General features: G+C 71.0%; 58 protein-coding genes (2 of these 58 cut by a window edge). 35 read left to right on the top strand and 23 right to left on the bottom strand.

What is annotated here, in order from left to right; genetic code table 11:
* A protein-coding gene (locus ACZ7CD_RS35575) for a PucR family transcriptional regulator (RefSeq protein WP_458431175.1) crosses the window boundary here: on the bottom strand, window positions 1-245 show its 5' portion. Its footprint begins 1348 nt before the window's first position; the window shows 245 of its 1593 coding nt (coding positions 1-245); it begins with the start codon at window positions 243-245; its stop codon lies beyond the left edge, outside the window.
* Window positions 246-351: 106 nt separating this feature from the next.
* Between ACZ7CD_RS35575 and ACZ7CD_RS35570 the strand changes: the two genes are divergently transcribed.
* Both ACZ7CD_RS35570 and ACZ7CD_RS35565 read left to right on the top strand, forming a co-directional pair.
* Window positions 352-1635 carry an aspartate aminotransferase family protein gene (locus ACZ7CD_RS35570; protein ID WP_360391563.1) on the top strand — a complete coding sequence of 428 codons (1284 nt, stop codon included), beginning with the start codon at window positions 352-354 and terminating at the stop codon, window positions 1633-1635.
* Entirely contained in the window at window positions 1632-3128 is a 1497-nt protein-coding gene (locus ACZ7CD_RS35565; RefSeq protein WP_458431177.1) for a CoA-acylating methylmalonate-semialdehyde dehydrogenase, read from the top strand. The genes ACZ7CD_RS35570 and ACZ7CD_RS35565 overlap by 4 nt, the downstream gene beginning before the upstream one ends.
* 110 nt (window positions 3129-3238) lie before the next feature.
* On the opposite strand, the gene ACZ7CD_RS35560 is transcribed toward ACZ7CD_RS35565, so the two are convergent.
* Entirely contained in the window at window positions 3239-5296 is a 2058-nt protein-coding gene (locus tag ACZ7CD_RS35560) for an elongation factor G-like protein EF-G2 (protein ID WP_470371026.1), read from the bottom strand.
* 247 nt (window positions 5297-5543) lie between these two features.
* On the opposite strand from ACZ7CD_RS35560, the gene pdxS reads away from it, so the two are divergent.
* Entirely contained in the window at window positions 5544-6437 is an 894-nt protein-coding gene (pdxS, locus tag ACZ7CD_RS35555) for a pyridoxal 5'-phosphate synthase lyase subunit PdxS (RefSeq protein WP_179953702.1), read from the top strand.
* A gap of 63 nt (window positions 6438-6500) precedes the next feature.
* Here the strand turns inward: pdxS and helR are convergent, their stop codons facing one another.
* The 3 genes from helR to ACZ7CD_RS35540 all read right to left on the bottom strand — a co-directional run bounded on the left by helR (window position 6501) and on the right by ACZ7CD_RS35540 (window position 10007).
* Window positions 6501-8681: an RNA polymerase recycling motor ATPase HelR gene (helR, locus tag ACZ7CD_RS35550; protein ID WP_470371027.1), complete on the bottom strand. Its 2181-nt coding sequence runs from the start codon at window positions 8679-8681 to the stop codon at window positions 6501-6503.
* 89 nt (window positions 8682-8770) lie between these two features.
* Complete coding sequence (locus ACZ7CD_RS35545; RefSeq protein WP_360391549.1) at window positions 8771-9385, bottom strand: LppU/SCO3897 family protein; 615 nt, start codon at window positions 9383-9385, stop codon at window positions 8771-8773.
* A gap of 67 nt (window positions 9386-9452) precedes the next feature.
* Window positions 9453-10007, bottom strand: a complete 555-nt coding sequence (locus ACZ7CD_RS35540) for a helix-turn-helix domain-containing protein (RefSeq protein ID WP_470380613.1) — start codon at window positions 10005-10007, stop codon at window positions 9453-9455.
* A 103-nt stretch (window positions 10008-10110) separates the two neighbouring features.
* Between ACZ7CD_RS35540 and ACZ7CD_RS35535 the strand changes: the two genes are divergently transcribed.
* Window positions 10111-10779: an AzlC family ABC transporter permease gene (locus ACZ7CD_RS35535; RefSeq protein ID WP_458431181.1), complete on the top strand. Its 669-nt coding sequence runs from the start codon at window positions 10111-10113 to the stop codon at window positions 10777-10779.
* Entirely contained in the window at window positions 10758-11066 is a 309-nt protein-coding gene (locus ACZ7CD_RS35530) for an AzlD domain-containing protein (RefSeq protein WP_360391540.1), read from the top strand. The genes ACZ7CD_RS35535 and ACZ7CD_RS35530 overlap by 22 nt, the downstream gene beginning before the upstream one ends.
* Here ACZ7CD_RS35530 and ACZ7CD_RS35525 read toward each other — a convergent pair.
* Window positions 11063-11503 (bottom strand): Lrp/AsnC family transcriptional regulator, encoded by a 441-nt coding sequence (locus ACZ7CD_RS35525; RefSeq protein WP_360391538.1) that lies wholly within the window; start codon window positions 11501-11503, stop codon window positions 11063-11065. The genes ACZ7CD_RS35530 and ACZ7CD_RS35525 overlap by 4 nt on opposite strands.
* A 74-nt stretch (window positions 11504-11577) precedes the next feature.
* Between ACZ7CD_RS35525 and ACZ7CD_RS35520 the strand changes: the two genes are divergently transcribed.
* Window positions 11578-12765, top strand: a complete 1188-nt coding sequence (locus tag ACZ7CD_RS35520; RefSeq protein WP_360391535.1) for a trans-sulfuration enzyme family protein — start codon at window positions 11578-11580, stop codon at window positions 12763-12765.
* 139 nt (window positions 12766-12904) lie between these two features.
* A complete protein-coding gene (locus ACZ7CD_RS35515) occupies window positions 12905-14239 on the top strand; it encodes an amino acid permease (protein WP_360392666.1) in 1335 nt (444 codons plus the stop codon).
* Window positions 14240-14324: 85 nt separating this feature from the next.
* Here ACZ7CD_RS35515 and ACZ7CD_RS35510 read toward each other — a convergent pair whose 3' ends face one another.
* The gene (locus ACZ7CD_RS35510) at window positions 14325-14954 is read right to left on the bottom strand and encodes a GNAT family N-acetyltransferase (protein WP_470380612.1); all 630 of its coding nucleotides are present in this window, start codon (window positions 14952-14954) and stop codon (window positions 14325-14327) included.
* Window positions 14955-15026: 72 nt separating this feature from the next.
* Here ACZ7CD_RS35510 and pdxT point away from each other — a divergent pair, with 72 nt between their 5' ends.
* The 4 genes from pdxT to ACZ7CD_RS35490 all read left to right on the top strand — a co-directional run bounded on the left by pdxT (window position 15027) and on the right by ACZ7CD_RS35490 (window position 17434).
* Window positions 15027-15650 (top strand): pyridoxal 5'-phosphate synthase glutaminase subunit PdxT, encoded by a 624-nt coding sequence (pdxT, locus tag ACZ7CD_RS35505; RefSeq protein ID WP_458431183.1) that lies wholly within the window; start codon window positions 15027-15029, stop codon window positions 15648-15650.
* Window positions 15647-16396 carry a YebC/PmpR family DNA-binding transcriptional regulator gene (locus ACZ7CD_RS35500; RefSeq protein ID WP_360391528.1) on the top strand — a complete coding sequence of 250 codons (750 nt, stop codon included), beginning with the start codon at window positions 15647-15649 and terminating at the stop codon, window positions 16394-16396. The genes pdxT and ACZ7CD_RS35500 overlap by 4 nt, the downstream gene beginning before the upstream one ends.
* 73 nt (window positions 16397-16469) lie before the next feature.
* Window positions 16470-16970 carry a DUF4262 domain-containing protein gene (locus ACZ7CD_RS35495; RefSeq protein ID WP_470371029.1) on the top strand — a complete coding sequence of 167 codons (501 nt, stop codon included), beginning with the start codon at window positions 16470-16472 and terminating at the stop codon, window positions 16968-16970.
* Entirely contained in the window at window positions 16967-17434 is a 468-nt protein-coding gene (locus ACZ7CD_RS35490; protein WP_360400094.1) for a GNAT family N-acetyltransferase, read from the top strand. The genes ACZ7CD_RS35495 and ACZ7CD_RS35490 overlap by 4 nt, the downstream gene beginning before the upstream one ends.
* A gap of 333 nt (window positions 17435-17767) precedes the next feature.
* Here ACZ7CD_RS35490 and ACZ7CD_RS35485 read toward each other — a convergent pair whose 3' ends face one another.
* Window positions 17768-18301, bottom strand: a complete 534-nt coding sequence (locus ACZ7CD_RS35485; RefSeq protein ID WP_360400097.1) for a TIGR03086 family metal-binding protein — start codon at window positions 18299-18301, stop codon at window positions 17768-17770.
* A 178-nt stretch (window positions 18302-18479) separates the two neighbouring features.
* On the opposite strand from ACZ7CD_RS35485, the gene ACZ7CD_RS35480 reads away from it, so the two are divergent.
* On the top strand, window positions 18480-19952 hold the full coding sequence (locus tag ACZ7CD_RS35480) for a peptide MFS transporter (RefSeq protein ID WP_360400100.1): 1473 nt from the start codon (window positions 18480-18482) through the stop codon (window positions 19950-19952).
* 154 nt (window positions 19953-20106) lie between these two features.
* On the opposite strand, the gene ACZ7CD_RS35475 is transcribed toward ACZ7CD_RS35480, so the two are convergent.
* Window positions 20107-21396: a cytochrome P450 gene (locus ACZ7CD_RS35475; RefSeq protein WP_360400103.1), complete on the bottom strand. Its 1290-nt coding sequence runs from the start codon at window positions 21394-21396 to the stop codon at window positions 20107-20109.
* Window positions 21397-21427: 31 nt separating this feature from the next.
* Window positions 21428-22021, bottom strand: a complete 594-nt coding sequence (locus ACZ7CD_RS35470; protein ID WP_360400106.1) for a TetR/AcrR family transcriptional regulator — start codon at window positions 22019-22021, stop codon at window positions 21428-21430.
* A gap of 140 nt (window positions 22022-22161) precedes the next feature.
* Here ACZ7CD_RS35470 and ACZ7CD_RS35465 point away from each other — a divergent pair, with 140 nt between their 5' ends.
* From ACZ7CD_RS35465 to ACZ7CD_RS35440, 6 genes are all read left to right on the top strand, one after another.
* Window positions 22162-22326, top strand: coding sequence for a hypothetical protein (locus ACZ7CD_RS35465; RefSeq protein WP_360400109.1), 165 nt, complete (start codon window positions 22162-22164; stop codon window positions 22324-22326).
* A 299-nt stretch (window positions 22327-22625) separates the two neighbouring features.
* Window positions 22626-23828, top strand: coding sequence for a glutamate-cysteine ligase family protein (locus ACZ7CD_RS35460; protein ID WP_360400112.1), 1203 nt, complete (start codon window positions 22626-22628; stop codon window positions 23826-23828).
* Window positions 23825-25114, top strand: a complete 1290-nt coding sequence (gene egtB / locus ACZ7CD_RS35455; protein WP_470380611.1) for an ergothioneine biosynthesis protein EgtB — start codon at window positions 23825-23827, stop codon at window positions 25112-25114. Before ACZ7CD_RS35460 ends, egtB begins: the two co-directional genes overlap by 4 nt.
* 3 nt (window positions 25115-25117) lie before the next feature.
* Window positions 25118-25843, top strand: coding sequence for an ergothioneine biosynthesis protein EgtC (gene egtC / locus ACZ7CD_RS35450; protein WP_458431188.1), 726 nt, complete (start codon window positions 25118-25120; stop codon window positions 25841-25843).
* Window positions 25840-26811: an L-histidine N(alpha)-methyltransferase gene (gene egtD / locus ACZ7CD_RS35445; protein WP_470380610.1), complete on the top strand. Its 972-nt coding sequence runs from the start codon at window positions 25840-25842 to the stop codon at window positions 26809-26811. Before egtC ends, egtD begins: the two co-directional genes overlap by 4 nt.
* A 59-nt stretch (window positions 26812-26870) precedes the next feature.
* The gene (locus ACZ7CD_RS35440; RefSeq protein WP_470380609.1) at window positions 26871-28490 is read left to right on the top strand and encodes an alpha/beta hydrolase; all 1620 of its coding nucleotides are present in this window, start codon (window positions 26871-26873) and stop codon (window positions 28488-28490) included.
* Here ACZ7CD_RS35440 and ACZ7CD_RS35435 read toward each other — a convergent pair.
* The 4 genes from ACZ7CD_RS35435 to ACZ7CD_RS35420 all read right to left on the bottom strand — a co-directional run bounded on the left by ACZ7CD_RS35435 (window position 28438) and on the right by ACZ7CD_RS35420 (window position 32317).
* Window positions 28438-29589, bottom strand: coding sequence for a hypothetical protein (locus ACZ7CD_RS35435; protein ID WP_458431192.1), 1152 nt, complete (start codon window positions 29587-29589; stop codon window positions 28438-28440). The two genes, ACZ7CD_RS35440 and ACZ7CD_RS35435, sit on opposite strands and share 53 nt — an antisense overlap.
* Window positions 29586-30302: a sulfite exporter TauE/SafE family protein gene (locus ACZ7CD_RS35430; protein ID WP_470380608.1), complete on the bottom strand. Its 717-nt coding sequence runs from the start codon at window positions 30300-30302 to the stop codon at window positions 29586-29588. Before ACZ7CD_RS35430 ends, ACZ7CD_RS35435 begins: the two co-directional genes overlap by 4 nt.
* A gap of 129 nt (window positions 30303-30431) precedes the next feature.
* Entirely contained in the window at window positions 30432-31358 is a 927-nt protein-coding gene (locus ACZ7CD_RS35425; protein ID WP_458431194.1) for a sigma-70 family RNA polymerase sigma factor, read from the bottom strand.
* Entirely contained in the window at window positions 31355-32317 is a 963-nt protein-coding gene (locus ACZ7CD_RS35420; RefSeq protein ID WP_360400134.1) for a helix-turn-helix transcriptional regulator, read from the bottom strand. Before ACZ7CD_RS35420 ends, ACZ7CD_RS35425 begins: the two co-directional genes overlap by 4 nt.
* Window positions 32318-32503: 186 nt before the next feature.
* Between ACZ7CD_RS35420 and ACZ7CD_RS35415 the strand changes: the two genes are divergently transcribed.
* On the top strand, window positions 32504-32695 hold the full coding sequence (locus tag ACZ7CD_RS35415; RefSeq protein ID WP_360400137.1) for a S1 RNA-binding domain-containing protein: 192 nt from the start codon (window positions 32504-32506) through the stop codon (window positions 32693-32695).
* A gap of 56 nt (window positions 32696-32751) precedes the next feature.
* On the opposite strand, the gene ACZ7CD_RS35410 is transcribed toward ACZ7CD_RS35415, so the two are convergent.
* From ACZ7CD_RS35410 to ACZ7CD_RS35395, 4 genes are all read right to left on the bottom strand, one after another.
* Entirely contained in the window at window positions 32752-33612 is an 861-nt protein-coding gene (locus tag ACZ7CD_RS35410; protein WP_458431196.1) for a hypothetical protein, read from the bottom strand.
* Window positions 33609-34070, bottom strand: coding sequence for a hypothetical protein (locus ACZ7CD_RS35405; RefSeq protein ID WP_360400143.1), 462 nt, complete (start codon window positions 34068-34070; stop codon window positions 33609-33611). The genes ACZ7CD_RS35410 and ACZ7CD_RS35405 overlap by 4 nt, the downstream gene beginning before the upstream one ends.
* A 123-nt stretch (window positions 34071-34193) precedes the next feature.
* Window positions 34194-34670 carry a hypothetical protein gene (locus ACZ7CD_RS35400; protein WP_360400146.1) on the bottom strand — a complete coding sequence of 159 codons (477 nt, stop codon included), beginning with the start codon at window positions 34668-34670 and terminating at the stop codon, window positions 34194-34196.
* Entirely contained in the window at window positions 34670-36214 is a 1545-nt protein-coding gene (locus tag ACZ7CD_RS35395; protein ID WP_360400149.1) for a helix-turn-helix domain-containing protein, read from the bottom strand. The genes ACZ7CD_RS35400 and ACZ7CD_RS35395 overlap by 1 nt, the downstream gene beginning before the upstream one ends.
* A 268-nt stretch (window positions 36215-36482) precedes the next feature.
* Here ACZ7CD_RS35395 and ACZ7CD_RS35390 point away from each other — a divergent pair, with 268 nt between their 5' ends.
* From ACZ7CD_RS35390 to uvrC, 4 genes are all read left to right on the top strand, one after another.
* Window positions 36483-36971, top strand: a complete 489-nt coding sequence (locus ACZ7CD_RS35390) for a hypothetical protein (RefSeq protein ID WP_360400152.1) — start codon at window positions 36483-36485, stop codon at window positions 36969-36971.
* Window positions 36972-36980: 9 nt separating this feature from the next.
* Window positions 36981-37379 carry a Rieske (2Fe-2S) protein gene (locus ACZ7CD_RS35385; RefSeq protein ID WP_360400155.1) on the top strand — a complete coding sequence of 133 codons (399 nt, stop codon included), beginning with the start codon at window positions 36981-36983 and terminating at the stop codon, window positions 37377-37379.
* Window positions 37380-37485: 106 nt separating this feature from the next.
* Complete coding sequence (locus ACZ7CD_RS35380; RefSeq protein WP_360400158.1) at window positions 37486-37971, top strand: Rieske (2Fe-2S) protein; 486 nt, start codon at window positions 37486-37488, stop codon at window positions 37969-37971.
* 42 nt (window positions 37972-38013) lie between these two features.
* A complete protein-coding gene (gene uvrC / locus ACZ7CD_RS35375) occupies window positions 38014-39936 on the top strand; it encodes an excinuclease ABC subunit UvrC (protein WP_470380607.1) in 1923 nt (640 codons plus the stop codon).
* Window positions 39937-40039: 103 nt separating this feature from the next.
* Here uvrC and ACZ7CD_RS35370 read toward each other — a convergent pair whose 3' ends face one another.
* Window positions 40040-40411, bottom strand: coding sequence for a hypothetical protein (locus ACZ7CD_RS35370; protein WP_470380606.1), 372 nt, complete (start codon window positions 40409-40411; stop codon window positions 40040-40042).
* Between the two features lie 49 nt (window positions 40412-40460).
* On the opposite strand from ACZ7CD_RS35370, the gene ACZ7CD_RS35365 reads away from it, so the two are divergent.
* From ACZ7CD_RS35365 to ACZ7CD_RS35325, 9 genes are all read left to right on the top strand, one after another.
* Window positions 40461-41033 carry an HD domain-containing protein gene (locus ACZ7CD_RS35365; protein ID WP_470380605.1) on the top strand — a complete coding sequence of 191 codons (573 nt, stop codon included), beginning with the start codon at window positions 40461-40463 and terminating at the stop codon, window positions 41031-41033.
* Window positions 41034-41862: 829 nt separating this feature from the next.
* The gene (gene rapZ / locus ACZ7CD_RS35360; RefSeq protein WP_053738354.1) at window positions 41863-42720 is read left to right on the top strand and encodes an RNase adapter RapZ; all 858 of its coding nucleotides are present in this window, start codon (window positions 41863-41865) and stop codon (window positions 42718-42720) included.
* Between the two features lie 5 nt (window positions 42721-42725).
* Window positions 42726-43694: a gluconeogenesis factor YvcK family protein gene (locus ACZ7CD_RS35355; RefSeq protein WP_458434354.1), complete on the top strand. Its 969-nt coding sequence runs from the start codon at window positions 42726-42728 to the stop codon at window positions 43692-43694.
* Window positions 43685-44671 (top strand): DNA-binding protein WhiA, encoded by a 987-nt coding sequence (gene whiA / locus ACZ7CD_RS35350; RefSeq protein ID WP_360400170.1) that lies wholly within the window; start codon window positions 43685-43687, stop codon window positions 44669-44671. The genes ACZ7CD_RS35355 and whiA overlap by 10 nt, the downstream gene beginning before the upstream one ends.
* Window positions 44672-44806: 135 nt before the next feature.
* Window positions 44807-45811 carry a type I glyceraldehyde-3-phosphate dehydrogenase gene (gap, locus tag ACZ7CD_RS35345; protein WP_053738345.1) on the top strand — a complete coding sequence of 335 codons (1005 nt, stop codon included), beginning with the start codon at window positions 44807-44809 and terminating at the stop codon, window positions 45809-45811.
* 20 nt (window positions 45812-45831) lie between these two features.
* Window positions 45832-47025, top strand: a complete 1194-nt coding sequence (locus ACZ7CD_RS35340) for a phosphoglycerate kinase (RefSeq protein ID WP_470371037.1) — start codon at window positions 45832-45834, stop codon at window positions 47023-47025.
* Window position 47026: 1 nt separating this feature from the next.
* Complete coding sequence (gene tpiA, locus ACZ7CD_RS35335) at window positions 47027-47815, top strand: triose-phosphate isomerase (RefSeq protein WP_360400177.1); 789 nt, start codon at window positions 47027-47029, stop codon at window positions 47813-47815.
* Between the two features lie 94 nt (window positions 47816-47909).
* Entirely contained in the window at window positions 47910-48155 is a 246-nt protein-coding gene (gene secG, locus ACZ7CD_RS35330; protein WP_030470276.1) for a preprotein translocase subunit SecG, read from the top strand.
* Between the two features lie 66 nt (window positions 48156-48221).
* Window positions 48222-48566: an RNA polymerase-binding protein RbpA gene (locus tag ACZ7CD_RS35325; RefSeq protein ID WP_053738343.1), complete on the top strand. Its 345-nt coding sequence runs from the start codon at window positions 48222-48224 to the stop codon at window positions 48564-48566.
* 94 nt (window positions 48567-48660) lie between these two features.
* Here ACZ7CD_RS35325 and ACZ7CD_RS35320 read toward each other — a convergent pair whose 3' ends face one another.
* Entirely contained in the window at window positions 48661-49524 is an 864-nt protein-coding gene (locus ACZ7CD_RS35320) for a hypothetical protein (RefSeq protein WP_360400181.1), read from the bottom strand.
* A gap of 109 nt (window positions 49525-49633) precedes the next feature.
* Here ACZ7CD_RS35320 and ACZ7CD_RS35315 point away from each other — a divergent pair, with 109 nt between their 5' ends.
* Both ACZ7CD_RS35315 and ACZ7CD_RS35310 read left to right on the top strand, forming a co-directional pair.
* A complete protein-coding gene (locus tag ACZ7CD_RS35315; RefSeq protein WP_470380604.1) occupies window positions 49634-50362 on the top strand; it encodes a hypothetical protein in 729 nt (242 codons plus the stop codon).
* 10 nt (window positions 50363-50372) lie between these two features.
* Window positions 50373-51965 (top strand): serine/threonine-protein kinase, encoded by a 1593-nt coding sequence (locus ACZ7CD_RS35310; RefSeq protein ID WP_470380603.1) that lies wholly within the window; start codon window positions 50373-50375, stop codon window positions 51963-51965.
* Between the two features lie 79 nt (window positions 51966-52044).
* Here ACZ7CD_RS35310 and ACZ7CD_RS35305 read toward each other — a convergent pair whose 3' ends face one another.
* The gene (locus ACZ7CD_RS35305) at window positions 52045-53292 is read right to left on the bottom strand and encodes a sensor histidine kinase (protein ID WP_360400190.1); all 1248 of its coding nucleotides are present in this window, start codon (window positions 53290-53292) and stop codon (window positions 52045-52047) included.
* Between the two features lie 256 nt (window positions 53293-53548).
* The gene (locus ACZ7CD_RS35300; protein ID WP_360400193.1) at window positions 53549-54145 is read right to left on the bottom strand and encodes a DUF4360 domain-containing protein; all 597 of its coding nucleotides are present in this window, start codon (window positions 54143-54145) and stop codon (window positions 53549-53551) included.
* A 226-nt stretch (window positions 54146-54371) separates the two neighbouring features.
* Between ACZ7CD_RS35300 and ACZ7CD_RS35295 the strand changes: the two genes are divergently transcribed.
* Complete coding sequence (locus ACZ7CD_RS35295) at window positions 54372-54761, top strand: response regulator (protein ID WP_360400196.1); 390 nt, start codon at window positions 54372-54374, stop codon at window positions 54759-54761.
* On the opposite strand, the gene ACZ7CD_RS35290 is transcribed toward ACZ7CD_RS35295, so the two are convergent.
* On the bottom strand, window positions 54749-55649 hold the 3' portion of the coding sequence (locus ACZ7CD_RS35290; RefSeq protein WP_470380602.1) for a substrate-binding domain-containing protein. 2003 nt of this gene lie beyond the right edge of the window; only the last 901 of its 2904 coding nucleotides appear in the window; its start codon lies beyond the right edge, outside the window — the gene reads right to left on this strand; the stop codon is at window positions 54749-54751. The genes ACZ7CD_RS35295 and ACZ7CD_RS35290 overlap by 13 nt on opposite strands.

The following is a 55649-nucleotide window of genomic DNA, read 5'->3' as shown; positions in this document are numbered from 1 at the left end:
ACGACCAGGCCCGCGCACCCCACCGCGGCCAGCTCCCCGACGTAGCGGGCGAGGCCCGAGTCGGGCAGCATCACGCCGGTCGTCAGCACCAGCTCACCGCCGCGCAGCAACGGCGCGATGTCCGCGATCTCCGCCACGTGCACCCAGCGGACCCGTCGCGACAACCCCGCCGACCCGGCCACCAGGCGCGGCTTTCCCTGCCGGATCACCGGGAGGGCGACGACTTCGGCGACCGTCGGGTACATGGACACAACGTAATGCCAACCAGCCGATCCGGGTACAGGTTGTGCATGGCGGCGGACCCGTCACCCCAGCAGACTCGCGAGCAGGTGGAGACCCCTGGAGGACGTGATGGCCCACAAGGAGCTGCTGGCACGACACCGCGCGGTGATGCCGAAGTGGCTGGCCCTCTACTACGACGAGCCCATCGAGATCGCGAGCGCCGACGGGCGGCGGGTGACCGACAGCGAGGGCACGACCTACCTCGACTTCTTCGCGGGCATCCTGACCAACGCCATCGGCTACGACGTGGCCGAGATCAGCGACGCGATCCGCTCACAGCTCGACACCGGCGTGCTGCACAGCTCCACGCTCTACCTGATCAGGTCACAGGTCGAGCTGGCGGAGAAGGTCGCGGAGCTGAGCGGCATCCCGGACGCCAAGGTGTTCTTCACGAACTCCGGCACCGAGGCCAACGAGACGGCGCTCATGCTCGCCACGCAGGCCCGCCGCAGCGAGCAGGTCCTGGCGCTGCGCAACAGCTACCACGGCCGCGCGTTCGCCACGACCGCGATCACCGGCAACCGCGGCTGGTCGGCCTCTGCGCTCTCGCCGATCAAGGTCAGCTGGGTGCACGGCGGCTACCGCTACCGCAGCCCGTTCAGGTCGCTGTCCGACGCCGACTACGTCAAGGCCTGCGTCGACGACCTGCGCGAGGTCATCGAGACCACCACGTCCGGTGACGTCGCGTGCATGATCGCCGAGCCGATCCAGGGCGTCGGCGGGTTCACCTCCCCGCCCGACGGCCTGTTCCGCGCGTTCAAGGACGTGCTGGACGAGTACGGGATCCTCTTCGTCTCCGACGAGGTGCAGACCGGCTGGGGCCGCACCGGCGAGCACTTCTGGGGCATCCAGGCGCACGACGTCGTGCCGGACGCGATGACGTTCGCCAAGGGTCTCGGCAACGGCCTCGCGATCGGCGGCGTGGTCGCCCGCGGCGACCTGATGGACACCATCACCGCCAACTCGATCTCCACCTTCGGCGGCAACCCGGTCTCCACCGCCGGCGCGCTGGCGACGCTGAACTACCTGCTCGACCACGACCTGCAGGCCAACGCGGCCAAGCTCGGCTCCCGGCTGATCGGCGGCCTGCGCGAGCTCGCGGAGCGGCACCCGGTGATCGGCGACGTGCGCGGCAAGGGCCTGATGGTCGGCGTCGAGCTGGTCGGTCCCGAGGGGGAGCCCAACCCCGGTGCGGCCACGACCGTGCTGAACGAGACCAGGGCGCTGGGCCTGCTCGTCGGCAAGGGCGGCCTCTACGGCAACGTCATCCGCCTCGCCCCGCCGATGACCCTCACCGAGGACGAGCTGGACGAGGCGCTGGGCATCCTCGCGCAGGCGGTGGCGCGCGCATGACCGGGCCCGGGATGATCAGGCACTGGATCGGCGGCAAGAGCTGGGCCGAGACGCCGGAGCGCACCGGTGACGTCTACGACCCGGCCACCGGCAAGGTGGCGAACCAGGTCGCGTTCGCGTCGGTGTCCGAAGTGGACGCAGCGGTCGACACGGCCGCGAAAGCGTTTGCGCAGTGGCGCAACGCGTCGCTGGCGCAGCGTTCGACGGTGATGTTCAAGTTCCGCGAGCTGCTCAACGCGCGCAAGGGCGAGCTGGCCGTGCTCGTCAGCTCCGAGCACGGCAAGGTGGTGTCCGACGCGGGCGGCGAGGTGCAGCGCGCCCTGGAGTCCGTCGAGTACGCGTGCGGCATCCCCACGTTGCTGCGGGGCGGTTTCAGCGAGAACGCCTCCACGAAGGTCGACGTCTACTCGATCCAGCAGCCGGTGGGCGTGGTCGGCGTGATCTCGCCGTTCAACTTCCCCGCGATGGTGCCGCTGTGGTTCGTGCCCACCGCAATCGCTTGCGGCAACACGGTGGTGCTCAAACCGTCCGAAAAGGACCCGAGTGCCTCGGTGTTCATCGCCGAGCTGTTCGCCGAGGCGGGGTTGCCCGATGGCGTGCTGAACGTCGTGCACGGCGACAAGGTGGCCGTTGATCGGCTGCTGGAGCACCCGGTGGTCAGGGCGATCTCGTTCGTCGGCTCCACGCCGATCGCGAAGTACGTCTACGAGACCGGCACCGCGCACGGCAAGCGGGTGCAGGCGCTGGGCGGGGCCAAGAACCACATGGTGGTGCTGCCCGACGCCGACCTCGACCTGGCCGCCGACGCCGCGGTCTCGGCGGGCTTCGGCTCGGCGGGGGAGCGCTGCATGGCCGTCTCGGTGGTCGTGGCGGTCGGCCCGGTCGGCGACGAGCTGGTCGAGAAGATCAAGTCCAGGATCGCCGACGTCCAGGTCGGCTCCGGGCCGTCGTGCGAGATGGGACCGCTGGTCACCGGCGCCCACCGGGACAAGGTGACGTCCTACCTGGACGCCGGGGTCGAGGCGGGCGCGGTGCTCGCGGTCGACGGCCGCGACCACCCGATCGACGGCGACGCGAGCGGTTTCTGGCTCGGCCCGACCCTGTTCGACCACGTCGGCACGGACATGTCGGTCTACACCGACGAGATCTTCGGCCCGGTGCTGTCCGTCGTGCGCACCTCGACCTACGAGGAGGCGCTGGAGCTGGTGAACGCCAACCGGTACGGCAACGGCACCGCCATCTTCACCAACGACGGTGGCGCCGCGCGCCGGTTCCAGAACGAGGTGGAGGTCGGCATGGTCGGCGTGAACGTGCCGATCCCCGTGCCGGTCGCCTACTACTCCTTCGGCGGCTGGAAGGAGTCGCTGTTCGGGGACGCGCACGCCTACGGACCGCACGGCGTGCACTTCTTCACCCGCTCCAAGGTGGTCACCTCGCGCTGGCTGGACCCGTCGCACGGCGGGGTCAACCTCGGGTTCCCGCAGAACACCTAGCCCGGCGGGAAGCCGCGGGACGCGGCGGCGTCGGCGGAGGCGGGTCTCGTGCAGACGGCCCGCCTCGGCCGCGCTCCCGACCTGCGCGTCGGGCTCGCGGGCGACCGGGCCTACCGGCTCGTGCGCGCCGCCAGTGCCTCGGGGACCGGGTCGTAGCGGGAGAACCGGCGGGTGAACGTGCCGGTGCCCGAGGTCAGCGCGCGCAGCTCGACGGCGTAGCGCAGCAGCTCGCTCGACGGCACCTCCGCGCGGATCACCGTGCGGCCACCTTCGCCCGCCTCGGTGCCGAGCACCCGCCCGCGCCGCCCGGACAGGTCGCCCAGCACCGTGCCGAGGTGTTCGTCGGGCAAGCGGATCGCGAGCTCGTCCATCGGTTCGAGCAGCTGCGTGCGCCCGGTGGCGGCGGCCTCCTTCAACGCCAGCGCGCCGGCGGTCTGGAACGCCGCGTCCGACGAGTCGACCGAGTGCGCCTTGCCGTCGACGAGGGTCACCCGGACGTCCACCACCGGCGTGCCGTCGTGCAGGCCCTTCTCCAGCTGCGCGCGCACCCCCTTCTCGACGGAGGGGATGAACTGGTGGGGGACCGCGCCGCCGATGATCTTGTCGACGAACTCGAAGCCGGAGCCGCGCGGCAGCGGCTCGACGACGATGTCGCACACCGCGTACTGGCCGTGCCCCCCGGACTGCTTGACGTGCCGGCCGTGGCCCTTCGCCGGTCCCGCGAAGGTCTCCCGCAGCGGCACGCGCACCGGCTCGGTGTCGATCTCCGCGCCGCCCGCCCGCAGCCGTGCCAGCACGACGTCCGCGTGCGCCTCGCCCATGCACCACAGCACCAGCTGGTGCGTCTCGGCGTTGCGGTCCAGCCGCAGCGTGGGGTCGCCGGCGACGAGGCGGTTGAGGTTGCGCGCCAGGTTGTCCTCGTCGCTGCGGGTGCGCGGCACGACGGCAACGGGCAGCAACGGTTCCGGCATGTCCCACGGCGCCATGAGCAGCGGCTGCTCGGGCGCGGACACGGTGTCACCGGTCTCGGCGGTGGTCAGCTTGGTCAACGCGCACATGTCACCCGCCACGCAGTACGGCACCTCGCGCAGGTTCGACCCCAGCGGCGAGTAGATGTGCGCGACGCGTTCGTCGGTGTCGTGGTCCTCGTGCCCGCGGTCGGCCATGCCGTGCCCGGAGACGTGCACCGGCCGTTCGGGTCGCAGCGTGCCCGAGAAGACGCGGACCAGCGACACGCGGCCGACGTAGGAGTCCACGGCGGTGCGGACCACCTCGGCGACGAGTGGCCCGTCCGGGTCGGCGGCCATGCGGGGCTGCGGGATGCCGTCGACGGAGGTCACGTCGGGCACCGCGTGCTCCAGCGGTGACGGGAACGCCCGCGCGATGCCGTCGAGCAGCTCGGTCAGGCCCAGGCCGGTCGCGGCGCACACGGGCATCACGGGGTGGAACGACCCGCGCGAGACGGCGGTCTCCAGGTCGGCGATCAGCGTGTCCTGGTCGATGTCCTCCCCGGCCAGGTACCGGTCCATGAGGGTCTCGTCCTCGCTCTCGGCGATGATCCCCTCGATCAGCGCGGCCCGTTCCTCCGGGTAGTCGCCGCCCTGGGTCAGGAGGCCGACGAGCCGGTCGCCCTCCTGCACGTACAACGGCACCACGCCCGCGCCGAACGCCGCCTGGCACGCGAGCACCTCGGTGGTGAGATCGGCGCGATGGTGGTCCGTGCGCGTGACGACGACCGCACGCGGCATGCCCACCGACGCACACTCTTCCCACAACGCCACCGTTGCCGCGTCCACGCCCTCGAAGGCGTTGACGACGAAAAGGGCCGCGTCCGCGGCCCGCAGTCCTGCCCTGAGCTCCCCCACGAAGTCGACGTAGCCGGGGGTGTCGATCAGGTTGATCTTGATGTCCCCGTGCCGGACCGGTGCCACCGCGAGGCCGACCGACCGCTGTTGCCGCACCGCCGCCGGGTCGTGGTCGCAGACCGTCGTCCCCTCCGTGACCGATCCCGCGCGGCTGACCACGCCGGTGGCGGCGAGCAGGGCCTCGGTGAGCGTCGTCTTGCCAGAGCCGGACGGGCCGACGAGCACGACGTTGCGGACCTTGGCCGGGTCGTCCACAGCGACCGCGCCTGCCGAGGTGGTGTTGTCGGAGCCCTTGCTTCCCATGGCGACCTCCGTCAAGTCGTAGTGTCCGATCTCACACCCGTTCACCGGTGGTCACAAGCCCGGAAACCCGACCGGGTGCCGCCCGGTGCGCGAACACAGTTCACAGCGGCGGTGGAGTGAGCAGCGTCACCACCTGCGGTTGGCCGGAAAGTGGCCTTCTGTTTCGTGGCTCCAGTGGCTTGGGTCAGGGGGCCACGTCGGACGTAGCCTCTGGGGACCGACTTCCCCTCGTGAAAGGGTCCCCAGGGTGAGCACTGACCAGGTCACGGGCACTGCCCGCGTCAAGCGCGGCATGGCCGAGATGCTCAAGGGCGGCGTCATCATGGACGTGGTCGACGCCACCCAGGCGAAGATCGCGGAGGACGCCGGCGCCGTCGCCGTCATGGCGCTCGAACGCGTGCCCGCGGACATCCGCGCGCAGGGCGGCGTGGCCAGGATGAGCGACCCCGACCTGATCGACGGCATCATCAACGCCGTCTCGATCCCGGTGATGGCCAAGGCCCGCATCGGCCACTTCGTCGAGGCGCAGGTGCTCGCGTCGCTCGGTGTCGACTACATCGACGAGTCCGAGGTGCTCACGCCGGCCGACTACGCCAACCACATCGACAAGTGGGCGTTCACCGTCCCCTTCGTGTGCGGTGCGACGAACCTGGGCGAGGCGCTGCGCCGCATCACCGAGGGCGCGGCGATGATCCGCTCCAAGGGCGAGGCCGGCACGGGCGACGTCTCGAACGCCACCACGCACATGCGCAAGATCCGCCAGGAGATCCGCCGCCTGCAGAACCTGCCGGAGGACGAGCTGTACGTGGCCGCCAAGGAGCTCCAGGCGCCGTACGAGCTCGTGAAGGAGGTCGCGCAGAACGGCAAGCTGCCCGTGGTGCTGTTCACCGCCGGCGGCATCGCGACCCCGGCCGACGCCGCGATGATGATGCAGCTCGGCGCCGAGGGCGTGTTCGTCGGCTCCGGCATCTTCAAGTCCGGCAACCCGGCCCAGCGCGCCGAGGCCATCGTGAAGGCCACCACCTTCCACGACGACCCCGACGTCATCGCGAAGGTCTCGCGCGGCCTGGGCGAGGCCATGGTCGGCATCAACGTCGAGGACGTCCCGGAGCCGCACCGCCTGGCCGAGCGCGGCTGGTAACCGGTCCCACGAGGAACGCCGAGGGGCCGCACCCACTCCGGGTGCGGCCCCTCCTCGCGTCCGTCAGCCCACCGGCCGCAACGAGCTCAACGCCTCCGGCAACGGGCCGTGGTGCAGCACGCCGAGCCGTTGCGTGGCACGGGTCAGCGCCACGTACAGCTCCGCCGCCCCGCGCGGGCCGTCCGCGAGGATCCGCTCCGGCTCCACCACGAGCACCGAGTCGAACTCCAGGCCCTTCGTCTCCGCGGCGGGCACCGTGCCGGGCACGCCGGGCGGGCCGATCACGACGCTCGTGCCTTCCAGGGCCGCCTCCGCCGCGACGAACTCCTCGATCGCCGCCGGCAGCTCCGCGGTGCTCACCTGGCGGGCCCACGGCTGGACACCGTTGGCGCGCACCGACTCCGGGGCCTGCACGTCGGGTGCGAACTCGGCGAGCACGCGGGCGGCGACGGCCATGATCTCGGCCGGGGTGCGGTAGTTGACCGTCAGCGAGCGGTAGACCCAGCGGTCCTTCACGTACGGGTCGAGCATGTCGCCCCACGTCACGGCACCGGCGGCGGTGCGGCGCTGGGCCAGGTCGCCGACGACGGTGAACGACCGGCCGGGGCAGCGCCGCATCAGCACCCGCCAGTCCATCTCGGACAGTTCCTGCGCCTCGTCGACGACGACGTGGCGGTAGGTCCAGTCGCGGTCGGCGGTGGCGCGTTCGGCGAGGGTGCGGGTGTCGTGCTCCACGAACCGGACGGCCAGGTCCTCCGCCCGCAGCAGGTCGGTGGCGAAGAGGTGGTCCTCGTCGTCCATGTGGTCCTGGCGGTTGGTCATGCTGTCCAGCACGGCCTCGGCGTAGGCGGTCTCGGCCTTGCGCTCCTCCAGCGCCGCCCGCTCGCGGGTCATCTCGGTGATCTTGTCGCGGCCCAGCAGGTCGTGCAGCTCGTCGAGCAGCGGCACGTCCGAGACCGTCCACGCGGCACCGTCGGCGCGCAGCAGCGCCGGGTCGCCGCCGGCCGCGGCCAGCAGGTCGGGTGAGGACAGCAGCGACGACAGCAGGGACTGCGGCGTCAGCACCGGCCACAGCTCGTCCACCGCGGCCAGGAACCGGTCGTCCTCCGCCAGGTCCTTCAGCAGGCCGGACCGCATGTCCTCCCAGCCCTGCTTGTCCTCGCGCGACAGCCAGCCCTTGCCGATGCGGGCGATCGCGCGCTCGGTCAGCACGTAGGTGACGATCTCCACGAACGTCGCGCGCGCCTCGTTGTGCGGCAGCCCGGTGTCGCGGGCCTCCTGGCGGGCCCACTCGGCGGTCTCGGCGTTGATGTGGACGGTGACGTCCTTCAGGCCGACGGGGATCGGCTCCTCCGGCAGGCGCTGGCGGCCGGCGATCGCGGCCGCGAGCACGTCGAGCATCTTCAGCGACCCCTTGAGCCGCGCGGCGTCCGCCGGGTCCTCCGCGGTGACCTTCAGGCCGGGCACGAAGTCGCCGGTGGTCATGAACACCACGTCGGACTCGCCCAGCGACGGCAGCACCCGCCCGATGTGGGTGAGGAACGCCGGGTTCGGGCCCACGACGAGCACGCCGTGGCGTTCCATCCGCTCCCGCTGCGTGTAGAGCAGGTACGCGACGCGGTGCAGCGCCACGACCGTCTTGCCGGTGCCGGGCCCGCCCTCGATCACCAGCACACCGGGGTGCTCGAGCCGGATGATCGCGTCCTGCTCGGCCTGGATCGTCGCCACGATGTCGCGCATGCCCTCGCCGCGCGGCGCGTTGACCGCCGCCAGCAGTGCCGCGTCCCCGCGCTCGCCGGCGTCGGGCCGGCCGAAGACCTCGTCGGTGAAGCCGACCAGCGCGCGCCGGTTCGTGTGGAACTGGCGCCGCCGCCGCATGCCCTCGGAGTTCGCGCCCGTGGCCGTGTAGAACGGCCGCGCGGACGGCGCCCGCCAGTCCAGCAGCACCGGCTCGAAGTCGCGCTCCTCGTCGAAGATGCCGATGCGGCCGATGTAGGACACCTCGCCGTCGAGGCTGTCGAGCCGCCCGAAGCACAGGCCGTCGTCGGCCACCTCCAGCCGCTTCATCTCCTTGTGCCGGGCGCGCACCTCCTGGTCGCGCTCCATGACGGTGCCGCCGGTGCCGCGCAACGCGCTGGTGAACGCCCCCTTCACGCGCGCACGGTCGGCATCCAGCCGTGCGTACAGATCAGCAACGTAGGCGCGCTCGGACTGCAGTTCTGCTTCGTACCCCTGGTTTGACACGTGTTCCCCAAGCGCCTGGTTGTGGCTTAGCGCGATGAGTTTGAGGGATGAACGGGGGCTTGTGGCAAGGGCCCCTGTCTGCTATATGGTTAAGTGGGCCGGGAGAAGCAGTAGGTCGTCCTGGTCTCCGGGTAGACCAGCGCCTGCCGGACGTCCGTCCCGCACGCGGCCCCGTCGGCGGTGTTCGCCAGCACCCTCACCCGCAAGCCCACCCCGGTGCACTCGACCGCCGCCAGGTCGGTCTTGAGCGTGAAGAACTCGTAGCACCGGCCGTCGGCGAACACCGGCACGAGGCACACGCCCAGCCGGCCGCTGTAGCGGTACCGCGCGTAGTTGTCCTTCTTCGAGCCGCTCGCCGCACCGCAGTCCTCGCCCTGGCGCTGCAGGCTGCCGACCACGTAGTTGTGGGCGCCCGCCGCGCAGTCGACCGGCGTGTAGGTCGAGTCGAGCATGCCGCCCGCCACCCGCGCACAGTCGCCGAGGCGCGGCTCGTTCACGTCCTGCGGCGGCGTCCACGGCGTCGTGCTCGTCGGCGCGGCTTGGGTCTCGGGTGCCGGTTTCGTTGCCACGTAGTAGAAGGCGACGCCCAGCACGACGACGAGCGCGGCACCGGCGACCAGTGCGGCGCGGGCGATCCTGGCCGAACGCCGCTCCGGCGCCAGGTCGGGTTCCTCGGGCGAGAAGCTCGCGAACGGATCAGACATGTGTCCCCCCAGACGGTTTCCGGGGCGGAGTGTAGTTCGCGGACCGCGCCGCCACGGCGCTGCCGGGCTACGCGGTGTGCTCCATCACCATCACGGCCGTCGTGCCCGGCTCCAGCGCCTTGCAGATGTGCGGCAGGTCTCCCGGGTACACGATGTAGTCGCCCGGCCCGAGCTCGACCGGGTCGCTGGCGAGGCCCGCGAGGCAGCGGCCGGTCGCCACGATCATGTGCTCGACGCTGCCCGGCACGTGCGGCTCCGACTCGCGGGCGCCGCCCGGTTCGAGCGCCAGCCAGTAGAGGTCGTGCTTGGTGCCGGGGCGGCAGGCGGCGAGCAGCGTCGCGGAGTAGTGCGCGCGCTCGGAGTGGATGACCGGCCCTTGGCCCGCGCGGATCACCTGGACGCGGGGGACGCCGGATTCGACGAGCTGGCTGAACGGCACGCCCAGCGCGACGCCGAGCGCCCACAGGGTCTCCACGCTGGGGTTGCCGGCGCCGGACTCCAGCTGCGACAGCGTCGACTTCGCGATGCCCGCCTTCTTGGCCAGCTCGCTCAGGGACATGCCGCTGCGGTCGCGCTCCCGCCGGAGGTTGGCCGCGATGAGGTCGAGTGGTGCGTTCGACACAGAAGTCCATCCGTTCGTCTTGACGAACACCGATCCCGGGTGTTCATCTTATCGGGTGGTCCGTTCGATTTGGCGAACTCTGGATGCAGTCCTCCTGCGCGACGTGACCGCGGTGGCCCTCGGCGCCGCGGTGACCGGCGCCAGCTTCGGTGCGATCTCGGTGGGCTCCGGCCTGGCGTGGTGGGTGCCGGTGCTGATGTCGCTGCTGGTCTTCGCGGGTGGCTCGCAGTTCATGGCGGTGGGCGTGGTCGCCGCCGGCGGCAGCCCCGCCGCCGCGGTGCTGGCCGGTCTCGTGCTGAACGCTCGGCACCTGCCATTCGGCCTCGCGGTCGGGGACGTGCTCGGCAAGAGCCCGCTCGCCCGCGTCGTCGGCAGCCACCTGCTGATCGACGAGTCCACCGCGTTCGCCATGGCGCAGAAGGACCCCGCACGCGCACGGGCTGCCTACTGGGCGTGCGGCGTGGCGTTGTTCTTCAGTTGGAACACCGGCGTGCTCATCGGCGCGCTCGTGGGGCAGGCGATCGGGGACACGGCGGCGTTCGGCCTGGACGCGGCCTTCCCGGCGGCGCTGCTCGCCCTCACGCTCCCGGCCCTGAAGGACGCGGCGACGCGCAACGCGGCACTCGCCGGCGCCGTCATCGCGCTGGCGACGACGCCGTTCCTGCCCGCCGGTGTGCCCGTGCTGCTCGCGCTGGCAGGGCTCTTCGCGTTCCGCGCCCCGAAGAAGAAGACACCGACGAAGGAGGAGCCGTGCCCGTCACCGCGATCCTGATCCTGGCCGCCGGCACCTTCGCCATCCGCTTCGCCGGGCCGGTGCTGCGCGACCGAGTGACGCTGCCGGAGCGGGTCCGCGAGCTGATGTCCGCCTCCGCCACCGTGCTGCTGGTCGCCTTGGTGGCGATCTCGGCGCTGACGAGCGGAAAGCAGTTCGGCGGCTGGGCGCTCGCCGCCGGAGTGGCGGTCGGCGGTCTCGCGGCGTGGCGGAAACTGCCTTTTGTCGCAGTAATCGTCCTGGCCGCCGCGACCACCGCGGGACTGCGGTGGCTCGGCGTGGCCTAATGCTTTCTGATGTGCGAGAAAAGCAGGTTCGTGTGCACTTCGGTCACCTCTCGCCGACTGGTGAACTTGTCGAGCACGAGCCGTTGCAGATGAGCGACGTCGGACACCGCGACGTGCACCAGGAAATCCTCCGGACCCGTCACGTGGGAGAGCGCGAGCGTTTCCGGCAGGCCCAGCACGTACGCCATGAACGGGTCGACGATCTCCTTCGTGTGCGGCCGGATCTTCACCGCGAGCATCGCCTGGACGTGCTGCCCGACCGCGCTCGGGTCGACCTCGGCGTGGTAGCCGGTGATCACGCCGCGCTCCCGCAGCGCCCGGTGCCGGACCACGGCCGTGGACTGCGCGACGTTCACGCGTTCGGCCAGGTCCTTGTTCTGCAGCCGCGCGTCCTTCCGCAGCTCCCGCACGATGGCCTCGTCGATCGAATCCAGCACGGCGAATCGCCCTTCTGCCGAAACGGGTGCGGTTCCGTGCCCGCTGTGCCGAGGAAGTCTCCACCATTCCGGCCATGACGCGCATGGAGACCATCGCAGTGCACGGCGGCCGCGACGACCTCGCCGAGCTGGGCGTGCACGCTCCTCCCATCGACCTGTCCACCACCTACCCCGTGCCCGACCAGGCGCTCGGCGGGGCGGCGCTGGGGGAGTGGGCCACCGGCGCGGCGCACGCCGCGTCACCGGTGTACGCCCGGTTGCACAACCCGACCGTGGCGCGGTTCGAACAGGCGCTGGCCGCCCTGGAGCACACCGAGGCCGCCGTGGCCTTCGGCAGTGGCATGGCCGCGGTGACCGCCGTCGTCCAGGCCGCCTGCGTGATGGCGGGAAAACCGCACGTCGTGGCCGTGCGTCCGCTCTACGGCGGCACCGACCACCTGCTGTCGTCGGGTCTGCTGGGCGTCACCACGACGTACGTGGAGGCGGGCCTGGTGGCGTCTGCGATCCGGCCGGACACCGGCCTCGTCGTTGTCGAGACGCCGGCCAACCCCAACCTCGACCTCGTCGACATCGAGCACGTCGTGCGGCAGGCCGGCGCCGTCCCGGTCATGGTCGACAACACCTTCGCCACGCCCGTGCTGCAGAACCCGGCGCTGCACGGGGCGTCGTACGTGCTGCACTCCGGCACCAAGTACCTGGGCGGGCACGGTGACGTGCTCGGTGGCGTCGTGGCCTGCTCCGAGGAGCGCGCGGCGGCGTTGCGGCAGGTCAGGATCATCACCGGCGCCGTGCTGCACCCGCTGGGCGGCTACCTGCTGCACCGCGGGCTCGCCACGCTGCCGCTGCGGGTCGAGGCGGCGTCGCGGTCGGCGGCCGTCCTCGCCGCACGGCTGGCCGAGCACGACGCGGTGGAGTTCGTGCGCTACCCCGGCAGGACGGCGCAGATGCGCGGGACCGGCGCGATGATCGCGTTCGGCGTGCACGGCGACCCGGTCGAGGTGGTGCGGCGGCTGAAGCTGGTCACGCCCGCCGTCTCGCTGGGATCGGTCGACACCCTGATCGAGCACCCCTCGGCATTGACGCACCGGCTCGTTCCGGGAGAAGAACTGCGTGCTTCTGGCGTTCCGGACAATTTGCTGCGCATTTCCGTGGGACTCGAACACGTCGAGGACATTTGGGAAGACCTCGACGCGGCGTTGTGTGACGTCGCTTACGTTAAGCCTTCCCCAACTGATTTCTTGGTGATGACCGCCACTCACTAAGGTCCGGACGCATCAGCGCGTCGGGGCGCGGGAGGTTCCGACGCGGGCATTTTCCGTTTTCGGAAGGAACCTCCTCGTGAGTTCTGTGGAAACTGATGCGGACGGCTACACCAAGGCGCTGACCAAGCGCCAGGTGCAGATGATCGCAATCGGTGGCGCGATCGGCGTCGGCCTCTTCCTGGGCGCGGGCGGACGCCTCGCCGCGGCGGGGCCGTCGCTGATCCTGTCCTACGCGGTGTGCGGCCTCGCGGCGTTCTTCGTCATGCGCGCGCTGGGCGAGCTCGTCCTGCACCGCCCGGTGGCCGGCAGCTTCGTGGAGTACGCCCGCGAGTTCATCGGCCCGTGGGCGGGCTTCACCTCCGGCTGGATGTACTGGGTCAACTGGGCGATGACCGGCATCGCCGAGATCACCGCCGTCGCGATCTACATGCACAAGTGGTTCCCGGACATGCCGCAGTGGATCACCGCGCTGGTGGCGCTGGTCGTCCTCGTCGCGATCAACATGCTGTCGGTGAAGCTGTTCGGTGAGCTGGAGTTCTGGTTCAGCGTCATCAAGGTGACGGCGATCCTCGTCTTCCTGGTCACCGGCATCGCCCTGGTGATCAGCGCCGCGGACATCGGCGGCACCACGGCGTCGGTCTCCAACACCCTGGGCCACGGCGGCCTGTTCCCCGCTGGGTTCGGCGTCGCGCTGATGACCCTGCAGGCCGTGATCTTCGCCTACTCGGCCATCGAGCTGGTCGGCATCGCGGCCGGCGAGACCAAGAACCCCGAGAAGATCATGCCGCGCGCCATCAACGGCGTGGTCTACCGCATCGCCATCTTCTACGTCGGTTCCGTGCTGCTGCTGACGATGCTGCTGCCGTGGGACCACTACACCGGCACCGAGTCGCCGTTCGTGACCGTGTTCTCGGCGCTGGGCATCCCCGCGGTCGGCGACATCATGAACGCCGTGGTGCTCACCGCCGCGCTGTCCTCGTGCAACTCCGGCCTCTACTCCACCGGCCGCATTCTGCGGTCGCTGGCGCAGAAGGGCGAGGCACCGGCGTTCACCGGCAAGATGAACTCCCGGCACGTGCCCTACGGCGGCATCCTGTTCACCGGCGCCGCCTACCTGTTCGGCGTGGTGCTCAACTACACCGTCCCGAAGGACGCGTTCGACATCGCGATCGCCGTCGCCTCGCTCGGTGTGGTGTCCACGTGGGCCACGCTGATCGTCTGCCAGATGAAGCTGCGGCAGAAGGCGCTGCGGGGTGAGGTCGAACGGCCCTCCTACCGGATGCCCGGCGCGCCGTACACGTCGTGGCTGACGCTCGGGTTCCTCGCGCTCGTCGTCGGGCAGATGGCGTTCTCGTCCGGGCACGCGGAGCGGATCGCGTTCTGGTCCATCCCCGTCCTGGCGCTGGTGCTGTTCCTCGGCTGGCGGTTCGTGAAGTCGCGGCAGGCGCAGCAGGAGCCCGTGCCCGTCGACTGACCCTCCTCGGCTCAGCTCCTGCTCGGCTCAGGGCACGCGGGGACCTTTCGTACCCTCAGAGGGTACGAAAGGTCCCCGCGTGCCTTCAGGGAACGGGCAGGTGGGCCGCTGTGATGGGGGAGACGGCGGTCCAGCCGAGGGTCAGGTAGAGGGCGCGACCGGCTTCGGAGGCGACGAGGACGGCGCGGGTCGCACCCCGGGTCACGGCGGTGCGGGTCAGCTCCGACATCACCACGCTGCCCAGGCCACGCCTGCGGTGCGCGGGGCCGGTCTCCACCACGTCGACCACGGCGGCGCGCCCGTGCACCGCGACCCGGCCCTTCGCCGCGACCTCGCTCCCGGCGAGCACCACGGCCTCGGCCACGTCACCGGTGCCACGCACCTCCACGGTGTAGAGGGCCGGCGGGGTCACGGGCGGCCGCGTCCCCAGCTCGACGCTCATCAGGTGCTCCGGCGCGCTGACCACCCACGCCGGGCCGAGCTCGACCTGGTCGCGCGCACCGCAGACCTTCAGCCACGTGCCGGGCTCGGACAACCCGGCGGCACGCGGTCCGGCCGCGGCCGGGTCCGGCAGGACGTAGCGCACCCGGTGCCCCGGCAGCCCGACGTCGATGCGGTAGCCGTCGGGCTCCTCGACGGGCGCAGGGGTGCCGCGGGACAGCGCCCAGCCCCTGACCCAGTCCTCGACGACGGCGGTGAGGTGCGAACCGGTCATGCGCCGATCCTGCCCCACGCGGGCGGCGGACCGGCGAGGTGTGCGCTGACCACCTCGAATAAGCTGGCAGGCATGGTTGCTGCCCCTCCCGTCATCGGCGTGCTCGCCCTCCAGGGTGACGTCCAGGAACACCTCGTGTCGCTCGCGAAGTGCGATGTCACCGCACGGCCCGTGCGGCGCGCCGAGGAGCTGGACGAGCTGGACGGGATCGTGCTCCCCGGTGGCGAGTCGACGACCATGAGCAAGCTGCTCGACAACTTCGAGCTGCTGGAGCCGCTGCGGGCCAAGATCAAGGCGGGCTTCCCCGCGTACGGGTCGTGCGCGGGCATGATCCTGCTCGCCAACACCGTCCTGGACGGCCGCGAGGACCAGCACCAGCTCGGCGGCCTGGACGTCACGGTCCGGCGCAACGCCTTCGGCCGGCAGGCCGACTCGTTCGAGACCGATCTCGACCTGGAGGGCGAGACGGTTCACGCCGTGTTCATCCGGGCACCTTGGGTGGAGGCGGTGCACAGCGGTGTCGAGGTGCTCGCTACGGTGCCCGTCACGGCTGAGGCGGGTGACGCCGCCGGTAGGATCGTCGCGGTCAGGCAGGGCAACGTGCTGGCCACGGCGTTCCACCCGGAGCTCACGGGGGACGAGCGCGTTCACCGACTGTTCGTTGACATGGTCCGAAGTTCGACGGAGGAGAAATGAGCGGCCACTCCAAGTGGGCGACCACCAAGCACAAGAAGGCCGCTATTGACGCCAAGCGCGGCAAGCTGTTCGCGCGGCTGATCAAGAACATCGAGGTGGCCGCCCGCACCGGTGGTGGCGACCCCGACGGCAACCCGACGCTCTTCGACGCGATCCAGAAGGCCCGCAAGAACTCGGTGCCGCTGGACAACATCGAACGGGCCCGCAAGCGCGGCGGCGGCGAGGAGGCCGGCGGCGCCGACTGGCAGACCATCATGTACGAGGGCTACGGGCCCAACGGTGTCGCGGTGCTCATCGAGTGCCTCACCGACAACCGCAACCGCGCCGCCACCGAGGTCCGCACGGCCATGACCCGCAACGGCGGTTCGATGGCCGACCCCGGTTCGGTGTCGTACATGTTCAGCCGCAAGGGCGTCGTCATCGTGCCGAAGGCGGGCACGACCGAGGACGACGTGATGATGGCGGTGCTCGAAGCGGGTGCCGAGGAGGTCAACGACCTGGGGGAGGCCTTCGAGGTCGTCTCCGAGGCCGGCGACCTGATCCCGGTGCGCAAGGCGCTGCAGGACGCGGGCATCGACTACGAGTCGGCCGAGTCGAGCTTCCTGCCGTCGGTGTCCGTCGCGCTCGAGGCGGAGGGCGCCAAGAAGATCTTCAAGCTGATCGACGCGCTGGAGGACTGCGACGACGTGCAGAACGTCTTCGCGAACTTCGACGTGTCCGACGAGGTCATGGCCGAGGTCGGCTGACCTCTTCCGGCGGTGGGCGGGCGGGTGGGCCGGACGGCTCACCCGCCCGTTCCGTGTGCGTAGGGTGGGTTTCGTGCTTTCCGACGAGGACATCGAGTTGCGTGCCCGGCTGCTCTCCCTGGCCGACCGGCACGGTCACGCCACCATCGTCGTGCCACCGGACGCCGAGGGAGCGGGCTACGTCTTCTCGGTCGGCGCGTGGCGGCGGTTCGGGGTGGCCGAGGCGGTCGTGATCGGACTCGACCAGGGCATGGGCGAGACGCTCGTCAACGCGTACGTCAAGCGGGCGAGCGCAGGGGAGCGGTTCGTGCCGGGGCAGCTGTACTTCGACTTCTTCAACGGCGTGCCGATCACGTTCGAACGCGTCTACAAGGGCTTCTACCCGGAGTTCCTCGGCAGTGCCTACCTGCTCTACGACGGCTCCGAGTTCGCCGCCGTGCAGATCATCGTGCCGACACCGCAGGGCCACTGGCCGTGGCAGCCCGACGCGCCCGCCGGGTTCGGCGACCACCAGCTCGTCCTCACCGAGAGCGGTGTGCCGGAGAGCTGGACGCCGGGGGTCAACGGGCCGTGAGCATCCGGATCAGGGCACTCGACGCCGACCGGGCGGGTGAGGTCATGACCGTGCAGCGGGCCGCCTACCTGGTCGAGGCCCGCCGGTACGGCGCGTGGGACCTGCCGCCGCTGGTGGAGACGCTCGCGCAGGTGCGGGACCACATCTCCTCCGGGCAGCCCGCGCTCGGCGCGTTCGACGGGCACCGGCTCGTCGGCAGCGTGCGCGGCAACGTCGACGGGGACCGCATGGAGGTCGCCCGCCTGTTCGTGGCGCCCGACCAGCAGGGCAGGGGGATCGGCAGGAAGCTCCTCGACGCGGCCGCCGGTGCCGCGCCGAGCGGGGTCGACGTCCTGTGGCTGTTCACCGGTGCCCGCAGCGAGGAGAACATCCGGCTGTACGAGAGCGCCGGGTTCGTGAAGATCAGCGAGCGCGTCGACGGGCTGGGCATCACACTCGTCACGTTGGAGCGGAAGGTCATCTGAGGTTCAGGTGCCGGTCACGGGCGGCTGGCAGAGTCCTGGGCGGTCCACCCACGACCACACACCGGTGCGGACGTCGATCACACGTCGGCTGATCCGTCCGGCACCCCGCGCCCCCTGGCACATCCGGTGCCAGGGGGCGCGTCGCGTCGTGGCGGCGGGTTGTCCGGAGGTCGTTGTCCGGTGGTCGTGCGCCGACACCGGACAACGCCGCGGGCGGTAGAACTTGCGGTGCGGCCGGAACCGGGGGGTCACCGGCCGCGCAGTGGGGGATGAGCGCCCCGCCTCGCAGGAGGCGAGGGGGATGCGGGGCGGGGCGCTTGCACACCGGAAGGGCTACGGCTTGCGTCCCAGCAGTCCGATCAGGCGGGTCTGGTCGTCCGCGTCCCGAGCGACCGGGACGGCCGAGTCGAACATCGGCGTCGCACTCCACTCGTCGGCGTTGCGCTCCACGTACGCGAGCACCGTCGCGGCCAGGTCCGGGTCTATGCGCTCGTCGGCGCCGATCGAGCGCGCCAGGTCCCACGCGTGCACCGCGAGGTCCGTCGTCATCTGCCAGCAGTACTCGGCGGCGTCCAGCAGCCCGCTCGACACGTGCACCGGCCGCGACAGCGCGTCGGGCTCCAGCCACGCCTCGCGCGCCGCGGCCGCGGCCACCACCCAGGACACCAGCGGGTCGTCGCCGAGGTTGTCGTGGTCGAACCGGTCACCGACCTGCTCGGTGGTGCAGCCCGCCAGCAGCTCCGGCGCCCAGAGCTGCTCGTGGACCAGATGGCCCACCAGATCTCTGACCGACCACTCCCGGCAGGGGGTACCCAGCTCCCACTGGTCGGGGGCGATTTCCCGCACCCGACGGTCGAACTCCGTCATTGCGAGGCCGTGCGCCTGGATCAAGTCCACCCCAGCAGTGCATCAAACACCGCCCGACCCCGCACGACGGCCTGAGAGTTGGGCCACTTGGACGCAACCCCGATTGCAAACAGTACGAGCGTTCGGCGTAATGTGCACCGGATCCGCCGTGACATCGTTGACACGAGAGGACGATGACGTGAGCGCCCCTAGCGCCAGCATCCCCGGCAAGCAGGACACGGGCTTCTTCGGCCACCCCCGAGGCCTGTCCACGCTCTTCTTCACCGAACTGTGGGAGCGGTTCTCGTTCTACGGGATGAAGGCCATCCTCGGCCTCTACCTGTGGACGGCCGTGTCCGAGGGCGGTCTCGGCGTCGACAAGGCGCTGGCGTTGTCCGTCGTGGCCATCTACGGCACCGCGGTCTACATGTCCGGCGTCGCCGGCGGCTGGCTCGCCGACCGCGTGTGGGGTGGTCAGCGCGCCACCTTCTACGGCGGCGTCCTGATCATGTGCGGCCACATCGCACTGGCGCTGCCGATCGGCATCACCGGCGTGTACGTCGGCCTGATCTTCATCGTGTTCGGCACCGGCCTGCTCAAGCCGAACATCTCGACGGTCGTCGGCGGCCTGTACGACAAGACCGACACCCGCCGCGACGCCGGCTTCACGATCTTCTACATGGCGATCAACATCGGTGGCTTCGTGTCGCCGCTGATCACCGGCGCGCTCGCGGACGGCATCGGCTTCCACGCCGGGTTCGCCGTCGCCGCGGTCGGCATGGCGCTGGGCCTCGTCCAGTACCGCCTGGGCCGCAAGCACCTGCGCGGGTCCGCGGCCGTGGCGCCGAACCCGCTGCCGCACCAGGAGAAGGGCCGCGTCTACGGCCTCATCGCCGGTGTCGCCGTCGCCATCGCCGCACTCGGCGTGGTCTCCTACCTCCTCGGTGACGTCGAGGGCGTCATCCTGATGATCAGCATCATGTCGATCGTCCTGCCGATCGCGTACTTCACCGTCATGCTGCGCAGCCCGAAGACGCTGCCGGAGGAGAAGCCGCGGGTCGTCGCCTACATCCCGCTGTTCGTCGCCGCCGCCATGTTCTGGCTGATCTTCGAGCAGAGCGCCTCGGTCATCGCCGAGTTCGCCGACTCCCGCGTCGACAACCACGTGTTCGGCTGGGAGTTCCCGGTCGCGTGGTTCCAGTCGATCAACCCGATCATGATCATCGCCCTGGCGCCGCTGTTCGCGCTGCTGTGGGTGAAGCTCGGCAAGCGGGCGCCGTCCACGCCCCGCAAGTTCGCCGGTGCGCTCGTGCTCGTCGGCCTGTCGTTCGTGCTCATGTACTTCGCGAGCAACTCGGCGGCCGACGGCAAGGTGACGCCGCTGTGGCTGGTGCTGATGTTCCTGATCATGACCGCCGGTGAGCTCATGCTGTCGCCGGTCGGCCTGTCGGTGACGACGAAGCTGGCGCCGCGCGCGTTCGCCTCGCAGACGATGAGCCTGTGGTTCCTCGCGACCTCGGCCGGCACCGGTGTGGCCGCGCAGCTCGTGAAGTTCTACACGACGAGCCCGTCGGCGTACTTCCTCACGCTGGGCGGTGCGGCCGTGGTCTTCGGCATCGCGCTGGCCGTGGCGGCCCCTGCCATCAGGAAGCTGATGTCGGGCGTCGAGTGAGGCGCACAAGGCGAGAGGGAGGCCCGTCGCGGCGGCGGTGCGGCGGGTCTCCCTCTCGCCTTCAAGCATGCACTACGGAGATGTGTCATTGGGGCACGAACATTGCTCCGGACAGGTGAAGTAGGGCACGTGCGCCCGCGAATTTCGCCCCACGTCAGGTCTGCTTCACCGCCAGTGATCGTTTGGGCTCGTTCGCACGAACCGGAAGTCGCAACGCGCCGCGGATGAGCTTCGACCTGCGCCGCGCCATCGGGCCGTCCTGCGCGAGGTTCGGGAAGCGCTTGAAGAGCTCGTGCAACGCGACCGCGCCCTCGATGCGCGACAGGCCCGCGCCGATGCAGTAGTGGATGCCCGCGGAGAACGCGAGGTGCTCGCGCGCGTTGGACCGCGTCGGGTCGAACGTGAGCGGGTCGGAGAACACTCGCGGGTCACGGTTGGCCGCCGCGAGCAGCAGCATCACCGGCATGCCCTTCGGCAGGGAGACGCCGGCCAGCTCAAGGCGTTCCTTCGGCCAGCGGATCGTGTACTGCACCGGCGGGTCGAGCCGCAGCACCTCCTCGACGAACCCCTCCGCGTACTCCGGGCTCTGCGCGAGCGGCGCGACCGTGTGCGGGTTCTCGAACGCCTTCAGCACGCCGTTGCCGATCAGGTTGACCGTCGTCTCGAACCCGGCGAACAGCAGCAACCCGGTGGTGGCGACCAGGTCCTCGCGGCTGAGGTCCGCGTGCTGGGTCACCAGGTGGCTGACGATGTCGTCCTGCGGGTTGCGCCGCCGCTCGTCCATCAGCCCGTCGATGAAGTCGTTGTACTCGACGATCGTGGCGTGCAGGTCCCTGAGCTGCTTGTGCGACCAGACGCCGTCGAGCGTCTCGGCCAGCGACGAACCCCAGCGGGCGAACAGCGCCCTGTCGTCGTCCGGCACGCCCAGCAGGTCCGCGATCACCTGGATCGGCACCTGGGACGCGAACTCCGCCACCACGTCGAACCGGTCGTCCAGCCGGTCGAGGTGGTCCGTGACGATCTTCTGGATCGACGCGGTGCGGTCCTTCAGCGCACGAGGGGTGAAGAACGGCTGCACCAGCCTGCGCAGCCGGGTGTGGTCCGGCGGGTTCTTCATCAGGAACGAGTCCTGCACCGGGTTCACGACCTTGTGGCCGTCCTTGACCAGCGTGATCGGGATCATCGACGCCTCGTCGAACGTCGCCGTGACGAACCGCGGGTCACGCAGCACCGAGTCGCACAACGCACGCGACGGCGTGACGTAGGCGCCCATCTTGCTGCGCACCATGTCGCCCTTGGCGCGCACCTTCTCGTACATCGAGTACGGGTCGCGGTCCGGCGGTGATGCCATGACACCGGCGTACGGGTCACCGATCAGCGCATAGCCGCGCACGAGAGAGCGGAGCGCGAAGAACTGGACGGTGGTCTTCAGCGAGGACGGCATGCGTCCACAGTGGGGTTTACGTGAAGAACCTTCAAGAGCTGCGGCGGTGGCGGCGCACGGTTTCTTCGACGAGGTCGAGCACCGGCTCCATGTCGTCGGCCGGCAGCCCCATCGCCAGGTGCGACACCAGGCCCTCCAGCACCAGCTCCAGGAAGCTCGTCAGCACCGTCACGTCGACGTCGTCGCGCAGGTTGCCGGCCTCCCGCTGCCGGAGCAGGCGCTGCCGGGTCGCGGCCGTCAGCTGCTCGGACCGCTCGGCCCACCGCGCGCGGAAGTCGGGGTCGGTGCGCAGCCGCCGGGAGACCTCCAGGCGCGTGCCCAGCCAGTCCGCCGCGTGGCCCTCGTCGCGCTTCTCCGGCTCGTCGAGCAGGTCGCGCATGACCTGGACCAGGCCCTGCTCGGCCACGACGTCGGCCATCCGCAGCGCGTCGTCCTCCGCCAGGGCGAGGAAGAGCGACTCCTTGTCCCGGAAGTGGTGGAAGATCGCACCGCGGGACAGTCCCGTGGCCTCTTCGAGGCGGCGTACCGTGGCACCCTCGTAGCCGTGGCGCGCAAAGCAAGCACGCGCACCGTCGAGGATCTGGCGACGGCGGGCGTCTAGGTGGTCCTGGCTGACCCTGGGCACCGGTAGATGGTCCCAGGACGGGGACCGGAAATCCAATCCGTACGTACGGATTGGACAGCTCCATCCGTGTGATCCTTTCGAGTGGATCTCCGGCCTGGCCTGTCCCGGTGGCGGCGTGAGCGCCAATATCCTCCTGCGCCATGGAGACGCACGAGTTCGTCAAGCTGTCGGCGCTCGCCGAGCGCCTCGGGTGGCGGCGGCGCGTCTCGACCGGCGTCCACGTGGTCGACCTCCTGCTCAGCCGCACGACCACCGACCTCATCGCGGCGCTCGCGGAGAACCGGGACCGGGAACGGTCCGGCTGACCTCGGCAGACCGCGGACGGCACCGCCACCTCGTCGACCAGCAGGTCTACGGCCGCCTGCGCACGGTGGAGGTCGACATCTGGCTGACTCCACCGCCAGTAGAAGCAGCGGGGGAGGCGCAGGGCGTGAACGTGAACGAAGCGGGCAACTCGACACATCCGCCACGCAAACCCCTGGGCACACGCGTGCGCGCACGCCACGTCGTTGATCTGTAAGGATTTGCACGTCCGCGAGAGCGTGCGAGCCGCAATGCCCGCGTGTAGCGTCGAATGCGCTTATCCGATCACGGGGAGTGTGTAGTGACGACTGCGCTGCGTGACCAACCGGCGCCGGTCAGGTTCGCTGACCGCGCCGAGGCCGAGGCTTACGTCGCCTCGGTCTGCTTCAAGCACGGGCCTCCGAGGTTGTTCGGCGTGGAACTGGAGTTCACCGTCCACCACGCAGAAGACCCCGCGTTACCCCTGGACCAGCGAAGGTTGGCCGCGGCGCTCGGAGACCACGCGCCGCCGACCCTCGTTCCGGACAGCCCGCAGAGGCCGCTTCCCAGCGGCACGCCGCTGACCGTCGAACCGGGCGGGCAGGTCGAGATCTCCACACCTCCCTGCACCTCCCTCCCCACGCTCTTCACCACCGTCGAAACGGACGTCGAGCAGCTCACCGCGTTGCTCGCGGACCAGGGCCTCGTCCTCGGCGACAGGGGTGCCGACGCGCACCGGACGCCGAGCCGGGTGCTGCGGGTGCCGCGCTACGCCGCGATGGAGCACGAGTTCGGCCGCCTCGGCCACGACGGCATCTCCATGATGTGCAGCACCGCCGGGCTGCAGGTGTGCCTCGACTTCGGCGAACAGCAGGACCTGCGGGCCAGGTGGGCCGCCGTGCACCAGCTCGGGCCGGTGATGGTCGCGTTGTTCGCGAACTCACCGGGGCTCGGCGGGCAGCGGCAGGACTGGGCCTCCGCGCGGATGCGGACGTTGTACGGCACGGATCCCGTGCGCACCAGGCCGAGTGCCGTGTGCGCCGATCCGGCCGCGGCCTACGCGCGGCGGGTGGTCGACACGCCCGTCATCGTCGTCAGGGGACCGGGTCCGAACTGGGTCCCGCCCAGGAGGCTCACGTTCGCCGACTGGATCGACGGGGCGCTCGACCGCAGCCCCACCAGCGACGACCTCGACTACCACATGTCGTTGATGTTCCCGCCGGTGCGGCCGCGCGGGTACATCGAGATCCGGTACCTGGACACGCCGCCGCCGGGCGGCTGGATCGCGCCGAGTGCGCTGCTCGTCGCGCTGTTCAGCGACCAGTCCGTTGTGGACGGTGTGCTGGCGGCGACGGAACGGGCGGCCGGGCGGTGGCTCGTCGCCGCACGGCACGGGATGGCGGACGACCGCATCGCGAGGGCGGCGAAGGACGTCGTCGCCCTCGGCATCGAGGCGTTGCCCCGCACCGGTCTCTCCGACGAGCAGATCAGCACCATCAGCCGGGAGCTGGAGGGGAAGCTGTGACCGAAGAACTCCGCGAGCGGGTGGCGGAGGAACTGTTGCGTTCTCGCGCGCGTTCCACCGCCCTGACCGATGCCGTCGACGAGCACGACCTCGTGCGGCAGCACTCCAAGCTCATGTCGCCGCTGGTCTGGGACCTCGCGCACATCGGCAACCAGGAGGAGCTCTGGCTCGTCCGCGACGTCGGCGGGCGTGAACCGGTGCGCAGCGACATCGACGAGTACTACGACGCGTTCAAGTACGGGCGCAGCGTGCGGCCGGAGCTGCCGCTGCTCAACCCCGCCGAGGCCCGCCGGTACGTCGGTGACGTGCGCGGTAAGGTGTTCGACGTGCTGGAGGAGGTCCCGCTGGAGGGCCGCAGGCTCGTCGAGAACGCCTTCGCGTTCGGCATGATCGTGCAGCACGAGCAGCAGCACGACGAGACGATGCTCGCCACCCACCAGCTGCGCACCGGCGAACCGGTGCTGCACGCGCCCCCTCCGCCGAAGGGGAACCTCGTCGCCGCGACGGAGGCGTTCATCCCGGGCGGACCGTTCGAGATGGGCACCTCGGACGAACCGTGGGCCCTGGACAACGAACGCCCCGCGCACACCGTCCACGTCGACCCGTTCTTCATCGACACCACCCCGGTCACCAACGGCGAGTACGCCGAGTTCGTCCTCGCCGGCGGGTACTCCGACCGTCGGCTGTGGACGGACGAGGGGTGGGTGCACCGCACGCGCGCCAAGCTCACCGCACCCCGGTTCTGGCACCGCGAGGGCACGAGCTTCAGCCGCACCGCGTTCGGTGTCACCGAGCCGGTCGTGCCGGACGAACCCGTTGTGCACGTGTGCTTCCACGAGGCCCAGGCCTACGCGACGTGGGCGGGCAAGCGGCTGCCGACCGAGGCCGAGTGGGAGAAGGCCGCACGGCACGACCCGGCGACCGGTACCAGCCGCCGCTACCCGTGGGGTGACGCGGCACCGGACGAACGGCACGCGAACCTCGGTCAGCGACACCTGCGCCCCGCACCGGCCGGCGCGTACCCGGACGGGGTCTCCGCGCACGGCGTGCACCAGCTGATCGGTGACGTCTGGGAGTGGACCTCGACGGACTTCCACGGCTACCCGGGCTTCGAGGTCTTCCCGTACCCCGAGTACTCGGAGGTCTTCTTCGGACCCGACTACAAGGTGCTGCGCGGCGGTTCGTTCGGCACCGACTCCTCCGCGGTCCGTGCGACGTTCCGCAACTGGGACTACCCGGTCCGGCGGCAGATCTTCGCCGGTTTCCGCTGCGCCAGGGACGCCTAGGCGATGTGCCGCCACCTGGCGTACCTGGGCCCCGCCGTGCCCTTGTCCGGCCTGCTGTACGACGCACCGCACTCGCTGGAGCACCAGTCGTACGCACCGGGGGACATGCGCGGCGGGGGCTCGGTCAACGTCGACGGCTACGGCGTCGGCTGGTTCCCCGGCCCGGTGCGCTACCGCCGTGCCGGCACGCTGTGGAGCGACGCGAACCTGCGCGCCCTCAGCGGCACCGAGTCCACCGCGGTCCTCGCCGCGGTCCGCAACGCCACGACCGGCATGCCGGTGGCGGACGCGGCGTGCGCGCCGTTCACCGACGGCACGTGGCTGTTCAGCCACAACGGGCGCGTTACGGGCTGGCCGCACAGCGTCGAGGACCTCGCGAGGACGCTGCCGGTGACCGACCTGCTCACCCTCGACGCGCCCACCGACTCGGCACTGCTGTGGGCGCTCGCCGCACGGGCGCTGGCCGCGGGGAAGAACCCCGCCGACGTCCTTGTTGAACTCAGCGACGAGGTCGAGGCCGTGGCCCCGGGGTCACGCCTCAACTTCCTGATGACCGACGGTTCGGTCGTCGTCGGCACCACCTGGACCCACTCGCTGTGGGTCCGCCACGACGGCGTGAGCGTCACGCTCGCCTCCGAACCGCTCGACGCCGACGCGGCGTGGCGGGAGATCCCCGACCACCACGTCGTCCTCGCCGATCCATCCACTGTGGAGGTTCGACCCGCATGACCGAACCGGTGCTGGACGTTCACCTCAAACCGGAAGACGCCGTGCACGCCCTGCGCGCCGACGTGCGCGCCGGGCTGACCGCGGACCCGAAGTGGGTGTCGCCGAAGTACTTCTACGACGCGACCGGCAGCGCGTTGTTCGAGGACATCACCCGCCTGCCCGAGTACTACCCGACGCGGGCGGAACGGGAGGTGCTCGCCGCGCGGGCCGGTGAGATCGCGGCGACCACCGGCGCGCACTCGCTGGTCGAGCTGGGCTCCGGGTCGTCGGAGAAGACGCGGCTGCTGCTCAGCGCCCTGCGCGACCACGGCACGCTGACCGAGTTCGTGCCGCAGGACGTCTCGGTGTCCGCGCTCACCGAGGCCGCCCACGCGATCATCGCCGACTACCCCGGCCTGCGGGTGCACGGTGTGGTCGGCGACTTCACCCAGCACCTGGGCCTGCTGCCGGGCGTGTCACCGCGCCTGGTCGCGTTCCTGGGCGGCACGATCGGCAACCTCATCCCCGAGGAGCGGGAGAAGTTCCTGCACACCGTCCGCGACGTGCTGCGGCCGGGGGAGTGGCTGCTGCTCGGCACGGACCTGGTGAAGGACCGCGAGACGCTGGTGCGCGCCTACGACGACGCGCAGGGCGTGACGGCCGCGTTCAACCGCAACGTCCTGAACGTCCTCAACCGCGAGCTCGGCGGCGACTTCGACGTCGCGGCGTTCGAGCACGTGGCGTTGTGGAACAGCGAGCAGGAATGGATCGAGATGCGGCTGCGCGCCACGCGCGCCATGACGGTCACGCTCGCCGGTCTCGACCTGGCGGTGGAGTTCCGCGAGGGCGAGGAGCTGCGCACCGAGGTGTCGGCGAAGTTCCGGCGGGACGGGGTGCGCGCGGAGCTGGAGGACGCCGGGTTCACCCTGCACCGGTGGTGGACCGACTCGCGGGACCGCTTCGCCGTCTCGCTGGCGCGGGCGATCTGAGCCGACAACCCTCCGATAGGCGGGTACAAACGGTGCGCCCGCAGTGATGGGCTGCACCGGTGACGTCTTCCCTTGCCACCCGTGCCGGCCGCGCGGCGCTCGCTTCGGCGCTCGCGCTCGGCACCATCGCCTCCGGTCTGGGCGCGAGCACCGCCTCCGCCCAGCCCGGCGCCGCAGCAGTCAGACCCGCCGCTTGGGGGCCGTGCGCGGCGGATGTGCTCGCCTCGATCCCTGCTGCCGAACGCACCAGGGTCAGCTGTGCCATCCAGGAAGTTCCCGTCGACCACTCGCGTCCGCGCGGTGACAAGACGGGCATCATCATGATGAAGCGGCCGGCGACCGACCCGGCGAAGAAGGTCGGCTCGCTGTTCATCAACCCCGGCGGCCCCGGTGGCGCCGGTCTGATCTACGGCGCGTTCGGCGCGAGCTTCTTCAGCCAGGAGGTCCTCGAGAAGTTCGACCTCATCGGCTTCGACCCGCGCGGTGTCGGCCGCAGCGCCCCGCTGCGCTGCTTCCGCACCCAGGAGGAGGCCGACGCGGTCAACGAGGGCTGGTTCGCCCTGCCGACGACCAAGGCGGAGATCGAGAGCTCGATCCGCCAGTCGAAGGCCTACACGGACTACTGCGGGATCAACGCCGGTCCGCTGCTCAACCACATGTCGACCGAGGCAGTCGCCCGCGACCTCGACGTGCTGCGCGAGTCGGTCGGCGACCGGCAGCTGACCTACGTCGGCTTCTCCTACGGCACGCTGCTCGGCGCCACCTACGCGAACATCTTCCCGGAGCGGTCGCGTGCGCTCGTGCTCGACGGCAACGTCGACCCGAAGCTGCGCCTGACCAACGGCGCCGAGTACGACCGCCAGCGCGCCAAGGGCTTCGAGATCGCGCTCGACGCGTTCCTCAAGCGCTGCGACGCCGAGGGCACCGCCAAGTGCGCGTTCGCCGGTGACGCCCGCAAGAAGTTCGACGGCATCCGCGAGACCCTGCGCAAGGGCCCGACGACGCTGCCGGACGGCACGCAGGTGACGCTGACGGACGTCGTCGGCCGCACCGCGAGCAACCTGTACAACCCGGCCACGTTCAAGGCGCTCGCCACGTGGCTGCAGTCGATCCACGCGGCGCAGAACCCGGCCGCGGCGACGGCCACCGCGCAGACGATGAGCGTCCAGTCCGTTGTGGACGTTCCCGCGCTGAACAACAACGGTGGCCTGGCCGACGTGCGCGGCCTGCCGGAGACCCCGTACACGAGCGACGACTCGTACTACGCGGTCAACTGCATCGACAAGCCGTTCGCCAGGACGACCCGCACCTGGGCGTCCACCGCGGCCAAGTGGGAGAAGGAGTCGCCCACGTTCGGCCGCTACCAGGCCGCTTCGGACGCGCTGACCTGCCCGACGTGGCCGGCGCGCAACCCGGACCGCTGGATCGGCCCGTGGCACCGCAAGACCAAGAACCCGGTCGTCGTGGTCGGCAACTACTACGACCCGGCCACGCAGTACGAGTTCGCCCGCCGCATGTCCCAGCAGCTCGGCAACGCGCGGCTGATCAGCGTCGACGCGTTCGGCCACTGCATCCTGGGCGACTCCGCGGGTGCCGACGCGGCGGTGACCAGGTACCTGGTCGACCTCACGGCGCCGGTGAACGGTTCGGTGTACCAGCCCAACACGCAGCCCTTCTGAGCAAAGGCGTTGCGAGCAGCACTCCTGCGGTGAGGAACGGCGTCACCGGGGCCACCGCCAGCGCGACCACGGCGATGGCCCCGTCGGCGCCGTTCTTCCGCGCGCAGGACCAGAAGCCGAGCGCGAGGCCGGCCGTGATGGCGATGATCGTGACGGCCAGCGTCCACGGTTCCTGCCGGTCGGCCAGCGCGAGGGCGAGCACCCCGATGCCCGCCAGGTAGAACGGGTCCCGCCGCGGCCCGAGTGCCGCGGCCGCGGCGGCGAACACCGGGATGGCCGCGTGTTCGGGAGCGGCCTGCAGCACGGCGCCGAACGCCACGCCCGCGACGGCGACCCGCCAGCTGCGGCGCCTGATCGCCCAGACGAGCACCGCGGCCACGACGAACCACACGGGCGTGTAGGTCAGCATGTCGTCGCGGCCCAGGCTGCCGATCCCGGTGGCTCCGCTGGACACGACGACCTGTGCCGGGCGTTCGTCAGAGGAGTACCAGCCGGGCGCACTGCCGCACACGGCTCCGGGCAGGGTGCACGGGTTGGTGAGGAACATCGGGCTGAGCGTCACCGTGTACGCCGCCAGCGAGCCGAACCCGGCGATCGAGAGCGCCACCCAGGCGGGTCTCGGCGCCACGGCGACGAGCAGCAGGGCCACCCCGAACGCGATCCAGACCACCTCCGGCATGGCCTCGACCACCGGGCGGGCGGGGAGGACACCGAGGAAGGTCAGCCCGAGCGCGACCGCGAGGACCACGATCCCGCCGGAGTGCAGCGGCCTGCGCGGGGCCGCGGCGAGCGCGGCGGCGGTGAAGAGCAGCAGGACCGGGATGAACGCCCGGTCGGTGCAGAGCACGAGCGCGCCGAAAACGACGGCCGCGGCGCCCATCCGCCAGCTGCGGTGCCGGACCGCCCACGCGACGAGCCCGGCGGCGATCACCAGCCGCGGCGAGGCCAGGTCGGGGGCCAGCGCCCCGGAGGTCGCGCCGATCCAGCCGGGGCCGAAGGGCTGCACCGCGATCGTCGCGAGCCCGGCGAGGACGAACGTCACCCACGCGGGCCGGGCGAAGTAGAGGAAGACCGCCGTCGCGGCCGCGAACCAGATCACGACAGCACGCTCCGCACGATCAGCACGACCGAGCTCAGCCCGGCGACGAGGAGCATCGGCGTGCGGATCCCACCCGCGTCGACCCGCTCGCGCAGCGGCCCGGACAGCAGGAAGCCGGCGACGAGGAACGGGATGAGCGCGACCCCTGCCCAGAACTGGTGGGCGGTGACCTGCCCGGCGCCGGCCAGCGCGAGGATCGAGGCACCGGAGCCGAGCACGAAGAACGCCGCGAGCGTCGCCCTGACCTGCGGACCCGCCTGGTTCTGGTAGAGCAGAGCCACCATCGGCCCGCCCACCGACGTGGCCGTGCCGAACGACCCGCTCGCGAACCCGGCCGTGACGAGCGACCCCGGCCTCGGCGCCGGCCGCCAGGTCGTGGTGGACAGCAGCACGCACGCCAGCACCGAGCCGCCGACGACCAGCCCGAACCCCTTCGGGTCGAGCGCGTCGACGACCAGCACGCCCACGACCGTGCCGGGCAGCCGGCCGAGCATCGCCCAGCCCACACCGCGCCAGTCGACGTGGCCGAACTCGCGGGCGAGCGACATCGACGCGTGTGCGGCGGCGACCATCAGCACCGGCACCGGCAGCAGCGCCGGGTCCAGCAGCGCGATCAACGGCACCGCCACGAGCGCCAGCCCGAACCCGATCAACCCCTGTAACAGCCCGCCCACCGCGACGACCGCTCCTGCGACCACAATCCCCCAGCCCATGGGTCGCGATGCTAGCGAGTGGTCCGATCGGCGGAGGGCCCGGTTTCGCCCGGTGTTCTCCTGACGTCGGTCAAGCGCACCCGCGGTCCGCGCCACGACCTCGTCCCGCCGCGGCTTCCTGCTCGGACCTCATGCGGTCGAAGGCAGCCCGAACCGCGGGAACAGGCTGAGGTCGAAGAACGACGAGACGCGCGTGATCCGGTCGTGCCCGACCTCCAGCACCTGGAGGTTGAACGGCCGGTACCCGCCGTCCTCGCCCTCCAGGTACAGGCCGTAGGCGGGCTGGCCGTTCGCCTCCGTCGCGATCATGCGCGCCCTGCCGGGGACGGCCGGGCACTGGTGCACGAGGTGCCACGCGATCATGTCCGGGCCGCGGTACCACTGCGGGTACGGCGGCATCTCCCACACGACGTCCTCGCTGAACAGCGCGACGATCGCCGGGATGTCCTTGGCCACGAACGCCTCGACCCACCGGTCGAGCAGCTCCCGCGCCCCGCCCGGTTCGGTGACCTGGTCCTCGCTGAGGTCCTTGAGCCGGTCGTGGGCGCGTTGCAGGGCGCTGTTGACCGCGGCGACGGTCATGTCCAGCCGGTCGGCGGTCTCTGCGGCGCTGAGCCGCAGGACGTCGCGCAGGATCAGCACCGCGCGTTGCCGTGGTGACACGTGCTGCAGCGCCGCGACGAACGCGAGCCGCGTGCTCTCCCGTTCCGCGACGATCGCCGCCGGGTCGGTCGGGAACGGCTCCAGCCACGGCACCTCGTGGTCCTGGGTGAGCGGGTCGTCCTGCGTGGCGCCGCGGGTGCCGAGCCCGGACGGCAACGGCCGGCGGGCGCGGCTCTCCAGCGCGGTGAGGCAGGCGTTCGTGGCGATCCGGTACAGCCAGGTGCGCACCGACGACCGGCCCTCGAACCGGTCGTAGGACTTCCACGCCCGCAGGTACGTCTCCTGCACCAGGTCCTCGGCGTCGTGCAGCGAGCCGAGCATCCGGTAGCAGTGCGCGAGCAGCTCGCGGCGGTACGGGTCCACCGCGGTGGCGAAGTCGGTCGTGGCCGTCATCCCCGGACCCCGATCGCGGTGCGCATGCGGTCGATGAGCGTGCCGATGTGGTCCCTGAGCTCCGGCGGTTCGTGCACCTCGAAGTCGAAACCCAGGTACAGCAGGAAGAACACCATCCGGTCGAGCGACTCGGCGCCGGTGCGCACGAGGCACGTGTCGTCGTCGATCGCCTCCAGCGACACCGAGGTGGGCGTCGAACGTTCGGCGACCGCCCGCACGGGTGCGTGGACCGTGAGCACGGCCTGGTAGGTGTAGACGCTCGACGCGACCTGGCGCGACACGAACTCGCCGAGCTCGGGGGCAGGCGGTTCGCGCGGCGCGAACCGGGCCGCGAGCGCCGGCTGCTCGGTGATCCGGTCGACCCTGAACGTCCGCCAGTCCTCTTTGGACACATCCCACGCGACCAGGTACCAGCGGCGGCCGGTGTGCACGAGCCCCTGCGGCTCGACGAGCCGTTTCGCGGGCTCGCCGTGCGTGGCGGCGTAGGTGAACCGCAGCTGCTGGTGGTCCCGGCAGGCGGCGGCGATGACCGTGAGCGTCGCCGCGTCGACCACCGGCCCGCCCGCGACCAGGGGAGTGGTGTGGGCCTGCAACGCCTGGACGCGCCTGCGCAACCGGCTCGGCAGGACCTGCTCCAGCTTGGTGAGCGCGCGCACCGACGTCTCCTCGATGCCCGCGACCGTACCGTTCGCCGCGGTCCTGAGTCCTACGGCGACGGCCACCGCCTCGTCGTCGTCCAGCAGCAGCGGCGGCAGCTCGGCACCCGCCCCCAGCCGGTACCCGCCCGTGGCGCCGGGAAGCGACGTGACGGGATAGCCGAGACTGCGCAGCTTGTCGACGTCGCGGCGGATCGTGCGCACGTCGACGCTGAGCCGGCCGGCGAGTTCCGGGCCCGTCCAGTCGCGCCGCACCTGCAGCAACGAGAGCAGCTTCAGCAGCCGTGCGGACGTCTCCAGCATGGGCGGAAGTCTAAGTTCCATTGCGGACAACCGCGGGAAGTGGCTAGTCTTCCCGGTATGACTGCCGGGTCGGCCCTGTGCCGTGAGCGGAACGGTTGCCCGGCCCTGACTTGATCAGGGCCCCTCCACCCCCGCGCTTCCTCCGTTCTCAAGGGGAACTGCGCACGGGAGAGGAGGTGATGCGCAATGCTTCCCAACGTTGGTGATGTCTTCTCCGGGAAGGTCGTCTCGACCGTCCCGTTCGGCTCGTTCGTCGAGCACCCCGCCGGGGCACACGGGCTGCTGCACGGTCAGCAGGCCGAGGTCGGTTCGACCGTGCAGGTGAAGGTGCTGGTGGTGGACGACGCGCAGCAGCGGTTCAGCCTCGAACTGGCCTGATCCGCCTGACCGCATGAGCGCGTGACCGGACAGAGGCGCCCTGTCCGGTCCTGTGCTCACGCCCTGCGGTACTCCGCGCACTCGCCGACCAGCCGGTCGTGCAAGGTCCTGCGGTGCCCCTGTTCCCGGGGTGCCGGGCCGAGCGCGTCCGCCGGGCTGTCGACGCCGTGCAACAGCCGGTACAGCACCACGTCCGTTGCCGTGCAGAGCCAGTCGTCCGCACACCCCGGTGGTGCGGCGGGTCCAAGCGCGTTCTCGAACCACGCCGGGAACAGCAGGTCGCGCGCGACCGCGTCCTCGATGCGCTCGCGGATCTGCCGGCGTGCCTCGGCGACCGCCTCGTTGCCCTGCGACCGTGCGGCGGCGTCCCCGGCGTGCGCCTCGTCGTCCGGTGCCGGCGGCCGCCGCCCGAGCTTCCCGAACGCCTGCCACCGCGCGTACTTGGCGCGCCACAACGACTCCGCGTTCGCCGGGAGGTTCGTGAGCCCCTCGGCGGCGTCGATCGCCTCGGCGAGCCGGGCGTCGTACCGCGCGATCAGCTTGCGAGTGTCCTGCGCCTCCTGCGGCGTGAACGTCTTGCGCGCGTAGGCGTCCTGCCCCGCGAGGATCGTGTCGACGAGCGTCTGGTCGATGCCGGGCCAGTCGTCGAAGTCGGCCCTTTCCGCCACCCCCGCCCGCACCTTGCGGTTGAGCGCGACGAGCAGGCGTTCGAGCCGGTGGACGCTCTCGGCGAGCTCGCTCACCCGGTCGTTGGTCCCGGTGAGTCTGCGGTTGTTGTCCCTGATCTGGTTGGTGGCGCTGAGCTGCTGCTGCGCTCCCGCGGTCTCGACGTCGTCGAGGCGCGCGGTGAGGGTGCCGAGGTCCTTCCTGAGCCGTTCGACCTTGTCGCCGAGCGCCTTGACCGGGTCGATGTTCACCGCAGCGTCCTCCACGCCCACCACACGCCACCCGCGACCACGGCCAGTGCCGCCCACCCGCGCAGGACCGGGGTGAGCAGCACCCCCGCGAGCGCGGCGGAGATGGCGGCGGTGCGGGCCCGCGGCTCCCACAGCCGCGTGCCGGTGGGGTCCACGAGCACCGCGGCCGCGACCGCCAGCGCGAGGACGACCGACACCAGCGACCAGGGGTCGAACCACCCGATGACCACGGTCAGCGCCGCGACCGCCGTGACGGCCGCGACGACCCGGTTCGGGACGGTGAGCCGCGCCGACTCGACGTCCCTGCGCGCCTGCACGACGGCTTGGACCTCCCGGTCGGTGTCGGCGAGCAGGGCGGGGAGCTCGGGGCTGCCGGGGTGGGTCGCCTGGAGTGCGCGCAGTGCTGTTCGCAGGGAGTGCTGGCGGTCGGCCAAGCGGGCGAACGGATCGGCTGCCATGTCCCGGAAGCGTGATCAACGGGGGCGGGGTGTGGGTAGGGCTGCGCGACGAGTTGGTCCGGTTGCCGACGAACTTCGCTCAGGTGGCGTAGCGCAACCCCGGGCACGGCCCCACCCCCGTGCTCACGACTTCCTGCGCGCCTCCGGCGGCCACACGACCTCGATCGGCACCCCGGACGCCCGTGCCTGCTCGACCACGTCCGCCGTGCCGCCCCTGCCCTGCGCCGGCACCCCGTCCCACACCGCCACGAGCAGCTCGACCGAGGCCAGCACGCGTTCGTTCGCGGCGACGTAGGCCAGCCGGCCCGACGTCATGTGCGGCAGCACGCTGACGACCGTCGCGGCCGACCGCAGCTCGTCGTACTCGGCGACCTGGTGCGGTTTGAGCCGGTCGCGGTAGTCGAGCGCCGGGAGCACCACCTCCACCTGCCCGCCCAGGTCCAGCACCGCGCGCGCGAACACCTGGTCGGCGCCCGGCGCGAGGCACGTGACGCCGACCAGCGGCCGGCCCAAGCCGGCTAAGACCGCCGACAGCGCGGCGCGGACGGCCGGGACGCACTCGGGGACCAGGTTGCTGTGACCGGTGACACCGACGCGCATCAGGCGGTCCGAATCGCCCTGATCGCGTCGCGCGTGTCCTGCACGGCGGGGATGTGGCGGTGCCGTGCCGCCTCCTTCGCGAAGTCCTCCAGCTTGCGCAGCACCCGGCCCGAGGAGAGCTTCGCCGCCGTCGGCAGGACCTCGTTGATCAACCCGCACGCCGCCTCCGGGTCTCCCGCGACCATCTTGGTGCGCGCCAGTCCGATCACGTCGAAGGCGCGGTTGCGCACCTTCGAGGGGTCCCTCAGCTCCAACGCACGCCGAATGTGCTGCTCGGCGTACACGGCCTGAGAGGGGTCATGCATCGCGAGGTCGCGGCAGCGGGCGCCGATGACGCCCTCCAACTCGGCCTCGTCGAAGCTGTGCAGGTAGTCCGGCTCGTGCGACGAGTCGCGCTGCGCGAAGCTGTCCTGCGCCATGCCGACGGCCTGGTGGAACTCGCGGACCTTGCCCAGCTGCGCGTAGGCCCAGGCCTCGCGCGTGAGCAGCAGGGCCTTCAACGTCGGCGTGCCGGTGCGGCGGGTGCCGTACTGGCCGAGCTGCACGAGCTCCAGACCGTCCTCCGGGCGGCCCAGGTCGAACATCTGCCGGGCCATCGCGGCCAGGCACAACGCGGCGAAACCGTCGTTCTGACCGGCCTTCGCCATCCGGATGGCGAGCACGTAGTAGCGCTGAGCCGCGTTGTGCAGGCCCGCGTCGAACGACATGCTCGCGGCCACCTTCGACAGCTCGGCGCCGATGAAGAACGCCCGTTCCGTCAACGGGCCCGCGGGGGCGCGCTGGAGCCGTTCGGCCAGCTCGTCGAGCTGACCCAGCACGGCCTTGCGGGCCAGCCCGAAACCACCGCGGCCGCCCCAGCCGCGCAGGCCGTCCGCGACCTGCTGCAACGCCGCCAGCTCCTCCTCGCTGATCGCCGAGTGCGACGACCACCGCGACAGGTTCTGCAACGGGTGCAGCCAGCGCTGCAACGGCTCGACCAGTGCGGACCCCACCGTCACCGCGGCCGCTCCCGTGAGCGCCGCTCGTCTGCTGATCGCCAAGTCGCTCCTCGCCGTCTCCTCGACCGAACGGGCAATGCTCGTCGCCTCCCACGGGGCGGCGAGCACATCCGGTGGGCCCGAACCGGGGGAACCCACCTGAGCTGGGATGACGACCCGGTCGAACCACAGCCGCTCGCCCGGCACGCCGAGCACCAGCGCGAAGTGGCGCAACCGGTCGAGGCGGTCGATCGGGTTCTCACCCGACTCGTAGCGCGAGAGCTGGGCCTGGCTGATGCCGAGCCACGCCGCCATGCGGTCCTGGGACACCCGGCTGAGGTGGTGCGGGTGGTGGCGGTACGCGGAGATCAACGCGCCCATGTCGCGGTCGGTGCAGGCGGCCGCGACCGAGGGGTGGTCCCAGAAGTCGTCGGGGACCGCGGGAGGGCCGTGCACACCGGAACGGGCGTTGCGGCGGCACCGGTGGCACAACCGGTCGGTGTTGTCGGCGGCGATGAACGCCCCACACGGGCAGGCGCGCCTGGACTTGGGTCTCGCGGCATCCATCGGCATCGCTCCCGTCACTGAGCGATTACCAAGTGTACGGAGCCGTGATCGTCAGTCCATCCATCTCATGCATAAGACGTAATGGGTACGCGTGTCGCACCCCCGGTACCCCCGCCCGGCGGATGAGCTTCATGCGTCCGCTGCATGAAGCCCATGCACCGGGCGAGTGGTGCTGACGCGAAGTGCGAAGCACCCTGCACATCGTCGGGTCGCGGGTCGATCCCCGTGACCGAGTGCCTGACCCACCCGAAGGGGAGGACGACCGCCGATGAGCCTCACGACCGCGGAGACCGGCAAAGCCGGTGTCCCACAGAACAGGGCACACGACCGGGCGATCGGGGAGGCCGTCGCCGGCTACCGGTTGCTCGGCTGGCAGGTGCAGGTCACCGAACAGGGCGTGTTCCTGCCCCTCGGGCCCGCCACCACCGCGCTCGCCATGCCGGCCCGCATCGGGTCGCGCGTGCTGGCCGACCTGAAGTCGCGCATGCTCGCCGGACCGGTCACCGTCATCCCCGGCCCCCGCGAGCACTGGATCTTCCTCGCCGAGCTGGTCGCGTTGCTACCGACGCACCTCAAGGCCCCGGCCGAGGTCCAGTTCGTGCGCTCGCCCCACCGGATCGCGCTGCCACCCACGATGACCAGGTACGGCTCCCTGCGGTGGGCGAACCCGCCGTCGCACTCGCGGCACTGGTTCCCGCCGTTCACCGCAGTGCTCGCCCTGGCCCGGACGGCCGTCGCGGAGGACCAGCGCCGATAATCGGCACCCGTGGACCGTCGTTCAGTGTTGTTGTGCGGGCTCGTCGCGGCTTTGAGTGCGTGTGGCGAGCCTGCGCCGCGCAAGACGGGCGGTGTCGGAACCGCCCGTGCGGGGGACCGGGTCACCCCCGCGTCGTCCGTGCCCGAGGGCAGCGGCGTGCTGGTGGACATGCCCGGCAACGCCCAGCTCCTCGTCGTGCAGCCCCGGCCGGGTGAGTACCGGGCGTTCAACCCCTCGTGCCCGCACGTGGGCTCCCTGGTGAACCCGCCCGCCGCCGGCGTGATCACCTGCCCGCTGCACGGGAGCACCTTCGACCCGGCCACCGGCGCCGTCCGCAGAGGACCCGCGACGTCCGGCCTGACCGAGGTCGCCATCACCCTGTCCGGTGATGACCTGCTGCTCGCCTGAGACCTGTGGAATTGCTGTGCATCCGGCCCGTCGCTGAACTTCCGCCGCCCGGATCGCGTACTGCTGTGGTGTGACCCCGAACACCACCCACCACGGAGGATCGGTCGTGACCACCGAAAGCCCAGTCAGCAGGCGGGCTGCCCTGTGCGGAATCGCGGTTGCCCTCGCCGTGCCCAGCGGCCTCGTGGCCTGCAGCTCACCCGGCACGTCGTCCGGCACCGCACCGACCCAGCAGGGGAGCGGCAACACCGGCTCCACCGGCTCCACCGGCTCCACCGGCTCGACCGGTGCGGCGGGAGGTGCGCTGGTCGCGCTGGCCGACGTGCCCGAGGGCGGCGGCGCCGTCGTGGACGCACCCGGCGGCAAGAAGATCGTCGTCGCCCGCATCTCGGCCACCGAGGTCAAGGCCTACGACGCCACCTGCCCGCACCAGGGCTCGATGGTCGCGGAACCGTCCGCCGGCACCATCACCTGCCCCTCCCACGGCAGCCAGTTCGCCGCCGCGGACGGCAAGGTCAAGAAGGGCCCCGCCACCTCCGGCCTGCGCGCCGTGCAGGTCCGCGTCGACGGCGACCAGGTGGTCCTGGCCTGACCCTTTCCACTTTTGTCAGACCCCGTCGTTAGGCTGGGTCACGTGGCAGATCCTTCGACGTACCGCCCTTCTCCGGGCTCGATCCCCGAGGCCCCCGGCGTCTACAGGTTCCGCGACGCCGGTGGCCGGGTCGTGTACGTCGGCAAGGCGAAGAGCTTGCGCAGCAGGCTGAACTCCTACTTCGCGGACCTGTCCGGGCTGCACCCGCGCACGCGGCAGATGGTGACCACGGCCGCGTCGGTCGAGTGGACCGTCGTGACCACCGAGGTCGAGGCGCTGCAGCTGGAGTACAACTGGATCAAGGAGTACGACCCCCGGTTCAACGTCCGGTACCGCGACGACAAGTCGTACCCGGTGCTGGCCGTCACGCTGTTCGAGGACTACCCGCGGCTGCACGTCTACCGCGGCCCGCGCAAGAAGGGCGTGCGCTACTTCGGCCCGTTCGCCCACGCGTGGGCGATCCGCGAGACGCTGGACCTGCTGCTGCGCGTGTTCCCCGCGCGCACCTGCTCGGCCGGTGTGTTCAAGCGCCACAACCAGATCGGCCGCCCGTGCCTGCTCGGGTACATCGACAAGTGCTCCGCGCCGTGCGTGGGCAAGGTGTCCGCGGACGAGCACCGCGACATCGTCGACGACTTCTGCGACTTCCTGGCCGGCAAGACCGACCACATGGTCCGCCGCCTCGAACGCGAGATGCTGCAGGCGTCGGAGGAGCTGGAGTTCGAGCGCGCGGCCCGGCTGCGCGACGACCTGGGAGCACTCCGCCGCGCGATGGAGAAGCAGGCCGTGGTCCTCGGCGACGGCACGGACGCCGACGTGATGGCGTTCGCGCAGGACGAGCTCGAGGTCTCCGTCCAGGTGTTCCACGTGCGCGGCGGCCGGGTCCGCGGCCAGCGCGGCTGGGTGCTCGACAAGGTCGAGGCCGTCGACGACGGCGCCATCGTCGACCAGTTCATCATGCAGTTCTACGGCGACAACACGGAGAGCACACCGCGCGAGGTCCTCGTGCCTGTGCTGCCCGACGACGCCTCCGCCCTGGAGGACCTGCTCTCCGAACAGCGCGGCTCCCGCGTCGCCCTGCGCGTCCCGCAACGCGGCGACAAACGCGCACTGCTGGAAACCGTGGCGCGCAACGCCTCCGAGGCGTTCGCCCAGCACAAGCTCCGCCGCGCCGGCGACCTCACCGCGCGCTCGGCCGCGTTGCAGGAGCTGCAGGACGCCCTGGCCCTCGACACCGCGCCGCTGCGCATCGAGTGCATCGACATCAGCCACGTCCAGGGCACCGACGTGGTCGCGTCGCTGGTGGTGTTCGAGGACGGCCTGGCCCGCAAGTCCGAGTACCGCCGCTTCGCCCTGCGCGAAGCCGCCACCGAGGGCGACGTCGCCTCCATCGCCGAGGTCGTCCGCCGCCGCTTCCAGGCCATGCTCCGCGAAACCGCCTCCGGCGGCCCCAACCCCGGCATCGACCCGGACACCGGCAAACCCCGCAAGTTCGCCTACCCGCCCAACCTCCTGGTCGTCGACGGCGCCGCCCCCCAAGCCGCCGCGGCCGCCGACGTCCTCGCCGAGCTCGGCATCACCGACGTGGCCGTGGTCGGCCTCGCCAAACGCCTGGAGGAGGTCTGGGTCCCCGGCGAACCCGACCCGGTGATCCTCCCGCGCACCAGCGACGCCCTCTACCTCCTGCAACGCATCCGCGACGAGGCCCACCGCTTCGCCATCGCCTACCACCGCCAAAAGCGCTCCAAGCGCATGATCGCCTCCGAGCTCGACAACGTCCCCGGCCTGGGCGAAACCCGCAAAGCCGCCCTGCTCCGCCACTTCGGCTCGGTCCGCAAACTCAAACAGGCCACAGTGGACGAAATCAGCGACCTCCCCGGCTTCGGCCGCCGCACCGCCGAGGCCGTGGTCGTGGCCCTGTCCGCCCCTTCCACCCCGGCGCCCCACCCCGACCCAGCCCCATGACCCCCGCTCCCACCGACCCACCCCAGCCACCCACACCGGCGGCTTGCTCACACACCCCGACTCCGCCGGACGCTCCGGTTCCGGGGCAGCCACCCGCACCAGTTCAGCCGCCTGGTCCGGCTGCTGCACCCGCCACGGCCCAGCCACCCGCCGACGCGGAGCCATCCACGCCGGTCGTGCCGTCCACCCCAGGTGCGCCGCGCACCCCAGCCGCGTCGCGCGCCTCGGTCGTGCCGCGCATCCCGGCCGCATCGCCCGCCCCGGCCGCGTCGCCGGCCCCAGCCACATCGCGCACCTCGGCCGTGCCGCGCACCTCGGCCGCGTCGGCTGCCCCAGTCGTGCCGCGCACCCCAGCCGCATCGCCGGCCACAGCCACATCGCGCACCTTGACCGGTCCGCACACCCTGGCCGCGTCGTCCGCCCCAACCGCGCCGCGTACCCCGGCCGAGTCACGTGTCCCGTCTCCGTCGCCCACGCCCTCACCGCGACTGCCGACACCCTCGCCCCCGCCACTCACCGCAGCGATGACCCGCGCCCTGACCGAAGCCGACTGGCTCTCCCCGTTGCCCGCCCAGGCCGCCGACCTCCTGATCACCCTGCAGGCTCCACCCCGGTTGATCGCCCACCTGCGCGCGGTGCACGACGTGGCCCGCCAACTGTCCGACTGGGTCACCCAGTACCACCCCGAAGTGCCGTTCGACCGCGAGGCGGTCCTGTTCGGCGCCGCCACCCACGACATCGGCAAGGTCGAACACCCCGCAGAACTCTCCGCCCCGGGCTCCTCCCACGAGCCGGCGGGCCACGCCCTCCTCCTCCGCCACGGCGTGCCGGACCACCTGGCCCGCTTCGCCAGCACCCACGGCTCCTGGACCGCCCCCGGCACGACCTTCGAGGACCACCTGGTGAGCCTCGCCGACAAGGCCTGGAAGGCCAAACGCGTCGAAGACCTCGAACAACTGGTGACCACCCACCTCGCCACGGCCAGCGCCCGCGAGCCCTGGGACGTCTTCCTCGCCCTCGACGACGAGCTCGACCGCATCGCCTCCACCGCGGACGCCCGCCTGGCCTTCCAGTCGAGCCACCCCATCGCAGGCTGACCCCGATGCTCGCCACACACCCGCCCGTCACGCACACCCAGCCATCACGGATACCGGCCGGCCACGCATACCCGCCCGCCATGCACACCGGTCCCCCACGTACACCCGGCTGGCCACGCATACCCGCCTGCCACGCATACCCGGCCAGCCATGCACACCCACCTGCCACGCGCACCGGCCTGCCATGCACACCGGCCCGCTACGTACGTCCGGTCGCCACGCACCCGCCCGCCGTTCCGGCTCAGCCACCGCTCTGGCTCAGCCACCGCTCTGGCTCAGCCACCGCTCTGGCTCAGCCACCGTTGCTCCCGCCCAACTGCCACTGCTCCCGTCCGGCGGCCCACCACTCCGCCCCCCGCCCCCTTCCTTCTCGGCGCGGCGAAGACGACCATGGTGTTGAGACATCTGAAAGACGGCGCCAGGCGCAGATCCGGACAAGCTTCACCTGTCCGAGTGACGGCCACCGCAGTCGGGAGCACAACCAGCCCCGAAGCGCCCAACCAAGATGGGCCAAGCGCGCACCCTCACCGTGACGCGCGCGTCACCGTGGCCCGAACCTGCCGCGCGCGGAGGGCCTCGCAGTGGAGACTGCACCCGGCGCGGTGGAAGAACGGAAGGCGCGCCGAACTGGCAGACCTGTCCAGAACCGGCAGAACTGCCCGAACCGCAGAGCTGCCCACCAACCCCAGAACCGCCCAGAACTGCCCGAACCCCAGAACTGCCCGAACCCCAGAACCGCCCACAGCACAGCCCACCGAGAAGCGGAAGCTGACGCTCCCGCTCATGAACAGGTAACGGAGTCGTAGTCGTGAACGCGGAGAAGTCCGGCATCGAAGTCGCCGTGGTGACCGGGCTGTCCGGTGCGGGTCGCAGCACCGCGGCCAAGTGCCTGGAGGACCTCGGCTGGTTCGTCGTGGACAACCTGCCCCCGGAGCTCATCGCCACGATGGTCGAGCTCGGCGCGCAGGCGCGAGGGGCGATCACCAGGGTCGCCGTCGTCATGGACGTGCGCAGTCGTGCGTTCACCGAGGACCTCGCGTCGATCATCAAGGACCTGGACGCGCGCGGGTACAAGCCCCGCGTCCTCTTCCTCGAAGCCACCGACGCCGTGCTGATCCGGCGGTTCGAGGCGGTGCGGCGCGGTCACCCGATGCAGGGGGACGGGCGGTTGCAGGACGGCATCGAGGCGGAGCGGGTCCTGCTCACGCCGCTCAAGCAGGAGGCCGACCTGGTGCTCGACACGTCAGCGCTCAGCGTCCACCAGCTGCGGGCCAAGATCGAGGACACGTTCGGCACGGAGGCCGCCACCAGGACGCGGGTCACGGTGCTGAGCTTCGGCTACAAGTACGGGCTGCCGATGGACGCCGACCTCGTCATGGACGTGCGGTTCCTGCCGAACCCCTTCTGGATTCCTGAGCTGCGCGAGCAGACCGGGCTGGACGGCGAGGTGCGCAACTACGTGCTGTCGCAGGAGGGGGCCGAGGAATTTCTGGACCGGTACCACGAGTTGCTCAGGCTGGTCGGCGCCGGATACCGGCGTGAGGGCAAGCGGTACCTGACGCTCGCGATTGGGTGCACGGGTGGCAAGCACCGCAGTGTCGCCCTGTCCGAGGAGCTGTCGGCGCGGCTGGCGAGTGAGGACGGCATGGCGGTCAAGGTTGTGCACAGGGATCTGGGACGCGAGTGACGGAGTTGAAGGCAGTTGCTCTGGGCGGCGGGCGCGGGCTGCACGCGACGCTGTCGGCGTTGCGGCGGGTGACCGGGGACGTGACGGCCGTGGTGACCGTCGCGGACGACGGGGGCTCGTCGGGGCGGTTGCGGCGTGAGCTGTCCGACCTGCTGCCGCCCGGTGACCTGCGCAAGGCGCTGGCGGCGCTGGCGGGGGAGGACGAGCACAGCGTGCTGTGGACCTCGCTCTTCAAGCACCGCTTCGGTGGCACGGGTGCGCTGGCCGGTCACGCGATCGGCAACCTGGTGCTCGCCGGGCTGCTCGAACAGCTCGGCGACCCGGTGGCGGTGCTCGACGTGGCCGGGCGGCTGCTGGGCGTGCGGGGGCGGGTGCTGCCCATGTCGAACGACCCGCTCGACATCGAGGCCGACGTCACCGGGCTCGACGAGGACGAGACCGACGTGCGCCGGATCCGCGGGCAGGTCGCCATCGCCACCACGCCCGGACTGGTGCGGCGCATCCGGCTGACTGCCCCGAACGGGCGACCTGCCGGCTGCCCCCAGGCGGTGGAGGCTGTACTTGCCGCCGATCTCGTGCTACTCGGCCCGGGATCGTGGTTCACCAGCGTGTTGCCGCACCTGCTGGTCCCCGAGCTGCACGACGCGCTGGTGCGGACGCGCGCCAAGAAGGTCCTCGTGCTCAACCTCGTCCCCCAACCGGGCGAAACCGCCGGTTTCTCACCGGAGCGGCATCTGGACGTAGTCTGCGAGCACGCACCCGAGCTGAAGGTGGACGCGGTCATCGCCGACGTCGACTCGGTCCCGACGCCGGACCGGTTGACGCGAGCCGCCTCGGCACTGGGTGCGCGAACGCACTTGGCCAGGATCGCCGCACCGGACGCCGCCGACCGGCACGATCCGGAGGCACTGGCAGGCTGCCTGAGGCAAGTGGTCGAGGAGACCGGAGTGGGAGGGACAGACCCGTGGCGATGACGTCGGCGGTCAAGGACGAGCTGAGCAGGCTCGCGGTATCCAAGACCTGTTGCCGCCGCGCGGAGGTCTCGTCCCTGCTGCGGTTCGCCGGTGGCCTGCACATCGTGTCCGGCCGGGTGGTCGTCGAGGCCGAGCTCGACCTCGGCTCCGCGGCCCGCAGGCTCCTCAAGGAGATCCAGGCGCTCTACGGCCACCACGCCGAGGTGTTCACGATCCAGTCGAACGGCCTGCGCAAGGGCACCCGCTACGTCGTCCGCGTGGTCAAGGACGGCGAGGGCCTCGCCCGCCAGACCGGTCTGCTCGACCCACGCGGCCGACCCGTGCGCGGCCTGCCGGCCCCCGTGGTGTCCGGTGGCGTGTGCGACGCCGAGGCGGCGTGGCGCGGCGCGTTCCTGGCGCACGGCTCGCTGACCGAACCCGGCCGCAGCTCCTCCCTGGAGATCACCTGCCCCGGCCCGGAGGCGGCACTGGCCCTGGTCGGCGCGGCCCGCAGGATGGGCATCGCCTCCAAGCAGCGCGAGGTCCGCGGCGCCGAACGCGTGGTCATCCGCGACGGCGACGCCATCGGCGCCATGCTCACCCGCCTCGGCGCCCACGACAGCGTGCTGGCCTGGGAGGAACGCCGCATGCGCCGCGAGGTTCGCGCCACCGCCAACCGGCTGGCGAACTTCGACGACGCCAACCTGCGCCGCTCGGCCCGCGCCGCGGTCGCCGCGGCCGCACGGGTCGCCCGCGCGCTGGAGATCCTCGGCCCGGAGGCCCCCGACCACCTCGCCGCCGCGGGCCAGCTCCGGCTGGCGCACCGGCAGGCGTCGCTGGAGGAGCTCGGCCAGCTGTCCGAGCCGCAGATGACGAAGGACGCCGTCGCCGGGCGCATAAGGCGTCTGCTGGCGATGGCCGACAAGCGCGCGAAGGACCTGGGCCTGCCCGACACCGAGTCGGCGGTCACGGCGGAGATGCTTGAAGCAGAGGTCTGACCATGGGCCGAACGGCCTAGTCAGGGCCTGTTTTTCTGGCTCGATCCAGAGATACTCACTATCCCTGTGACCAGCGACGCAGTTCGGCAGATAGGGTGGGCTTGTTCCTAGCCAGCTGAACGCAAGGAGTCCGTCGTGACGGTTCGTGTAGGTGTCAACGGGTTCGGTCGCATCGGCCGAAACTTCTTCCGCGCGGTGCGTGCCGGCGGCCACGACATCGAGATCGTCGCGTTCAACGACCTCGGTGACGTCGCCACCATGGCCCACCTGCTGAAGTACGACAGCATCCTCGGTCGCCTGGACGCCGACGTGCAGGTCACCGACGAGGGCATCTCCGTCGACGGCAAGGTCATCAAGGCCCTCGCCGAGCGCGAGCCGGGCAAGCTGCCCTGGAAGGACCTCGGCGTCGACGTCGTGGTCGAGTCGACCGGCTTCTTCACCGACGCCACCAAGGCCCGCTCGCACGTCGACGAGGGTGGCGCCAAGAAGGTCATCATCTCCGCGCCGGCCAAGAACGAGGACCTGACGGTCGTCATCGGCGCGAACGAGGAGAAGCTCGACGGGTCGCAGACGATCATCTCGAACGCGTCCTGCACCACGAACTGCCTCGCGCCGCTCGCCAAGGTCCTCAACGACAGCTTCGGCATCGAGCAGGGCCTGATGACCACGATCCACGCGTACACGCAGGACCAGAACCTGCAGGACGCGCCGCACAAGGACCTGCGCCGCGCCCGCGCCGCCGCGCTGAACATCGTGCCGACCTCCACGGGTGCCGCGAAGGCCATCGGCCTGGTGCTGCCGGAGCTGCAGGGCAAGCTCGACGGCTACGCGCTGCGCGTGCCGATCCCCACCGGCTCGGCCACCGACCTGACCGTCACGCTCAAGCGCGAGGTCACCGTCGACGAGGTCAACGCCGCGTACAAGGCCGCCGCCGAGGGCCCCCTGGCCGGCATCCTCAAGTACTCGACGGACCCGATCGTGTCGGCCGACATCGTCACCGACCCGCACTCGTGCATCTACGACGCGCCGCTGACCAAGGTCATCGGCAACCAGGTCAAGGTCGTCGGCTGGTACGACAACGAGTGGGGCTACTCCAACCGCCTCGCGGACCTGGTCAAGCTCGTCGCCTCCAAGATCTGAGCAGCGGGAACGGACAGTCAGTGAAGACTCTCAGCGACCTGCTCGCGGAGGGTGTCGCAGGTCGGCGCGTGCTCGTGCGCGCCGACCTGAACGTCCCCCTCGACGGCGACAAGATCACCGACGACGGCCGCGTCCGCGCGTCGGTGCCGACGATCAAGGCACTGGCCGGCGCCGGTGCCCGCGTGGTCGTCACCGCCCACCTCGGCCGCCCCAAGGGCGAGCCGGACCCCAAGTTCTCCCTGGCACCGGCCGCCGCTCGCCTCGGTGAGCTGCTCGGCACCGAGGTGGTGCTCGCGGAGGACCTGGTCGGCCCGTCCGCGACCGCCGCGGTCGGCGCGCTGACCGACGGTGGCGTCGTGATGCTGGAGAACGTCCGCTTCGACGCCCGCGAGACCTCGAAGGACGACGCGGAGCGCGCGGCACTGGCCGACGAGCTCGCCGCGTTCGCCGACGCGTTCGTGTCCGACGGCTTCGGTGTCGTGCACCGCAAGCAGGCCTCGGTCTATGACGTCGCGCAGAAGCTCCCCGCCTACGTCGGCGGTCTCGTCGAGGCCGAGCTGGGTGTGCTCAAGAAGCTCACCGACGACCTGGAGCGCCCGTACGTCGTGGTGCTCGGCGGCGCGAAGGTCTCCGACAAGCTCGGCGTCATCGCGAACCTGCTGAGCAAGGTCGACCGGCTGCTCATCGGCGGCGGCATGGCGTACACGTTCCTCAAGGCCCAGGGCCACGAGGTCGGCACGTCGCTGCTGCAGGAAGACCAGCTCGACCAGGTCAAGGGCTTCCTCGCCGAGGCGGAGAAGCGCGGCGTCGAACTCGTGCTGCCGGTCGACGTGCTGGTCACCGCCGAGTTCGGCAGCACGGAGCACGACGTCGTCGGCACCGACTCGATCCCCGCCGACCGGATGGGCCTCGACATCGGCCCGAAGTCGCGCGAGCTGTTCGCGTCGAAGCTCGCCGACGCCAAGACCGTGTTCTGGAACGGCCCGATGGGCGTCTTCGAGATCGAGACCTACGCCGGCGGCACCCGTGCCGTGGCCGAGGCGCTCGTGGCCTCCGGCGCGTTCACCGTCGTCGGCGGTGGCGACTCCGCGGCGGCCGTCCGCGCACTGGGTCTGCCCGAGGACGGGTTCTCGCACATCTCCACCGGTGGTGGTGCGTCCCTGGAGTTCCTCGAAGGCAAGGAACTCCCCGGCATCAGCGTCCTGGAGGACTGAGGTGGCAGCGCGCACCCCGCTCATCGCGGGCAACTGGAAGATGAACCTGAACCACCTCGAAGCGATCGGCCTCGTGCAGAAGATCGCCTTCGCCCTGCCGGAGAAGTACTTCGCCAAGGTCGAGGTGGCCGTCCTCCCGCCGTTCGTCGACATCCGCAGCATCCAGACGCTGGTCGACGGCGACAAGCTGCTGCTCAAGTACGGCGCGCAGGACATCTCGCAGCACGACTCCGGCGCCTACACCGGCGAGGTGTCGGGCCTGATGCTCAAGAAGCTCGGCTGCCACTACGTCGTGGTCGGGCACTCCGAGCGCCGCGAGTACCACGGCGAGACCGACGCACTGGTCAACGCCAAGATCGCCGCCGCCCTCAAGCACGAGGTCACGCCGATCTTCTGCTTCGGCGAGAAGCTCGACGTCCGCGAGGCGAAGGGCCACCTGGAGCTCGTCCGCCGGCAGCTGGAGGCCGGTCTCAAGGGCTTCACCGCCGAGCAGGTCGCGAAGATCGTGTTCGCCTACGAACCGGTCTGGGCGATCGGCACCGGCAAGACCGCGTCCTCGGCCGACGCGCAGGAGGTGTGCTCGCTGGTCCGCTCGTTCGTGGCGGAGTCCTACGGCGAGGAGACCGCCGCGGTCGTCCGCGTGCTCTACGGCGGCTCGGTGAAGTCGTCCAACATCGGTGAGCTCATCGGGCAGAAGGACGTCGACGGCGCCCTGGTCGGCGGCGCGAGCCTCCAGGCCGACGAGTTCACCAAGCTCTGCGCTCTGGCTGCCGGCGGGCCTCTACCCTAGGTTGATCTGGACAAACCCTTAATCCCACTGGTTGCACACGTTCGGCAGTCGAACAGGTACTCTATGGCGTCGGCTGCCTGACAGCGAGGAAGAAATGATCCTGTTCCTGCAGATCCTGTTGATCGTCTCCAGCGTGCTGCTGGTGCTGCTCGTGCTTCTGCACCGCGGCCGTGGTGGCGGCCTTTCTTCGCTGTTCGGCGGCGGTATGCAGTCGAGTCTGTCCGGTTCCTCCGTTGTCGAGAAGAACCTCGACCGCCTGACGCTGTTCGTCGGCGCGGTCTGGATCATCGCGATCGTGGGCATCGGACTGCTGATCAAGCTGCCCGGCGCGGGCAGCTGATCAACCGTTCAGCGGCAGAAGCCCTCCGGGGCTTGGGGTAACCACTTGGTGGGGGTGTAACGGTCGATGTCCGGTGGTAACGCGATTCGCGGTACCCGCGTCGGCGCAGGACCGATGGGTGAGTCGGAGCGCGGCGAGTCCGCGCCCCGCCGTCGGGTGTCGTACTGGTGCGCGAACGGTCACGAGTCCCGGCCGTCTTTCGCGGTCGACGCGGAGATTCCGGAGAACTGGGACTGCCCGCGCTGCGGCCTGCCGGCAGGTCGTGACGAGCAGACGCCACCCGCGCCTCCGCGCAACGAGCCGTACAAGACGCACCTCGCGTACGTGAAGGAGCGGCGCTCCGACGCGGACGGTGAGGCGATCCTCGAAGAGGCTCTCGCCAAGCTGCGCCGTCAGCGCGAGGAGCCGTAGGGCTCACGGAGTTCCCGATCAACGCGAAAGGCCCCCTCATCTGCGGAGAGGGGGCCTTTCGCGTGTTCAGGCACTACCTGGGGGTGCCGGAGGGTCACCGCCGCAGGCCGGAGAACTGGCGGCGCAGCATCGCGGCACCGACCAGCAGGAAGAACACCAGCACCACGAGCGTGCTGCTGCTCCCGCCGGACGAGCTGGACAGCGTCACGTCGACGTTGCCGACGAGCGTGATGCCGCACTCGGCGCGCACCTTGTGCCGGCCGGGTTCGATGTTCGTGAACCGCACCGGCGCGGTGAAGCCGCCGTTGTCGTCGGCGGTGGCCTTGCCGACGTCCTGGCCGAGCGACTTCAGCGTCACGCCGGCGCCCTTGGGGCAGCCGGTGCCGGTCGCGGTCAGGTCCTCGCCGGGCTGGATGTTCTCCTTGTCCAGCACCAGGACGCCGTCACCGGAGGAGCCGAACGGGTCGGTGGACGACGACGTGCCCGACGACGACGGTGCGGTGGTCGTCGTCGTGGTGGTGGTCGTCGTGACCGGGGGAGTGGTCGTGGTGGTCGTGGTGACCGGCGGGCGTGTGACGGGCGGGTCGGTGGCCGGCGGGTTCGTCACCGGGGGGACGGTGACCGGCGGCTGCGTCGTCGTCGTGGCCGGCCGCGGGGTGACGACGAAGGTGTTGCGGGCCATCCGGTTGCACTCGTCGGTCGCGGTGAAGACGTACTGACCGGCCTTGGCGCCGGCCGGGATGGTCGCGGTGACCGAACCGTTAGCCACCCACGGCGCGGTGGCCAGTACGCTTCCGCCCGGCCAGTTGATGCGCATCGTGCCCTTGCACCTGTAGAAGCCCGTCCAGGTGAAGGTCGCGCTCGACCCCGCGGGTCCGGTGCCGGGGTTCGCGGACACGGTCAGCTGCTGCTGGGCGGCTGCCGGTGTGGCGACCAGCACCGTAACACCGGCCGTCAAGGCCGCGAGTAAGACTGAAGACCGCATTCCCTCTCCCCGGATCAGAACCGAAGGTGCGCTAGTGAGACGTCGTACGACCGGTGCAGGTTTACTGCTGTGGTGCGGAATTATGCTGCTGCCGTCAACCGCGTCCGCACAGGGCGGGTCGGTGACGCTCGAAGCCACAGTGGACAGCACCCCGGTGGGCGCGACGGTCATGGTGCTCGACCCGGACCGCACCGCCAGGGTCTCGGTCACGGTCCGCAACGACACGGACACGGTGCAGCACGTGAAGACGGTGCGGATCAGCGGGTCCGTGCTGGCGCTGACCTTCTTCGCCTACGACACAACGGTTCCGTTCGACGTGCCGGCGGGGGAGACCGAGACGCGGTCGTTCCCGCTGGAGCCCGCTGACCTGGGGGCGCAGGCCATCGGGTTGCTGCCGGTGTCGGTGGAGGTGATCGGCCCGCAGCGCGAGGTGCTCGCCTCGATCGACGCCACCGGTGACATCCGGGGCTCGCTGTGGTCGGTCTACGGCGCGTTCGGGCTGGGCGTGCTGGCGCTGACGGCGTTGTCGTGGCTGGGCGCGCTGATCGCGCTGGCGCGGCGGCGGCTGCCCGCGAACCGGTGGCAGCGGGCGATGCGGTTCCTGCCGGCCGGCATCGGGACCGGGCTGATCGCGGTGTTCACGCTGTCGGTGCTGCGCCTCGTGGCGCCGTCACCCTCCGCCGAGATCCCGTTCGTCGTCGGCGCGGCCGCGGTGGCACTGCTCCTCGGCTACGTGACGCCGCATCCGGGCGAACAGCAACAGCAACAGCAACTGTCCGAAGTGGATACCGTGAGGATCCCGAGACTGTGAGGACTGCCCGGTGACGTTGTCCAGTGTGGTCGCCGCGCTCCCGCAGTACGCCGTCGGCGAGCAGATCGGCGAGGGCGGGATGGGCGTCGTGTACGGCGGCGTGCACCGGCAGCTCGGCCGTCCCGTGGCGATCAAGCGGTTGCCGGCCGCGGTCGCGGAGGACCCGCGGATGAGCGAGCGGTTCGAGCACGAGGCACGGCTGCTCGCCCGGCTCGACCACCCGCACATCGTGCCCGTGTACGACTACGTCCGGCAGCACGGCGAGCACCTGCTCGTCATGGAACGCCTCGACGGCGGCACGGTCTGGTCCCGGTTCGCCTCCGCCGGTCTCACCGCCCAGCAGTCCTGCGGCATCGTGCTGGCGGCGCTCTCCGGGCTGCACGCCGCGCACGAGGCCGGGGTGCTGCACCTCGACGTGAAGCCGAAGAACCTGCTGTTCACCTCGAACGGCCTGGTCAAGGTCGCGGACTTCGGCATCTCGCAGGTGGTGTCCGAGGGCGCCACGCTCGTCACGCACGCCGGCGCGGTGCTCGGCACACCCGCCTACATCGCGCCGGAGCAGGCGCTGGGCAACGCGCTCACACCCGCCGCGGACGTCTACGCCACCGGCACGGTGCTGTACGAGCTGCTGAGCGGCGACCTGCCGTTCGAGCGCGGCGGCGGAGCGCTCGCCATGATCCAGAAGCGAGTCCACCAGGACCCGCGGCCGTTGACGAACGTCCCCGGTCCGCTGGCCGGCGTGGTCATGCGCAGCCTGGCCCGCGACCCGTCGGCCCGCTACCGCAACGCGGAGACGTTCGCCGTGGACCTCGCCGGTGCGGCGGGCCACCTGTTCGGGCCGGACTGGTTGATGCGCCTCGGCATGCCCGTGCACCTGGCGCCGCAGGTGTCCGCCGCGCGGCCGTCCGCGCGGCCCACCCAGCCGCGCGACACGATCTCGATCACCCAGCAGCCGGTCCGCGCCACGCTCACCGACCCGGTGCCCGCCGCCCGGCTGAGCGGCAGCGGCACCCTGGTGCCCGCCGCGCAGGTGATCACGCCGGCGGCCCGTCCGTGGTGGCTGTGGCTGGTGGCCGCGGCTGCGTTGATCGCGCTGGTGGCGGTGCCGTTCGCGGTGTCCGGGCGGGACCTGCCGTCGTACCCGGCGAACCTGTCCGAGCCGGTGGCGGTCGAGGGGCAGCGGCTGACGGTGTCGCTGGCCGGTCTCCCGCTCGCGGACGTGGTGCGCGGGCAGGAGGGGTTCGAGCTGCCCGGTGCGGCGCGGTGGGTCGTCGGCGGCGCGGTCACGGCGGCGGTGGACGGACGCGAGTTCCTGCTCGTGTCGAACCAGACGCCGTGGCTGAGCATCATGGGCACGGGGTCCGCGCTGCTGCTGCTGTTCACGCTGGCGTACCTGGAGTCGAACCTGCGGGCGTTGCGGCGCCGGCAGACCGGGGTGGGCGCGGTGATCGCGTCGGTGCCCCTCGGGTTCGGCCTGGGGCTCGCGGTGTGGCTGCTCGTGTCGGTGCTGCTGGACAGGGAACCGGTGCTGCCGATCGCGATCACCTGCGGCGTGCTGGGCGCGGCAGCCGGCCTCTCCGCGGCGCTGGCCTCCAAGCGCTGACCGCGCTCGAACAGTTCCGCGATCTCCCGCGCCTGCCTCTCAAGGCGTCTGCAAGTACTACCACCTCAACATCAAACGGCTAGTTGTCGGCGGCGGTGCGCTGGGTCGGGAACGACGCCGTCACGAGGTAGCCGCCCTCCTCGGTGGGGCCCGCGGAGAACTCGCCGCCGAGCAGCGTGGCGCGCTCCCGCAGGCCGACCAGGCCGTGACCGCCGCTGGGCAGCGACTGGCCGGGCTCGGGTGACGCCGCGTTGCGCACCTCCACGCGCACGGCCTCGTCGCCCGCGTCCACCACCACCTGCGCCGTGGCACCGGGTGCGTGCTTGCGGACGTTGGTCAGCGCCTCCTGCACGGTCCGGTAGACCGCGCCGGACACCGGGGCCGCCACGTCGTTCACCGGCCCGTTGACCTGCAGCTCCACCTCGAAACCGGCGTCGGCGGCGAGCTCGGGCAGCTCACCGACACCGGGCTGGGTCACGTCGTCACCGTCGGCGGTGCGCAGCACGGACACGAGCTGGCGCAGCTCGTCCAGGGTCCTGGTCGACAACGTGCGGATCGTCGCGGCCACCTGCTTGTGCTCGGCGTTCGCCACGGCCATCCGCAGCGCGCCCGCCTGCATGGCGATCAAGCTGACCTGGTGCGACACGACGTCGTGCATCTCACGGGCCAAGCGCGCGCGTTCGTCGGCACGGACGGCGTGCGCGTTCAGGACCCGTTCGCGTTCACGGGACTCGGCGAGCTCGGCGATGCGGTCGGCGAGCTGCTGGCGGGCGTGGGCGAGCAGGGCCAGCGCGATCGGCAGGCCCGCGATCATCACGCCGCGGATCGCCGAGTGCAGGTGGGCGTACCAGGGGAACTTGAGGAAGTCCTCCGGCGGCCACAGCGCCGAGCGGCTGAGCCACACCAGCACGCCCGCGGCCAGCGTCTGCCAGCCCCACACGTACCGGCGCGCGACCGCGTACAGGGCGATCATCGCGGCCATCTGCGCCCAGCCGAAGAAGAAACCGGGGATGGTCAGCAGCGCCACCACGAACGGGAACCGGCGGCGCAGCAGCAGCACCGCGGCCGCGATCCAGGACAGCCACAACGAGTAGGCCGGCGGGTGCTCGTCGGCCAGCCACGACATGCCGAGCCACACGTCGAGCACCCCGACGAGCACGAGCCCCAGGTCGGCCGCGACCTGCCGGACGCCACCGGTCAGCGGCCAGAGCGACCCGGCCCCGGTCGCCGTCGACCGCCGGGCCGGAAGCAGCGTCGTGGTCAGGATCCGACCTCCCCTGTGAGCGGTGCGATCCTCACCGTACTGCGCGTATGCGGCGGTTGGCATGGCTGCCCCTTCACCCCGACCTGCTCCGTCACGAGTTAAGGACGGCCCCGCTCGCGGATCGGTACGCCGCTGTCCCCACTAATGTGCTACCGCACACGCACGGGGCGTGTGCGGCAGCTCCGGGGGAGGTCAGCCGCCCGCGGGCAGCGCTTCCACGAGAACCGGCGGAGCGGCGGCAACCGCGTTGAGCACGGGACACCTTTCCGGCGCAGCTCGCGGGGCGGACCGGTGGCGAATTGTCAGAAAATCGTCAGGTTCAGTCGCAGCGCTTCCACGAGAACTGGAACAACGTGCGCACCTCGCCCCGCGAGTAGTCCATCGTCATGAAACTGTTCGCATTCGGGTCGGCGGAACCTTTGTCGACGCGCAACGAGCTGTTGACGTTGAGATTGCGCTTCTCACCGCACGGCGCGTAGACGATGTCCGCGAACTCGGTGCGGTGGGTGACCCGCCAGTTGTCGTCGACCGGCCCGGTGAACGAGTGCTTCTTCACGGTGCCGGCCGGCTGGCCCTGGAAGTAGTAGTTCACCCACTGGTGGCCCGTCGCGCCCCGTTCGAGGTGCGCGAAACCGCCGTAGGTGGCCTCCGCGATGCCGTAGGTGAAGCCCTGCGGAATGTTGATCTGCAGGTTGAGCTGGCAGTTCTTCCTGAAGTCGGTGGCGCCCGCGCCCTTGCCCGCCTGGGCCAGGTAGTCGCTGTAGAGCACCCAGAACGACGTGTTGTCCGGCGCCACGACCACGTCCGCGGTGCCCTGTTCGCACCCGGACCCGTTGATCGTGACCACGTCGATCGTCACCCGCTCCGCAGGAGTCACAGCGGCTTGCGCGGGCGTGGACGACAATGTGAACAGCACGGCCAGACAGGCTGCTGCCGTCGCTTTGCGCATGGAGGTCGCCTTTCCTGGAGCCTCTTTCTCAGCGTGGAGCGGCAGCGGTGCACGGAGGCTAGCGCAGAAACACATCCGACGATGTAGCCCGAACGGCCGTGGTCACACCGGTGGGGCAGCAGGTGGACAATTCTCGGTGATAGTCGCGCACCTGGTGCTGAGGACACGAATGGTTTCCGGCATAATGACGCGCATGCAGCAAGCCGGTCTGGTGCTCGTGGTCGAGGACGAGGACCCCGTGCGGAGGTACACCGTCAGCCTGCTCGAGGAGCTGGGCTACCGCGTCCTGCAGGCGGCGGACGGCGCGGAGGCGATCGCGGTCCTGCGCGCGCGCCACGCGGAGATCAGCGCGATGCTGCTCGACCACAGCATGCCCGGCCTGTCCGGCGGCGAGGTGCTGGCCGAGCTGGAGCGCGAGGGGCTGTCCGTGCCCGTCGTGCTGACCAGCGGCCACGACCGCACGGTCCTGGAACACCGGTTCGCGGGCCACGCCGTGGCGGGCTACCTGCAGAAACCGTTCCGGATCGAAGCGCTCGACGAGACCGTGCGGCTCGCGGTCGCCCAGCGCGCTCAGACGTCCTGATCGAGGACCTGGCGGACCGCCTCCAGCAGCTCCGACTCCACGTACGGCTTGCTGATCAGCACCTCGGAGGTCATCGGCTCGTCGGTGGTGTAGCCGGACATGTAGATCACGGCCGGCGCCGCCCCCGCCGACCGCAGCAGCGCCACGAGCTCCGGTCCGCCCATCTTCGGCATGACGACGTCGGTGAGCACCAGGTCGATCGTGCTGCGGTGCTCGGTCGCGAGCTGCAGCGCCTCCTGGCCGTCGCCCGCCTCGACCACCACGTACCCGGCGGCCTCCAGCGAACGGCGGGTCATGGCCCGCACCTGGGCGTCGTCCTCCACCAGCAGCACCGTGCCCGCGCCCAGCTGGGTGGTGACACGACGCGTGAACGGCGCCGTGGGCGTGCCCTCTCTCTCGTACGGCACCGGTAGGTACACCTCGATGGTCGTGCCCTCGCCGGGGGCGCTGATCACCTCGATCTGGCCGCCGCTCTGCTGCACGATGCCGAACACCGTGGACAGTCCCAGCCCGGTGCCCTTGCCGACCGGTTTCGTCGTGAAGTACGGCTCGAACACCTGCGCCAGCACGGACTTGTCCATGCCCGCACCGGTGTCGCGCACCCGCATCACCACGTACGCGCCCGGCCGCACGCCCACGATCCGGCCGGTGTCACCGGGCCCGAGCGTGGCGTCGCCGATCTGCACGGTCAGCCTGCCGCCCTGGGGCATCGCGTCGCGCGAGTTCACCGCGAGGTTGAACAGGATCTGCTCGATCTGGCCCGCGTCCGCCCACACCCGCGAGACGCCGCCGGGCAGGTCGAGCTCCAGCTCGATCCCCTCGCCCACGAGCGTGCGCAGCATCGAGCCGACCTTCGTGAGGTTCTCCCTGAGGTCGAGCGACTCGGGG

The sequence above is a fragment of the Lentzea sp. NPDC036949 genome, assembly GCF_055608075.1.
Note: the sequence above shows the minus strand (reverse complement) of the source record. Positions and strands in the feature narration are given on the sequence as shown.

Bases quoted from the DNA above. Each gene is read 5' to 3' on its own strand.
- ACZ7CD_RS35570 (WP_360391563.1), top strand. From the start codon at position 352: ATGGCCCACAAGGAGCTGCTGGCACGACACCGCGCGGTGATGCCGAAG.
- ACZ7CD_RS35565 (WP_458431177.1), top strand. From the start codon at position 1,632: ATGACCGGGCCCGGGATGATCAGGCACTGGATCGGCGGCAAGAGCTGG.
- ACZ7CD_RS35560 (WP_470371026.1), bottom strand. From the start codon at position 5,296: ATGGGAAGCAAGGGCTCCGACAACACCACCTCGGCAGGCGCGGTCGCT.
- ACZ7CD_RS35545 (WP_360391549.1), bottom strand. From the start codon at position 9,385: ATGTCTGATCCGTTCGCGAGCTTCTCGCCCGAGGAACCCGACCTGGCG.
- ACZ7CD_RS35520 (WP_360391535.1), top strand. From the start codon at position 11,578: ATGACGCGCATGGAGACCATCGCAGTGCACGGCGGCCGCGACGACCTC.
- ACZ7CD_RS35515 (WP_360392666.1), top strand. From the start codon at position 12,905: ATGATCGCAATCGGTGGCGCGATCGGCGTCGGCCTCTTCCTGGGCGCG.
- ACZ7CD_RS35510 (WP_470380612.1), bottom strand. From the start codon at position 14,954: ATGACCGGTTCGCACCTCACCGCCGTCGTCGAGGACTGGGTCAGGGGC.
- pdxT (WP_458431183.1), top strand. From the start codon at position 15,027: ATGGTTGCTGCCCCTCCCGTCATCGGCGTGCTCGCCCTCCAGGGTGAC.
- ACZ7CD_RS35500 (WP_360391528.1), top strand. From the start codon at position 15,647: ATGAGCGGCCACTCCAAGTGGGCGACCACCAAGCACAAGAAGGCCGCT.
- ACZ7CD_RS35485 (WP_360400097.1), bottom strand. From the start codon at position 18,301: ATGACGGAGTTCGACCGTCGGGTGCGGGAAATCGCCCCCGACCAGTGG.
- ACZ7CD_RS35475 (WP_360400103.1), bottom strand. From the start codon at position 21,396: ATGCCGTCCTCGCTGAAGACCACCGTCCAGTTCTTCGCGCTCCGCTCT.
- ACZ7CD_RS35465 (WP_360400109.1), top strand. From the start codon at position 22,162: ATGGAGACGCACGAGTTCGTCAAGCTGTCGGCGCTCGCCGAGCGCCTC.
- egtC (WP_458431188.1), top strand. From the start codon at position 25,118: ATGTGCCGCCACCTGGCGTACCTGGGCCCCGCCGTGCCCTTGTCCGGC.
- egtD (WP_470380610.1), top strand. From the start codon at position 25,840: ATGACCGAACCGGTGCTGGACGTTCACCTCAAACCGGAAGACGCCGTG.
- ACZ7CD_RS35430 (WP_470380608.1), bottom strand. From the start codon at position 30,302: ATGGGCTGGGGGATTGTGGTCGCAGGAGCGGTCGTCGCGGTGGGCGGG.
- ACZ7CD_RS35425 (WP_458431194.1), bottom strand. From the start codon at position 31,358: ATGACGGCCACGACCGACTTCGCCACCGCGGTGGACCCGTACCGCCGC.
- ACZ7CD_RS35420 (WP_360400134.1), bottom strand. From the start codon at position 32,317: ATGCTGGAGACGTCCGCACGGCTGCTGAAGCTGCTCTCGTTGCTGCAG.
- ACZ7CD_RS35415 (WP_360400137.1), top strand. From the start codon at position 32,504: ATGCTTCCCAACGTTGGTGATGTCTTCTCCGGGAAGGTCGTCTCGACC.
- ACZ7CD_RS35405 (WP_360400143.1), bottom strand. From the start codon at position 34,070: ATGGCAGCCGATCCGTTCGCCCGCTTGGCCGACCGCCAGCACTCCCTG.
- ACZ7CD_RS35400 (WP_360400146.1), bottom strand. From the start codon at position 34,670: ATGCGCGTCGGTGTCACCGGTCACAGCAACCTGGTCCCCGAGTGCGTC.
- ACZ7CD_RS35395 (WP_360400149.1), bottom strand. From the start codon at position 36,214: ATGGATGCCGCGAGACCCAAGTCCAGGCGCGCCTGCCCGTGTGGGGCG.
- ACZ7CD_RS35390 (WP_360400152.1), top strand. From the start codon at position 36,483: ATGAGCCTCACGACCGCGGAGACCGGCAAAGCCGGTGTCCCACAGAAC.
- ACZ7CD_RS35365 (WP_470380605.1), top strand. From the start codon at position 40,461: ATGACCCGCGCCCTGACCGAAGCCGACTGGCTCTCCCCGTTGCCCGCC.
- secG (WP_030470276.1), top strand. From the start codon at position 47,910: ATGATCCTGTTCCTGCAGATCCTGTTGATCGTCTCCAGCGTGCTGCTG.
- ACZ7CD_RS35325 (WP_053738343.1), top strand. From the start codon at position 48,222: ATGTCCGGTGGTAACGCGATTCGCGGTACCCGCGTCGGCGCAGGACCG.
- ACZ7CD_RS35315 (WP_470380604.1), top strand. From the start codon at position 49,634: ATGCTGCTGCCGTCAACCGCGTCCGCACAGGGCGGGTCGGTGACGCTC.
- ACZ7CD_RS35305 (WP_360400190.1), bottom strand. From the start codon at position 53,292: ATGCCAACCGCCGCATACGCGCAGTACGGTGAGGATCGCACCGCTCAC.
- ACZ7CD_RS35295 (WP_360400196.1), top strand. From the start codon at position 54,372: ATGCAGCAAGCCGGTCTGGTGCTCGTGGTCGAGGACGAGGACCCCGTG.